The organism is Variovorax sp. Soil_C_12 (genome assembly GCF_057657375.1).
Genome location: NZ_JBDGIO010000001.1, coordinates 609029 through 664093 on the forward strand (window position 1 = coordinate 609029; position 55065 = coordinate 664093).

The following is a 55065-nucleotide window of genomic DNA, read 5'->3' on the forward strand; positions in this document are numbered from 1 at the left end:
GGTGGGGTTGCCGGGCGACAGGCGATGCTGCGGCGCCACATCGGCGATCAGCCCGCCGCCGGTGTAGACGCTCTTGCCGTTGAACCAGGTCTGGGCGCGCACCACCAGGTCGCCGTCGAGCAGGCCGCCCAGGCACACCAGCACGATGGCACCGTGCGCCGCGATGTAGCCGAGCTTGTGGGCGCCGCCCGCGCGCGCAGCCACCATCCAGCCGTCGCCATCGCGGTGCTGCAGCTTGACCTTCCAGCCGCCGCCCGCGAGCAGCTGCCCGATGCGGTTGGCCGCGCCGTCCGGCGTCTCGTCGAGCCGCGTCTCGGCCCGCTGGCCGAAAGCACGCAGGCTCTGGACGCGGATGCTCTCCTTGAAGTTCTTCAGGTCCGCAAGGATGCGCGGCGTGTTGCGCGCGATGCACAGTGAGGTGCTGATCACCAGGAAGGCCAGGATCAGCAGGAACCACCAGGCGCTGTAGATCGAATCCAGCTGCGCCGCGCGGAACACCTCGGCCCAGAAGGGGCCGAACTGGTTGATGTAGTTGTTGACCGGCTCGTGCTGCTTGAGCACGGTGCCGATGATCGAGGCGATGCAGATGACCGTCAGCAGCGCGATCGCGAAGCGCATCGACGACAGCAGTTCCACGCCCGCGCGGACCGCATGCGGACCGCGACGGACGCGAAGGCCGTGGGTGGAGACTGCTGACATGGATGCGGACGGTGGAAAGCAAAAAGGCGGGCCATCCTCGCTGGATCGGCCCGCCCTGTTGGGGTTTTTTATCGGCGGTTAGTTCAAGCTGGCGCCTGGGCCATCAACGCAGGCCGGCGATGTAGTCGGAAACGGCTTTGATCTCGCGGTCGTTGAGCTTGGCGGCCACGCCGGTCATTTGCAGGCTGTTCTGGCGGGTGCCGTCGCGGAACTGGTTGAGCTGGACCGTGGTGTAGTCGGCATGCTGGCCGCCCAGGCGCGGGTACTGGGCCGGGATGCCGGCGCCGTTCGGGCTATGGCAGCCGGCGCAGGCGGGGATCTGACGCTCGCCGATGCCGCCGCGGTAGATCTTCTCGCCCAGGGCGACCAAGTCCTTTTCCTTCGCGAAGCCCGGCTTGACCTTCTTGGTGCCGACGAACCAGGCGACGTTGCGCATGTCCTCCTCGGACAGGGCCGAGGCCAGCGGCTTCATGATCGCGCTCTTGCGCTTGCCGGACTTGAAGTCCTGCAGCTGCTTGAGGATGTATTCGGGGTGCTGTTGCGCCAGCTTGGGGTTGGCCGCGATGGCCGAGTTGCCGTCGGCGTTGTGGCACGAGGCGCAGCTCTGGCTGTTGGCCGGGGTGTTGTTGAAGATGGTGTCGCCCTTGGCCGGATCGGGCTTGGCGGCCTTGGCGGGGGCCGCGGCGGCAGCGGGCTTGCTTGCCGGATCGTCGGCCGCGAAGCTGGCGCTGGCGGCGGCGCCCATGAGGGCTGCAAGCAGGAGACGGGCAAACAACTTCATATCGGGGGCTCTGGATTTATGGCGCAAAACCTGGCGATTCTACAATGGCGCCCCGTTACCGAGGCTCCACCCATGACCACCCCGAGCCGCAAGCCGGCCGCCCCTTCCTCCCGCCCGGCAGCTGCCGTGGACGGCGCGGCCGCCGAACGCATCCGCATCGCACGCGGCTGGCTGCATACCGCCCACTTCCTGACCAGCGCGCCGCAGCTGGAGCATCTGCCATCCCTCGACCTGCCGGAGATCGCCTTCGTCGGGCGCTCGAACGCCGGCAAGTCGACCGCCATCAACACACTGACCCAGCAGACCCGCCTGGCCTTCGCCTCCAAGACGCCCGGCCGCACCCAGCACATCAACCTGTTCGGCGTCGGCAAGCAGAAGGTGGACGACGCCGTGCTGGCCGACCTGCCGGGCTACGGCTACGCGGCCGTGCCGCGCGAAGCCAAGCTGCGCTGGCAGCGCGTCATGGGCAACTACCTGATGACGCGCGAGAGCCTGCGCGGCGTGGTGCTGATGTGCGACCCGCGCCAGGGCCTCACCGAGCTCGACGAGATCCTGCTGGAGGTGATCCGCCCGCGGGTCGAGCAGGGCCTGAAGTTCCTCGTGCTGCTGACCAAGGCCGACAAGCTCACCCGCTCGGACGGCGCCAAGGCGCTGTCCATCGTGCGACTGCAGGCCGGCGGCGGCGAGGTCAAACTGTTCTCGGCCTTGAAACAACAGGGAGTGGACGAGGCGGCGGAACTGCTGTGGCGCTGGGCCCATCCGCAGGACGAGCCGCCCGCAGAACCGAAAGAAGGAGACAGCCCGACATGATCCAGACCTTTGCCCGCGCACTGCCCAACGGCACCACGCTCAGCTGCCGTGCCGCCGGCGAGCCCGGCCGCCCCTTGATGGTGTTCCTGCACGGCTTTCCGGAAGCCGCGTTCATCTGGGACGAACTGCTCGAGCATTTCAGCCAGCCGGAGCACGGTGGGTACCGCTGCGTGGCGCCGAACCTGCGCGGCTTCGAGAAGTCGAGCTCCCCCACCGAGGTGTCGGCCTATCGCGCCCACCTGCTGATCCAAGACATCGAGCAGCTTACCCAAAGCGAGCGTGACGATGGCCGCATCGAGGTGCTGGTCGCGCACGACTGGGGCGGCGCCTTCGGCTGGGGCTACGGCAACCAGCATGGCGACAAGCTGGGCCGGCTGGTCATCATCAACTCGCCGCATCCGGGCACCTTCATGCGCGAGCTGCGCAGCAACCCGGCCCAGCAGGCCGCCAGCGCTTACATGAACTTCCTCGCGCGGCCCGATGCCGAAGCGCTGATGTCGGCCGACGACTACAAGCGCATGTGGCTCTCGTTCACGCAGATGAAGGCGGGGCCGGAGGGCTATGGCTGGCTGACGGAGGACGTCAAGGCCAAGTACCGCGAGGTGTGGGACCACGGCCTCACCGGCGCCTTGAACCTCTACCGCGTGACGCCGCTGAAGCCGGCCATCCCCGGCAAGCCTGCCGCCGAGATCCCCGAGCTGCCACGCGAGCGGCTGGTGGTGGAGGTGCCCACCTTCGTCTTCTGGGCCCTGGACGACGCGGCGCTCCTGCCAGGGCTGCTCGAAGGCCTGGAAGACTACGTGCCGAAGCTCGATCTGAAGAAGGTGCCCGACGCCACGCACTGGATCGTGCATGAGCAGCCGGAGTTCGTGGCGCGCGAGATCGAGGCCTTCCTGCAGCGGACTCAGTAGACCGGCGCGGCGCCCTCGGGGCGCGTCTTGAAGCGCCGATGCACCCAGTAGTACTGCGAGGGCATGGTGTCGATGTAGCCCTGCAGGCGCTGATTCATCAGCGCGGTGTCGGCCACCACGTCCTCGGTGGGGAAGTCCTGCCAGGCCGGCAGCACCTCGATTTCGTAGCCGGTGGGCGTGAGCTTCGAGACGATCGGCACCACCTTGGCCCGCCCCAGCCGGGCGAAGCGCGACAGCGAGGGCACGGTGGCCGCCGGCACGCCGTAGAAGGGCACGAAGACGGTCTGGTCGCGGCCGAAGTCCATGTCGGGCAGCAGGTACAGCAGGCCGCCCTTGCGCAGCCCCGCGATGATCGGCTTGATGCCGTCGACCCGGTTGAGCGTGATCACGTTGCCGAAGCGCTTGCGGCCCTCGCGGATCCACTCGTCCACCATCGGATCGCGCTGCGTGGTGTAGATGGTGGTGGAGGGCCGCGCCGTGTGCATGGTCAGCGCGGTGGCCGCCGCATCGAGGCCGTAGAAGTGCGGCGCGAAGAGGATCATCGGCTCCTTGCCGTTGGCGATCTCGTCGATCTCCTCCGGCGAGCCCTTCACCTTCAGCCGCGCGGCCACGGTTTCTTCGGGCGCATGCCAGAGCCAGCTGCGGTCCAGCCAGGACTGCGCCACATAGACGAAGGTCTCGCGCGCGATGCGCCGACGCTCGGCCGGCGACTTGTCCGGAAAGCACAGCGCCAGGTTGGCGTCGACCACGCGCCGGCGCGGCGCGGCGACGGCGTGCAGCACGTGGCCCAGGGCGGTGCCGAAGCTGCGCGCCAGCGGCAGCGGCACGTGGGCCAGGGTGCGCATGAAGACGATACCGAGACGCGAAAACACGCTCATCGCGCAGCCTCCGTCCCAGTCACTGCCGCCGCTTCGCCGCGCGGCTGCTTGTAGCGCGCGTAGTCCCAGACGTACTGGCCCGGCAGCGCGCGGATCAGCGCCGCGATGCCCTCGTTCATCGCGGCGGCGGCGGCCTCCGGCGTGGCCTTCGGGTCGCCCAGGGCGGTGCCGTCGAAGGGCATCAGTCGGATCGCATAGCCCGCGCCGCGCGGCAGCCGCTCGCACACGCCGAAGAAGACGCGCGCCCCGGTTTGCTGCGCCAGGCGCGGCAGCAGGGTCATGGTGTAGGCGGGCCGTCCGAGGAAGGGCGCCCAGACGCCCTGCCCCAGCGGCGGCACCTGGTCCGGCAAGATGCCGGTGTAGCCGCCCGCGCGCAACGTGCGGATCAGCCCGCGCACGCCGGCCACGCTGGTGGGCAGCGTCTGCAGGCCGCGCCGCTCGCGCGAGCCGGCGCCGATCAGCTCCGCCATCCATTTCTTGCGCGCCGGACGGAACAGCGCCGTGATCGGCCCGTAGGCATCGACGAAGCGCTCGCCGAGCGCCTGCCCCAGGATCTCCCAGCAACCGACATGCGGCGAGGCGATGATCACGCCCTTGCGCGCCGCCAGCGCTGCCTCCAGTTCGGCCGCGCCCTCCCAGCGCACGATGCGCGGCAGCACGCTCTCGCCCTGCGGCCGGGCCCACAGCCAGGGCAGCTCGGCCGCCATGGCGCCTGCGGCGCCGATGGCCGGGCGGTACTGCGCGGGCGTGAAGCCGGCGCGCTCGGCGTTGTCCTTGAAGCGCTGGCGGTAGGTGGGCGAGCCCCACCACACCAGCCAGCCCAGGCAGCGGCCGGCGGCATGCATCCAGCGCAGCGGCACATGGGCGAGCAATCGAAACAGAAGGATCATCCGGTTGGAGGGGGTGAATACCAGGACGCGCACGCGGGCTATCGCGCGGCTCGAATACAATCGAAATTGTCGCTGAGTTACGGAACTACTTGCAGGGCGACGTTAAACATCACTGCTAAAGCGTTCGCCACACTCCAAATGGATTGGCAACGCGCCAATTCAACTGCTTGGAGTTTCATCAACATGGCGAACGACTTTCTCTTCACTTCCGAATCGGTCTCCGAAGGCCACCCCGACAAGGTCGCGGACCAGATCTCGGATGCCATCCTCGACGCGATCTTCGCCCAGGACCCGCGCAGCCGCGTGGCCGCCGAGACACTGACCAACACCGGCCTCGTGGTGCTCGCCGGCGAGATCACGACCAACGCGCATGTCGACTACATCCAGGTCGCGCGCGACACCATCAAGCGCATCGGCTACGACAACACCGACTACGGCATCGACTACAAGGGCTGCGCCGTGATGGTCTGCTACGACAAGCAGTCCAACGACATCGCCCAGGGCGTCGACCACGCGAGCGACGACCACCTCAACACCGGCGCGGGCGACCAGGGCCTGATGTTCGGCTACGCCTGCGACGAGACGCCCGAGCTGATGCCCGCGCCGATCTACTACGCGCACCGCCTGGTGGAGCGCCAGGCCCAGCTGCGCAAGGACGGCCGCCTGCCCTTCCTGCGCCCCGACGCCAAGAGCCAGGTGACGATGCGCTACGTGGACGGCAAGCCGCACAGCATCGACACCGTGGTGCTCTCCACCCAGCACCACCCCGACCAGAGCGAGACGCCGACCAAGATGAAGGCCTCGTTCAACGAAGCCATCATCGAGGAGATCATCAAGCCGGTGCTCCCCAAGGAATGGCTGAAGGACACCAAGTACTTGATCAACCCCACCGGCCGCTTCGTCATCGGCGGCCCGCAGGGCGACTGCGGCCTGACGGGCCGCAAGATCATCGTCGACACCTACGGCGGCGCCTGCCCGCACGGCGGCGGCGCCTTCTCGGGCAAGGACCCGAGCAAGGTGGACCGCTCGGCCGCCTATGCCGCGCGCTACGTGGCCAAGAACATCGTGGCCGCGGGCCTGGCGCGCCAGTGCCAGATCCAGGTGGCCTACGCGATCGGCGTGGCACGCCCGATGAACGTGACGGTCTACACCGAAGGCACCGGCGTGATCTCCGATGCCAAGCTTGCGGAGCTGGTGCAGGAGCATTTCGACCTGCGTCCCAAGGGCATCATCCAGATGCTGGACCTGCTGCGCCCGATCTACGGCAAGACCGCGGCCTACGGCCACTTCGGCCGCGAAGAGCCGGAGTTCACCTGGGAAGACACGAGCAAGGCCGCGGCGCTGCGCGCCGCTGCCGGGCTGTAAGCCGCCGCTATCGGCTTCGCGCCCGGACCTTCGCGGTGCGGGCCGCGCAAACTCCTGGAGGGAGGTGAAGCACGCCCCCCTCCCGGCGTGCTTAGCGTCGCCCTACCAGCGCACCCGCAGGCCCACCGAGGCATTGAGCTGCGACTTCACGCGGGTGTCTCCACCCGAGGCCCACAGCTTGCCTACTTCACCGTAGAGGCTGGTCGATTCGCTCAGGCGCAGCGTGAAGCCTGCGGCCAGCTCGGTGGAGGTGCTGCCCGTGCTACTGGCGATGGCTGTGCTGGCGGCCGCGTTGATGAAGCGGGTGCTGTCGTTGCCGCCTGAAGCACGATAGAGATTGACCCGCGCATAGGGCTGCAGCCGGCCCGCACGCGTGGCGATGTCCCCCTTGACGCGCACGCCCACGCGAGCAAGCCAGTTGCCGTCGCGCTCCTGATGCACGCGCGCGCCGGTGATGTCCACGTCGTCGAGGTCCAGGCGCTGGTGCACCAGCTGTGCCTGCGGCTCGATCTGCCAGCCTTCGCCGAGCGCGAAGGACTGGCCGATCTCCAGCGAGGCGCTCAGGCTGCTGCCCTTGCCCTTGCCCTTGGTGCGCAGGTTGGCCAGGGGTTTGACTTCGTAGCGGTGGCGCCCGGCCTGCAGCACGGCATCGGCGTAGAAGCCGCTGTCGCTGCTGTAAGTGGCGTAGCCGCCCAGGTACTGGCTGCGCAGGTCGTTGCTGCCGACGGCCAGGTTGGCGATGCCGCGGGCGAAGCCCTTGACCTGGAGATCGCCGTCGAGTTGGCCGACGTAGAGGCCGGCGCGCCAGTTGGGGGCGGTCCACAGGTCGGTGCCGGCCTGCAGGCCGCTCAGGCGGCCATCGCTTTGCGGGCTGACGGTGCCGCTTTGCTGGATGTTGAGGCGGGTACTGAGGACGCGGCCCCAGGCGCGGCGCTCGGCGCTTGACTGGGCCTGAATCGCTTGCACGGGCGCGCGCATGTCGTCGTCGCCGATGCGCTGGTGCAGGTTGCCGAGCATGGCCAGGTTGCCCTGGCGCAGTTGCTCGGGCAGGGCTGCGAAGAGGGGCACCTCGGCGCGATAGGTGGGCACCTGGGTGGGGGCCGCTGATGGAGCCGGCGGCGGCGGCAGCAGCGGTGACGGATCAACAGGTGCCGGGGAGGCCGGAGGACCCGGGGACTCCGCGGGTGCTGGTGGTGCTGGTGGTGCTGGTGGTGCTGGTGGTGCCGGTGGCACGGGTGGTGCCGGAGGCGGTGCAGGCGGTGCAGGCGGTGCAGGCGGTGCAGGCGGTGCAGGCGGTGCAGGCGGTGGAGGCGGTGCAGGCGGTGGAGGCGGTGGAGGCGGTGGAGGCGGAATGATGGTGCTTGTGGAGCGCAGGTACCAGTTCTCTCCGGCGCCTGCGGCATCGCCGGCCTGCAGGCGGTATTCGTAGGCCCCTGCATCCACATGGCCGCCCTGCAGGGCGAAGGCGTCCTTGGTGCTTTGCGCGGTGGTGGTGGCGCCGTTGAGGGCGCTCACGAGCTCGATGCCGTTGCCGGTGGTCAGCGCACCGAGGCCGCCCCGGTTGCCGTCGAGCGTGATGTCGGCCATGAGCGTGATCGTCGCGTCCGTGGCCACGTTTGCAACGCAACTGGCCAACGAGGCGGTGTCGCTCGCCACACAGGCGAAGGCCGAGGGTGCCGCCCAGGCAAGCAGGCAAGCACTTGCCAGCAAGCGAAGGCGGGGCGAGCAAACCCTCGCGATACCGTTGCGCTTGCCTCGCGCGCGGGCGTTCTCGGGGACGGCCACCCAGGCGCCTAGGGCAGTATTCCAAAGGCTGCGATGCGTTCTGTTCATGGGAGGGGTTGAGTTGTTGTCGGGACGACACGTGCGGCGTGCACGCGCGAGCAGTGCCGCTCCAACGGCCCGCCGCCCTCCGCTCACCTGTCGGAAGTCCTGGCCGCCGCTGTTGAACCTCGGGGGTCTTGGCGACCCGCGGATGCTAGGAAGGTCTTGGTGGCACAGGTAGATCGGCGCGACAAAGAACGAGAATTCAACCTTCGTTCAGCGCACCTCGACCGGGCGCGGGCTGCCGGCGGCCTAGGCGTCGCTCGTCAGGAGCCCGCGCACCTCTTCGTCGGTGGTCTGCCCGAAGTCCTCGTACCAGAGGCCGACCGCGCGGAAGGGCTCGGGCACGTGGACGCAGACCACCTCGTCGGCCACCGTGTTCAGCAGCTGCACGGCCTCCCTCGAGCCGACGGGGACCGCCACCACGACGCGGCCCGCCTGCATCGCGCGCACCGCGAGCGCGGCCGCATGCATGCTGGCGCCGGTGGCGAGGCCGTCGTCGACCAGGAGCGCGACGCGCCCGGCCAGCACCAGCGGCGCGCGCTCGCCGCGGTAGAGCTGTTCGCGGCGCACCAGTTCGGCCTGCTCGCGTTCGACCACCTTCTCCACTTCGGCATCGGACACCTGCCACATGCGCGGGATATCGGACATCACGCGCACGCCGCCGGGCCCGATCGCGCCCATGGCGAGCTCCTCCTGGCCGGGGAAGCCGAGCTTGCGCACCACCACCACGTCGAGCGGTGCCGCCAAGGCCTGGGCGACCTCCCAGGCCACCGGCACGCCGCCGCGCGGCAGCGCCAGCACCACCACCTCGGGCACGCCGCGCCAGGCCGCAAGCGCCTTCGCGAGCACCCGGCCCGCATCGTGTCGATCCCTGAATTCCAGCTGAGCCATTTGCGCTCCTTGTCGTGGCAGCCGCAACTCAGAAACGATACGCCGCTCCCATGCCGAGCGTCCAGCTGCGTCCCGGTGCGGGCTCGAAGTAACGCGCGTTGCCCTCGTTGACGATCAGCGAGCCGATGTAGCGCCGGTCGAAAAGGTTGTCCACGCGCAGGAAGGCATTGAAGTCCCATTGCGCCCAGCGCTTGACGTAGCCCGCATAGAGCGCCGCCACCGCATAGCCCGGCGCGCCAGCCGTGTTGCGGTCGTTGGCTTCGATGTGGCCGAGCGCGCGCAGCTCGGCGCCGGCGCGCCAGCCCTCGGGCGGCACCCAGCCGAAGGAGGCATAGAGCGCGTGCTCGGCAATGCCGGGGATGCGGTTGCCCGCCGCCACCGTGCTGCCCGAGCCGCAGGGCGAAGGCGAGCAGAAGGCATCGCGGTAGCGCGCGTCGAGCCAGGTGTAGGCCAGCTGCGTGCGCCAGTGATCGGCGGTCTCGTGCTGCCAGGCAAGCTCGAAGCCGTCGCGCTTCGTGCGGCCGGCGTTCTGGAAGGTGGCACGGCCGCCGACGTTGGTGTTGGTCACGATCTCGTCGCGCGTGCGGGTCTGGAACAGGGCCGCGGTGAGCAGGCCGCCCGCCAGGCGCGCCTTGGCGCCGACCTCGACGCTGGTGTTGACCGAAGGCTGCAGTCCGAAGTTGAGCCCACCGATGCCGTCGGCCCGGTAGGACAGCTCGTTGAGCGTGGGCGTCTCGAAGCCGCGCCCGGCCGAGGCGTAGAGCGCCAGATCGGGCGTGGCCTGGTAGCGCAGCGAGGCCACCGGCAGGGTCTTGCCGTAGCGCGCGCTACCGCTGTCGTCGCGGTTCGGGCCCACGATGTAGAGGTCGTGCGAGGAGAAGCGCACGTTGCTGCGGCGCAGGCCGGCTTCCAGCGTCCATGCGTCGGCGAAGCGCCAGCTGCCCTGCACATAGGGATCGAGGTTGCGCACCTCGTTGCGCTCGTCGCGGCGCAGCCGGCCCTGCACGCCCAGGGCCAGCGGCGCGGCGGCCCGGCCGAAGAAGTTCTCGAAGCCGCGGCGCTCTTCGCGCAGGCTGTCGTAGGCCAGTCCGACGACCAGGTCGAAGGGGCGGTCCGCCAGCTGCAGTTTTGCGCTCCAGCGCAGGTCCACGCCGCCGTAGTCGCGCGCCAGGTCGATCACGCCGCCGGCATGCAGCGGGTTCAGTTGCGCCGAGGGCGGGATGGACTGGAACTGCACGGTGCTGCGCTGGCCGCCGTAGACCATCAGGCGCAGCGTGTTGGCAGCATCGATGCGGCGCTCGTAGCTGAGGCCGAGCTGCTGCTGGTCCACCGTCTTGCGCGTGTCGAACTGCGTCGCCAGGTCGGCGCCCCGCGGGTTGATGGCGTACTGCTCGGCCGACAGGCCCAGCGGGTCCTGCGCGTAGACATGCACGCTGTTGAAGACGAGCGTGAGCTTGCTGCCGTCGTCCAGCCGGAAGCCCAGCTTGCCGTTCTGGATCTCGCGGTCCGCCGCGCTGTGCTCGCGCCAGCCGTCGGTGTGGAAGCGGCTGGCGCTCAGGGTGTAGTCGACGGCGCCGGTCGAGCCGCCGAGCTTGCTGCCGACGCGCCAGGTGCCGAAGCTGCCGCCCGCCGCCGAGAAGCCCAGGGTCGGCGGCCCCTCGGCGTCCTCGGTGAAGACCTGCACCACGCCGCCCGAGGAATTGCCGTAGAGCGCCGAGAAAGGCCCGCGCAGGATCTCGACGCGATCGGCCGAGCCGATGTCGATGTTGGAGGTCTGGCCCTGCCCATCGGGCAACGTGGCCGGGATGCCGTCCACGTACAGGCGCACGCCGCGCACGCCGAAGGTGGAGCGCGCGCCGAAGCCGCGGATGGACAGCTGCAGGTCCTGTGCGTAGTTCTGGCGGTTCTGGACCTGCAGCCCAGGCACCGAACCCAAGCTCTCGGAGAGGTTCACACCCAGGCGCGCATCGCGCATCTCGCTGCCCTCGACCCGGTCGACCGAACCCGGCACGTCGAAAGGCCGCACTTCGCCACGCGGGGTGGACACGGTGACCTCCCGCAACGTGGGCGCGGATGGAGCGTCCTGCGCAGGGGCGGCGCAGGAAGCGGCGGCGAGCAGGCCGGCCGTGGCGAGGCGGGATTTCATCGCGGCGATTCTGCGGCCACCCGCTGCCACGCCGCGGCGGGCAAGACCCTATGGCGCGGGAGGCGCCAATGAAACTAGGGACCGCTGCGCGGGCGCCGCCAGCCGTACCAGAAGCCAATCACCGTGGGGATGCCGAGCGCGACCCAGGCCACCGCATCGCCCAGGCCGCCGTCGCTGAACAGCGCCGACACCAGGCCGACGGAGGTGAGCACGCCCAGCACGATCGGCCAGCCCCACAGGTGCCAGAAAGAATGGCGGACCTTCGTCATGACCCCGCCTTGGCCGTCACGACCGGCCGCGCGATCGGCGCCGCCGTCGCGCCCTTCGCGGAGGCTTCCCCTGGCGCCGCGGCAGGCACGGCCTTGCCGCGCTTGAGCCACAGGTAGAGGCCGCTGCCCAGCACGATGATGGTGGCGATGTCCAGCAGGGCCCAGAGGATCTGCATCGGCATGCCGCCATAGTCGCCGAAGTGCAGCGGCTGCGAGACCAGCAGAGCCGTGAGGTACCAAGGCAGTTGCGGACTGGCGGTCACCTGGGCGGTCTTGGCATCGACCAGCACCGGCTGCAGCAGGCGCGAGGTGAATGGCTCGCTGCCGCGCAGGAAGACCGTGTTGTGGTGCGGGCTGGAGAAGGCCGTGCCCGGGAAGGCGATGAAGCTGACCTTCATCCCCGGCGCGCGCTCGAGCGCAACTTCGAGCGAACGCTGCACCGAGCCGCGCTCGGCCTTCGGCGTCTCGGGCTGGCCCTTGTAGGGAGCAAGCAGCGCACTCAGCTGGTCGTACTGCCAGTACTTGATCACCAGGTCGGCCCAGGTGTTGATCATGCCGGTGGCGCCCACCGTGAAGGCCCACACCAAGGTCACGATGCCCAGCAGGTTGTGCAGGTCCAGCCACTTGAGGCGCTGCCGGCGCTCGCGCCGCACGGTGCCGAAGTCCAGCTTGCGCATGAAGGGCGCGTAGAGCACCACGCCGCTGACGATGGCCACCAGCAGCAGCAGGCCCATGAAGCCCAGGAACAGCTTGCCAGGCAGCCCGGCGAACAGGTCCACGTGCAGCTTGAGCATCACCCACATGAAGCCCTCGTCGAACTTGGGCTGCGCCAGCACCTGGCCGGTGCGCGCGTCGACCGCCACCGACTTGAAGTCGTCGGTGGGCGCCGGCGTGGGCGTGAGGGTGACGAACCAGAGGCCGTCGTCGTCCTCCGGCTGCGACACGAACTGCACCACGCGCTCGGGATGCAGCGCATGCGCCGTCGCGATCACGCGGTCGAGGCTGGCGCGCGGCGTGCCGGCCGGCATCTTGGGCGCGTCGACCTCGGTGCCCAGGAGGTGGCCGATCTCGTGGTGAAAGATCAGCGGCAGCCCGGTGATGCACAGCAGCAGCATGAAGACCGTGCAGACCAGGCTACTCCACTTGTGTACCCACGCCCAGGCCTTGATTCTTCGGCTGTCGTTCATCGCGGGGATTCCTCCGGTCTAGAAGCGGTACGTGGCGCTGGCCACGACATTGCGGCGCGTGCCCCACCAGCAGTCGCCGCGCGCGAGGCAGGTGCTGAAATACGCCTTGTCCGTCGCGTTGTTGATGTTGAGCGCATAGCGCCACTTCGCGGTCTCGTAGGCGAGCACCAGGTCCAGCAGCGCGACGCTGGGGATGCGGGGGCCGTAGCCGCCGAAGGACACGTCGCGGAAGGAGCCCATGTAGCGCACGCCCGCGCCGGCCGAGAAGCCCGGCACACCTGCGATCGCGAAGCGGTACTTGGCCCACACCGCGGCCTGGTGGCGCGGCAAGCCTTCGATCTGCGGGTCGAGATCGGTGTAGTTGTAGTGCGCCGTCACGTCGAGGTTGGGCGTGATCGAGCCCCTGGCCTCGAGCTCGAGGCCGCGGGTCTTGGTCTGGCCAAGCTGCGTGTAGACGTTGGGGATCGGCTGTGCGATCTGATTCTTCTCGCGCAGGTCGTACGCGGCGGCGCTGAACGCCATGCTGCGCCCGGCCGGCTCGTACTTCACGCCGACCTCCCACTGCTCGCCTTGCAGCGGCCTGAACACCTGACCTTGCTGCGGTGACTGGGGCGTGAAGGATTCGGCGTAGCTGACGTAAGGCGACCAGCCCGAGGGGAAGGCGTAGAGCACGCCGAAACGCTTGCTGGTCGCGCTGTTCGTGGCGTCCTCGCTGCCTTCTGCGCCCGAGACCACGCGATCGCGCCGCAGGCCGGCGATGAAGTTCCATCGGTCCAGCTTGATCTGGTCCTGGATGTAGACGCCGGTCGCGCGCTGCTTGGTGCGCGGGAACGCCTCGCGCTCGGGCTCCACCCGGTTGCCGTACAGCGGTGCATAGGCGTCGATCTCGCTGTAGGTGGTGGCACCCCAGACGTTCTCGCGCTGGTGCGAGTAGTCGGCGCCGATCAGCAGCGTGTGCTTCAGCGCGCCGGTGGCGAAATGGCTTTCGAGATGGTTGTCCAGCGTGTCGATGCGGTTGCGTGTGAGGTAGCTGTCGAGGAAACGGCCGATGCGGCGCTTGAAGATCGGGTCCGCGCCCCAGCCGCCGGCGATCGAGAAGGAATCGCCGTAGTGGTAGCTGTTGTCGTTCTCGTTCTCCGAGTGGCGGAAGTTCTGGCGGAAGGTGAAGTTCTCGTTGAACTTGTGCTCGAACAGCCAGCCGAAAGTCTTGCGTTCGCTGTCGTAGTGGTCGCCGGGCTCGCCGATGAAGCGGCTGGTCGGCAGGCGGCCGTTCGGGTTCGGCAGGATCGTGCCCTCCCACGGGAAGAACTGCGAGGTCGTGCCGCTCTTGTCCTTCTGGTAGAGGCCCTGCAGCGTGAGCGAGGTGGCGGCGTTCGGGCGCCAGGTCAGCGAGGGCGCGATCAGCCGGCGGTCGTCCGGCACGAAGTCGACCTGGGTGTCGGCCTCGCGCGCGACCGCGATCAGGCGGTAGGACCACTGGCCGTCGGCCGTCAGTGGACCGGTCAGGTCGGCCTGGAGCTGGCGGCGATTCCAGCTGCCCAGCTGCACGCCCACTTCACGCTGGGTCTCCTGCAGCGGCCGCTTGCTCACCATGTTGACGATGCCGGCCGCGGTACCCGACCCGAACAGCATGCCTGAGGGCCCGCGCAGCACTTCGAGGCGCTCCAGCGTGTAGGGCTCGGTGCGGGTGGTGCTGGTGTAGTAGCCGTAGGCCTGGCGCAGGCCGTCGAGGTAGACGTCGGGATAGGCGCCGCGCACGCGGACCGAGTCGGTGCGCGCATCGAGGCCGTAGGCGTCCGAACGCACGCCGGCCGCGTAGTTGAGCGCGTCCTGCAGGTTGGTGGCGCCCTGGTCGACGATCTGGTCGCGCGTGACCACCGTCACCGCCTGCGGCGTTTCCGCGAGCGGAGTGTCGGTCTTGGTCGCGGTGGCGGCGTTTTTCGCGCGGTAGCCGATCACGGGGGTGGTGGCGGTCTCTTTCTCCGCGTTCGCATCGACGCGCACCTCGGGCAGGGCGCCGCCGCTGCCGGTCTGCGCAAACACCGTCGATGACGCGGTAAAGGCCATGTACCCTGCCAAAAGCGTGGCGGCCTTTCGCCGCCCGGAAAAGCTGGAAGTCAATTCTCCGTCCCGATTGTTATTGAGAGTGATTCGCATTCTAGTAGTTGATTGTTCTACTTTGAAACCATTTCCCCTCGATTCGCCTGCGTTTTCGGCCGTTGCCGCTGCACTACGATGCGATGCGCCCTCCCCGCGGCGCAGCGCGATGACTCCCGTGGCCCCCGTCCTTGTCCGCACCTTGCTGCTGCTCCAGCGCTGGGCCGCGATCGCCCTCGCCTGTTTTGCCGCCGGCTGCGCCAGCCTGCCGCCGCCCGAAACGCTGGCGCCCGAGGCGGCAATCCCGGCCTCCACCGACACCGAGCTCGGCCGCGTGACCGCCCCCATCCGCGGCGCGGCCGACGGGCTCTCCGCGGTGCGCCCGCTGCCGCAGGCCAACTTCGCCCTGGACGCCAGGCTCGAGCTGATTCGCCGCGCCCAGGCCTCGCTGGACGTGCAGACCTACCAGCTCGGCAACGACAAGACCGGCCGGCTGATCCTGCGCGAGCTGCGCGACGCGGCCCGCCGCGGGGTGCGGGTGCGCCTGCTGCTGGACGACTTCCATACCGCGGGCCTCGACCCCCTGCTGCTGGCGCTGGCGGCCGAGCCGAAGGCGCAGGTGCGCCTCTTCAATCCCTTCGCGAACGGGCGCGAGCACATGACCACGCGCTGGCTGGACTTCTTCACCGACTTCCGGCGGCTCAACCACCGCATGCACAACAAGCTCTTCATCGCCGATGGCGCCCTGGCGATCGCGGGCGGCCGCAACCTGGCGGACGAGTACTTCCTGCGCAGCGAGCTCGCGAACTTCATCGACTTCGAGCTGCTGATGGCCGGCCCGGTGGTGCCCGAGTCAGCGCGCTTCTTCGACAGCTACTGGAACAGCGACGTGGTCTACCCGCTGCAGCGCGTGGTGCGCTCGGCGCAGCGCCAGGAAGCGCTGGTCGCGGCCTTCGACGCCGCCACTTCCGAGCGCGAGGCGCCGCGGCCCGATACACCGCCCGACACCGACATCTTCGGCGAGCCGCGCCTGGCCGCGCAGCTGGCCCGCGGCGAGCTGCACTGGATGCGCGCCGACGCCCACGCGCTCGCCGACAGCCCCAACAAGGCCCTGGGCACCCGCCCACCCGGCACCTGGACGCTGGCCCAGCAGTTCCACTCGACGCTGGGCACTACGGCGCAATCGCAGGTGCTGGTGATATCGCCCTACTTCATACCCGGCGACGAAGGCATGGCGCGCATCCGCGCGGCCCGCGCGCGCGGCATCCGCATCACGGTGGTCACCAACTCGCTGGCCGACAGCGACGAGCCGCTGGTCAACATCAACTACAACCGCTTTCGCGTCGCGATGCTGCAGGAAGGCGTTGAGCTGCTCGAGGTCAGCACCCGCCAGCTCAAGCGCAGCGCGCAGATGCGCCGCCTGCTGCGCCAGGCGCGCGGGCGGCTGCATGCCAAGCTGGCCCTGCTCGACCGCGAATGGGTGCTGCTGGGCTCGATGAACCTCGATCCCCGCTCGGAGCGGCTCAACACCGAGTTCGGCGTGAAGGTGCGCAGCTTCGAGCTCGCGCAGGCCCTGCTGTTCGCCTATTCGCTGGACCACCTGGAAGGCGTCTACCGCGTGGTCCTCAAGCCCGACGGCCGGAACGTGCAATGGGTGGGCACCGGCGACGAGGTCAACGAGGTGCTCGACGACGAGCCCGACTCGAGCCTCCTCACGCGCCTGCAGCTGCTGTTGTTCTCATGGTTCGTTCCGACGGACCAGCTCTAGAAAAACGAGCAGGCGGCAGGGCGCTACGGTGGTGAAGGTGTTCCTGATCACAGGGGGATCTGCGTCGTCGAGAGCACCTGCTTGAGCACGATGAAGGACCGGATCTGGCGCACGCCCGGCAGGTAGAGCAGCTGCTCGGCGTGCAGGCGGTTGAAGCTCTCGCCGTCGCGCGTGCGCACGAGCATGAAGTAGTCGAACTCGCCGGTCACGACATGGCATTCCATGCAGCCGGAGATCTTCGCCGCGGCCTTCTCGAAGGCGCTGAAGGACTCCGGCGTCGAGCGATCGAGCACCACGCCGATCATCACCAGCATGCCGGCGCCGAGCGCCTGGGGATTCAGGAGCGCCACCGTCGCATCGATCAGCCCCGCGCGCTTGAGGCGATCGACGCGGCGCAGGCAGGCCGGCGGGCTCAGGTGGACCTTGTCGGCCAGCGCCACGTTGGAGATGGACGCGTCGGTTTGCAGCGCCCGCAGGATCGCCTTGTCGGTGCGATCGAGCGCGGGTGGGGGTGAGGCAGGCGACTCAGGGCGAGGACGAACTTTTGTTGCGCGGGATGTGGCCATTGTGCAATTCAACCCTTCATGAATCGATCATCGATGCTCGATCGTGCGTAAATAGATCGATATTCGCAACCCTGTGAACGCGCATTTTTCCTACGATGCAGGCGTCACCACATCGAGGATCACTGCCATGCAACTGAAGCGCTTCCCCCGCCATCCCCTGACCTTCGGCCCGACGCCGATCCAGCCGCTGAAGCGCCTGAGCGCGCACCTCGGCGGCAAGGTCGAGCTCTACGCCAAGCGCGAGGATTGCAACAGCGGCCTCGCGTTCGGCGGCAACAAGACGCGCAAGCTGGAGTACCTGATCCCCGAGGCACTTGCGCAGGGCTGCGACACGCTGGTGTCCATCGGCGGCATCCAGTCCAACCAGACGCGCCAGGTCGCCGCCGTCGCGGCCCACCTGGGCATGAAGTGCGTGCTGGTGCAGGAGAACTGGGTCAACTACTCGGACGCCGTCTACGACCGCGTGGGCAACATCGAGATGTCGCGCATCCTGGGCGCCGACGTGCGGCTGGACGCGGCAGGCTTCGACATCGGCATCCGGCCGAGCTGGGAACAGGCCATGGAGGACGTGCGCCGCGCGGGCGGCAAGCCCTTCCCCATCCCCGCGGGCTGCTCCGAGCATCCCTACGGCGGCCTGGGCTTCGTCGGCTTCGCCGAGGAGGTGCGCGAGCAGGAGGCCGCGCTCGGCTTCAAGTTCGACTACATCGTGGTCTGCTCCGTCACCGGCAGCACGCAGGCCGGCATGGTGGTCGGCTTCGCGGCCGACGGGCGCGCGCAGCGGGTCATCGGCATCGACGCATCCGCCAAGCCGGAGCAGACGCGCCAGCAGATCCTGCGCATTGCGCGCAACACCGCCGCACTGGTGGAGCTGGGCCAGGACATCAAGGACGAGGACGTGGTGCTCGACACCCGCTACGGTGGCCCCGAATACGGCCTGCCCAACGAGGGCACGCTGGAAGCCATCCGCCTGTGCGCGCGCCAGGAGGGCATGCTGACCGACCCGGTGTACGAGGGCAAGTCCATGCACGGGATGATCGACAAGGTGCGCCGCGGGGAGTTCGAGCCCGGCTCGAAGGTGCTCTATGCGCACCTGGGCGGCGTGCCGGCGCTGAATGCCTACAGCTTTTTGTTCCGCAACGGCTGAGCGGCGCTCACTCGCCGCCGGGTGAGGCGTGCGAACAGGCCATCAGGCCTCGGCTGCATTCAAAGCCGCCTGCACGTTGCGCTGCGTGCCGAGGATGTGTTCCTCCAGCAGCGCACACGCGGTGTCGACGTCGCGCCGCAGGGTCGCCTCCATGATCTTCCGGTGCTCGTTCGACTTGCGGCGCCCCGTCGTGCGAAAGCGCGCCGAGAAGCGCCGGTAGCGCTCGGCCTGGTCGAACAGGCTCGCGCTCCAGGCGCGCTGGCGCTCCGAGGGACAGGACGCGATCAGCGCGAGATGGAAGGCCCGGTGCAGCTCGCTCCAGCTGTCGTCCAGGACCACCGGCCCATCGCCGAGGCGCGATTCGGCCTTCTCCAGGCGGTGGTAGGCGGCCAGGATCGCGGCCTCCCAGGCGTCGTCGCCATGGCCGATCGCTTCCCGCAGTGCCGGCACGTCCAGCATCACCCGCATGCGGGTGATATCGGCCAGATCCTCGGCGGAGATCGCCGCGACGCGGAAGCCCCGGCGCTCGTCGGCGCGCACCAGGCCTTCCTGGGCGAGCCGGCTCAAGGCCTCGCGCAAGGGGCTGCTGGAAAAGCCATAGGCGTTCTGCAGTTCATCGAGCTTGAGCTTCGCGCCGGCGGCGTGGGTCCCCGCCAGCACGTCCTGGCGCAGGCGCCCGAAGGCCTGCTCGACGAGTGTGGGGGTGTAGTCCGTCCCTTCGCTGCCATGCATGGCGCTAGCTCCTTCGCGGGGCGCCGACCAGCACGAAGAGCATCGTCGCCGGCCGGTCGGACAGGTTGCGCCACGCATGCCGGTTGCCGTGCTGCACGACCACGTCGTGGCGGCGCAGCGGCACCTGCACGCCGTCGTCGAGCTCCAGCGTGATCTCGCCGTCCAGCACGATGTCGTAGTCGATGCTGTCGGTGGTGTGCATGCCCGGGTGCTCGGGCTCGAACTTCTCGGCCAGGCCCGGGATCCGCTGCGCGAACTCGGCGCCGAACGCGGCCGCGTCGAAGTCGGCACGCATCATCACGGCATCGGGCGGGAACACGACCGTCATCAGCCGGGTGCCGCCGGCACCGGGCACGAAACCCACGTCCACCGTGCGATCGGCCGGCGCACCGGCGCCGACGGCATCGCAGGCCTCGGTCGCCCACAGGAGCGCGTTGGCGAAGCCCGGCACGGTCTCGAACGCGCCCGCACGCGGCGCCGGCCCGTCCGACATCACGACCGCCTTGCCATCCGGGCCCGTGCCCGTTACCACTCGTCGGATCTTCATGGCGGGCCTCGCTCAGGGGTTGATGACGAAGTTGCTGAAGCCGCCGTTGCGGGTGGCGATGCCCGAGATGGCCTCGTTCACGCGGTCCAGCGGATAGCAGACATGCTCGAAGATCGACAGGTCCAGCGTTCCGGCCTCGGCCATGTCGGCCATGTCCTGGCCTTCGCCCGCGGTGAACCAGGCCGAGCCCTCGATGCTCTGCTGCTCGTCCATCATGGTGTGCAGGTCCATCCCGACCATGCCGGCGATGGCGCCGATGTTGAAGGCGCGGCCGCCGCGCTTGAGCGCACGGATGCCCTGCTGCATGGTCTCGTGCGGCGCACCCGGGCCCAGCGCGTCGATGAAGGTGTCCACGCCCAGGCCGTCGGTGCGCGCCTTGGCCCATGCGTCGATGGCCTCGCCGTTCGCGTTCGAGAACACCTCGATGCGATCCGGCGCCAACGCCTTCACACGCTCCAGCAGTTCCATGTTGCGTCCGGTGCCGAGGATGCGCGTGGCGCCCATGGCCAGGCCGAACAGCGCGCCGCCGAGGCCCAGCGTGCCGCTGATGCCATTGATCAGGACGCTGCGGCCGGGCCCCACCTTCGCCTTGCGCATGGCCGAGTACATCGTGCCCAGGTAGCCGAAGCGCGCCGCCTGGTTGAAGCTGACGTTGTCGGGGAGCTTCACCAGCGCGTATTGCGGCGCGATCATGTACTCGGAGAGGCCGCCGTACGGGTAGTTCTTGTAGAGCTTGAGGGAGTTCTGCGAGAAGCCGAAGTAGCCGCTGAAGGCGTAGTGCGTGCAGTTGATCAGGTCGCCGTTGCGGCAGGAGCGACAGCCGCCGCAGTACAGGCTCGGGTTCACGTACACGCGGTCGCCGGGCTTCCAGGTGTGGACGTGGGAGCCGACCGCCGTCACCTCGCCGGCCGGGTCCAGCCCGAAGACCGCTGGCAGCGGCGGCAGCGGCAGCTCGGGGAACCAGGTGGTCCAGTTCGCCAGGATGTTGCCCAGGTTCGGCACGATGCCGCACGCATGCACCCGCACTTGCACGTCGTTGGCGGCGGGCTGGGGGATGGGCAGTTGCTCGATCTCCATCGGGGCGCCGACCTTGTGCAGTCGCGCGGCTTTCATCATCGGCATGGATGTCTCCTTTAAATGCATAACTTCGATTTTGTGCATTTTTCAGCAGCAGCCCGCCGGCCGGCATCCGGAGGAACCCTTGGTGCGCAAATTATTATTTTTATGCACAATTTTACATTTCTGCATTCGGAGACCGCCCAATGAATCCCATTCCCGGCCCCCCTGTGGAGGTGGCCATCGTCGGCTTCGGCCCCGTCGGCGCCACACTGGCGGCATTGCTCGGCCGGCGCGGCCGGCGCGTGGCCGTGTTCGACAAGTCGCAGCAGATCTATCCGCTGCCGCGCGCCTTCGCCCTGGACCACGAGGCGATGCGCACCTTCCAGGAGATCGGCATCGCCGGGGCGCTGGCGCCGCACATGACGCCCTACCGCCCCACGATCTACCAGGGCGCGGACGGCGAGCCGATCCAGCACTTCGACATGGGGCCCTCGCCCTACCCGCTGGCCTGGGCACCGTCCTATACCTTCAACCAGCCGGCCCTCGAGGCGTCGCTGCGCCGTGCCGTGGGGCTGATGCCTTCCGTGTCGGTCCACCTGGGCCATGAAGTCGGCTCGCTGGAGGACGACGGCGAGCACGTGCGGCTGTCCGTGCGCGCGCCGACCGGCAGCTCGGGCGAGGTCCGCGCGCGCTATGTGATCGCCTGCGACGGTGGAACCAGCCCCGCGCGCAAGCAGCTCGGGCTGCAGCTCAAGAGCCTGGACTTCGACGAGCCCTGGGTGGTGATCGACATGCACATCGACGAGGACGTGCTCGAGCGCCTGCCGGCCACCAACATCCAGTACTGCAACCCGGCCCGGCCCTGCACCTACGTGGTGGGGCCCGGCACGCACCGGCGCTGGGAGTTCCTGCTGCTGCCGCACGAGACGGGGCAGCGCGACATGCCGCACGAGGCGATCTGGAAGCTGCTGGCGCCCTGGCTGGCCCCGCACGAGGCGCGCATCTGGCGCGCCGCGACCTATCGCTTCCACGCCGTGGTCCTCGACCCCTGGCGCCGGGGACGCGTGCTGCTCGCCGGCGATGCGGCGCACCAGATGCCGCCCTTCCTCGCCCAGGGCATGTGCCAGGGCCTGCGCGATGCGACCAACCTGGCCTGGAAGCTGGACTGGGTGCTGCGCGGCGAAGCCCCCGAGTCGCTGCTGGACAGCTACGGCACGGAGCGCGGCCCCCAGGTCGAGGAAACCACCCGCACCGTCAAGCGCCTGGGCCAGATCATCTGCGAGCGCGATCCCGCGCGCGCCGCGCAGCGCGACCAGGGCCTGCGGGCGCAGCAAGGCGGCAAGGTCCGGGTGCAGCTGCGGCAAAGCCTGCTGCCCGGCGTGCGCCACGGCCTGGTCGAACCCGGCCACGACGCCGCCGGGACGCCGTTCCCGCAAGCAGTGGGCAGGATCGACGGCCATGGCGCCGCGGAGATGATGGACGACCTCCTGCCGCGCGGCTTCCTGCTGTTCCTGCGCGAGACCCCCGCGCCGGCTCAATTGCGGACGTTGCGAAGCGGCCTGGAAGCACTCGATGCCAAGGCCGTCTGCCTGCATGAGGCCAATGGCATCGAGGGCCTGCTCGGCTTGGCCGAGGCCGACGGCATGCTCGCCCGCTGGTTCGAGGCCCAAGGCTGCGGCGCGGCGCTGGTGCGTCCCGACCACATCGTCTACGGTGTGGCCGCGGATGTCGACGGCGCCGCGGAGCTGCTGGAGCGGGCGCGCCGGGCGGCCGGCTTGCGAGAGCCTTGTTCGCTGTCGGTCGACGCCGCTTCGGGTTAGGAGGCGAGCGGGTCTTGTTCGGCGTACTCCCGGTCCAGCAGGCCGCCGGTCGCCTTGAACCAGCAGATCGAGTCGTGCGCGGCGACGACCGCCAGCTTGACCTGCTCGGACGCAGCCGGGTCTGCCAAAGCCGCCCACTTGGCGCTATCGGCCGCCTGTTCGAGCTCGAATACGGCCTCGCGTTGACCGGGGGCAGCGTCGCCTTCCACCGCAGGCCGCGTTTTCGCAAACTTCCGCCGAAACTCGGCGACGACCGCCACGAGAACGGGGGATGCCATGCCGCCAGTCGCCAGCACGGCTTCAGCCGCGGTCAATCGGCTGTCGAGCTGGAGGCAAACCTGTTGCGCAATCGTTGTCGTCATGATGGTCTCCCGGTCAGGCCGGCCGCCCCACTGTAAAACAGCTCAGCGGCCGCCCTCCGAAAGTTAGGTGGCGCCTTCACGAATGTCCAGTGGTCGCTCCTCAAGAACCGACAACTTGCAAGCGCGCCGCGCCCTCGCCCGCTTGAAAGCGTCAGAATTGCCCTTATCATTAGCACTCGCTGAAGAGGAGTGCTAACAACACCCGCTTCCAGTGGCTGGGCAGGCGGCCATCAGGCCGCAGCCCGAACCAGAACCCCGTTTCTTATTCAGGAGATGCAATGAAACTTCGTCCTTTGCACGATCGCGTGATCGTCAAGCGCATTGAAAGCGAAACCAAGACCGCCTCGGGCATCGTGATCCCCGACAACGCCGCCGAGAAGCCCGACCAGGGTGAAGTGCTGGCCGTCGGTCCTGGCAAGAAGACCGACAAGGGCGAACTGGCTGCCATGAGCGTCAAGGTCGGCGACCGCGTCCTGTTCGGCAAGTACAGTGGCCAGACCGTCAAGGTCGATGGCGACGAACTGCTGGTCATGAAGGAAGACGACCTGTTCGCGGTCGTTGAAGCGAAGTGATTTTGCGGGACAGACCAGTCGAGCGCGAAGCGATCGCTGCTCTGTCCCCAACTGACTGGATCAACATTTTTTTCGGAGATATCTCATGGCAGCAAAAGACGTAGTGTTCGGCGGCGAGGCCCGCGCGCGCATGGTCGAAGGCGTGAACATCCTGGCCAACGCGGTCAAGGTGACCCTGGGCCCCAAGGGCCGCAACGTGGTGCTCGAGCGCTCCTTCGGCGCCCCCACCGTGACCAAGGACGGCGTGTCGGTCGCCAAGGAAATCGAGCTCAAGGACAAGCTCCAGAACATGGGCGCCCAGCTCGTGAAGGAAGTGGCCTCCAAGACCTCGGACAACGCCGGTGACGGCACCACCACCGCGACCGTGCTGGCTCAGGCCATCGTTCGCGAAGGCTTCAAGTACGTGGCCGCGGGCATGAACCCGATGGACCTGAAGCGCGGCATCGACAAGGCGGTCACCGCCCTGGTCGAAGAGCTGAAGAAGGCCTCGAAGGCCACCACCACCTCGAAGGAAATCGCGCAGGTCGGCTCGATCTCGGCCAACAGCGACGAGACCATCGGCAAGATCATCGCTGACGCGATGGACAAGGTCGGCAAGGAAGGCGTGATCACCGTCGAAGACGGCAAGTCGCTCGACAGCGAGCTGGAAGTCGTCGAAGGCATGCAGTTCGACCGCGGCTACCTGTCGCCCTACTTCATCAACAACCCCGAAAAGCAGAGCGCGATCCTCGAGAACCCGTTCGTGCTGCTGTTCGACAAGAAGATCAGCAACATCCGCGACCTGCTGCCCACGCTGGAGCAAGTGGCCAAGGCCGGCCGTCCGCTGCTGATCATCGCCGAAGAAGTCGAAGGCGAAGCCCTGGCAACGCTGGTGGTCAACACCATCCGCGGCATCCTGAAGGTCGTGGCCGTCAAGGCGCCTGGCTTCGGCGACCGCCGCAAGGCCATGCTGGAAGACATCGCCATCCTGACGGGCGGCAAGGTCATCGCCGAAGAAGTGGGCCTGACGCTCGAGAAGGTGACGCTGGCTGACCTCGGCCAGGCCAAGCGCATCGAAGTGGGCAAGGAAAACACCATCCTCATCGACGGCGCCGGCGCTGCAGGCGACATCGAAGCGCGCGTGAAGCAGATCCGCGTGCAGATCGAGGAAGCCACCAGCGACTACGACCGCGAGAAGCTGCAAGAGCGCGTGGCCAAGCTGGCCGGCGGCGTGGCGGTGATCAAGGTCGGTGCCGCCACCGAAGTCGAGATGAAGGAAAAGAAGGCCCGCGTCGAAGACGCCCTGCACGCCACCCGCGCGGCAGTGGAAGAAGGCGTGGTGGCCGGCGGCGGCGTGGCGCTGCTGCGCGCCAAGCAGGCCCTGGGCGACAAGGTCAAGGGCGACAACGCTGACCAGGACGCCGGCATCCGCCTGGTGCTCAAGGCCATCGAAGCGCCGCTGCGCGAGATCGTGTTCAACGCCGGCGGCGAAGCCAGCGTGGTGGTGAACGCGGTGCTGGCCGGCAAGGGCAATTACGGCTTCAATGCGCAGAACGACACCTACGGCGACATGCTCGAGATGGGCATCCTGGACCCGACCAAGGTGACCCGCACCGCGCTGCAGAACGCCGCTTCCGTGTCTTCACTGCTGCTGACGACCGAAGCCATGGTCGCCGAAGCGCCGAAGGACGAATCGCCTGCCGGCGGCGGCATGCCCGACATGGGCGGCATGGGTGGCATGGGCGGCATGGGCATGTAATCAGCCTGGCGCTTCAGCCAACAAAAAACCCCGCGGCGCGAGCCGCGGGGTTTTTTCATTGGGCGATTGAAGACCTCAGGCAACGGCGAGTGGCGGTGAGCCGTATTCGTTGCTCTCGGGCTGGCTCGGCTGCACCGCGAAGTACAGCAGCACCAGGTTCACCAGCGGGATCAGGCCCAGCAGCAGCCACCACCCGCTCTTGCCGATGTCGTGCAGGCGGCGCGCGCCGGCCGACAGCATCGGCAGCAGGAAGGCAAGGATGACGAGGCCATAGACGATCTCGTGAATGAAGCCGGCCACGATCGCGACGATCACATAGGCCAGCACGAACCACCAGTACTCGGACCGCGAGGCGCGGCCGCTGAAGTCCACGTACTTGCTGAAGCAGGTCTTGACGGCTTCTTGAAAATTCATCGAACAGCTCCTCTTGATAGTTCCCACGGGAAAACTCCCGCGGCCATCATAAGGGGCGGTCCGCCGGCTTTTGATGACGACGTGCGGCTAGCGCAACCGGGCCAGCAGGCCGGCGGTGGAGGCATCCAGCCCCGCGGTGTCACCCGAAGCCAGCCGTGGTTCGATGTCCTTGGCCAGCACCTTGCCGAGCTCCACTCCCCACTGGTCGAAGCTGTTGATCCCCCACAGCGCGCCGCTGGTGAACACCCGGTGCTCGTACATCGCGAGGAAGGCGCCCAGGACCTCCGGGTTCAGCTGGTCGAAGACGAAGAAGCTGCTCGGCCGGTTGCCCGGGAAGTTGCGGTGGCCGCCGGCGTCCTGCTTGCCGACCATCAGGGCCTGGGCCTGCGCGAGCGCATTGGCCAGCAGCTTGGGCTGGTGGCCTTCCAGGTCGTGCGCCGGCTCGCGCACGGCAATGAACTCCAGCGGAATCACGTCCGTGCCCTGGTGCAGCATCTGAAAATAGGCATGCTGCCCGTTGGTGCCGGGCTCGCCCCACAGCACCGGCGAGGTGCCCAGCGGCAGTGCGGTGCCGCTGGCGTCGACCTGCTTGCCGTTGCTCTCCATCTCGAGCTGCTGCAGGTAGGCCGGCAGGCGCTGCAGCGCGCTGTGGTACGGCGCAATGCTGCGGCTGGTGAAGCGGTGGAAGTTGCGGTACCACACGTCGAGCAGCCCCAGGCGCACAGGCAGGTTCTGCGCCAGCGGGGCGGTTCGGAAATGCTCGTCCATCGCGTGGGCGCCGGCCAGCAGGCGGCGGAAGCCCTCGGGGCCGATGGCCAGGGCGATCGGCAGCCCGATGGAGGACCACAGCGAATAGCGCCCGCCCACCCAGTCCCAGAAGCCGAAAGTGGTCTCGATGCCGAAGGCGCGCGCCGCCTCGACGTTGGTGGTGAGCGCGGCGAAATGATGCGCGATGTTGACGTTGCCGGACTGTTCGAACCAGCGCTTGGCCGAATGCGCGTTGGCCATTGTCTCGGCCGTGGTGAAGGTCTTGGAAGCGACCAGGAACAGCGTGTGCTCGGGCGCCAGGCTGCGCAGCACCCCGGCGAGTTCGTGGCCGTCGACGTTGGAGACGAAATGGAAGCGCTTGCCCGGCGCCACGTCGGCATCGAGGGCGCGCACCACCATCTGGGGCCCCAGGTCCGAGCCGCCGATGCCGATGTTGACGACGTCGGTGATGGTGTGGTCGGCGCGCACCCGCTCGGCATAGGCCAGCATGGCGTCGAGCGTGGAGTGCACCTGGGCCAGCTCACCCGCCAGCGAGGGCGGCACGGTCATCGAGGCCGGCGCGCGCAGCAGCGTGTGGAGCACCGCGCGGTCCTCGGTTGCGTTGATGTGCTCGCCCGCGAACATGGCGTCGCGATGCGCCTCGAGGCCGGCCTCGCGCGCCAGCGTCAGCAGCAGTTCCTCGGTCTTCGCGTCGATCAGGTTCTTGGACAGGTCGGCGAAGAGATGCGGCGCCGACTGGCTGAAGGCGCCGAAGCGCTGCGGATCGCCGGCAAAGGCCTGGCGCAGGTCGAAGCTGCGGCCGGCCGTGTCGTAATGCGCCTGGAGCCGGCCCCACGCCGGGGTGCGATCGCTGCGTGTTCGTGTCATGCGACCTCCTCCATCAGTTTTTCCAGCTTGACCGCGTCGGCCGCGAAGGCGCGGATGCCCTCGGCCAGCTTCTCGGTGGCCATCGCGTCCTCGTTGAGGGCGAAGCGAAAGGCCGGCTCGTCGAGCACCAGCTTCGGGATGTCGAGCGCCCGCGCGGCGTCCGCGTCCAGCGCGTGCGCCAGCGGCGCCTCGCTGGCGGCGAGCTCGCCCAGGAGTTCGGGGCTGATGGTCAGCAGGTCGCAGCCCGCCAGCGCGGCGATCTGGCCCACGTTGCGGAAGCTCGCGCCCATCACCTCGGTGCGGATGCCGTGCTTCTTGTAGTAGTCGAAGATCTGGCGCACCGACTGGACGCCGGGGTCGTTGGCGCCCGCGCGGGCCGCTTCGTCCCAGGTGCTGCCGGCCGCCTTCTTGTGCCAGTCGTAGATGCGGCCGACGAAGGGCGAGATCAGCTGCACGCCCGCCGCGCCGCAAGCCACCGCCTGCGCGAAGGAGAAGAGCAGCGTGAGGTTGGTGTGGATGCCCTTCTGCTCCAGCTGGCGCGCCGCCTCGATGCCTTCCCACGTGGCGGCGATCTTGATCAGCACGCGCTTCTCGGTGTCGACGTCCTCGGCACGGTAGAGCGCCACGATGCGCTCGGCCCGCGCCACGGTGGCGGCGGTGTCGAAGCTGAGGCGCGCATCCACCTCGGTGGACACCCGGCCCGGGATGAGCGAGAGGATCTCGGTGCCGAAGCGCACCAGGAGGCGGTCGATGATCTCGTCGGTCGCCAGCTGGCCATGCTTCTTCACCGCCTCGTCGAGCAGCGGCCGGTACTCGGCCTTCTGCACCGCCTTGAGGATGAGGGACGGATTGGTGGTCGCGTCCTGGGGCTTGAACTGGGCCAGCTGGCGGAAATCGCCGGTGTCGGCCACCACGGTGGTCCACTGTCGAAGGGCATCGAGTTGGTTCATGCAGCCATTATCCCGCCGCAAAACTACAGTTCGTGTGGTCCCCGGCTGACGAAGCGGGAGAGCCCCCGCGGCTACGGTCGGGCTTCGACCGACTCGAAGGAATGCTCATGTCCCGCCGCCATCCGCCCGAATCGCGACCCCGCGTCGTCTTCGACGACCGCGTCCACAGCGCGTCGATCGGCACCCTCGCCACGGCCTTCTGCGTCGGCGGCGCGCTGACCCTCCTGGCCTTTAACACTGCCCGCACCGCGCGCTCCGCGCGCCTGGCCGGCCCGGCCGACGGTGCGCCGCTGATGCGCGCGCCCCTGCAGGTGGTCGCCCCGGTCGACCTGCAACGCTACGTGGGCCTGTGGCACGAGCAGGCGCGCCTGCCCAACCGTTTCGAGAAACGCTGCACCGGCCCGGTCACGGCCGAATACACGCTGATGGAGGACGGCAGCGGCCTGCAGGTGCTCAACCGCTGCATCCTGCCGGACGGCCGCTTCGAGGAGTCGAGCGGCGTGGCGCGCGTCGCACCGGTCGCCGGGCAGCCCGGCGCCGGCCGGCTGGAGGTGTGCTTCGCACCGGAGTGGCTGCGCTGGCTTCCCATGGTGTGGGGCGACTACTGGATCCTCAGGCTCGACCGGGACTACCAGGTCGCGCTGGTCGGCACGCCGGACCGCAAGTGCCTGTGGGTGCTGTCGCGCGCGCCGCGGCTGGAAGACGCCGCGCTGCAGGCCGAGCTCGACTACGCGCGCTCGCTGGGCTTCGAGGTCGACAAGGTCGAGCGCACCGGCAGATAGGGCGCCAGCTGCGCCGGCAGCGCGCTCGGCGCCTCGCAGTGGATGGCCTGCCAGCCGAGCGACCGCGCCGCCAACACGTTGGCGGCCGAGTCGTCGATGAACACCGTCTCCGCAGCCTGCAGGCCATAACGCGCGGCGAGCAGCTCGTAGATCTCGGGCTGCGGCTTGATCATGCGGACGTCGCCCGAGAAGATGCCGCCGTCAAACCAGTCGAAGAAGGCATGGCGCTGCTCGAGCACGCGCGCATAGGGCACCGGCATGTTCGACAGGTAGTAGAGCCTGAGCGCCTCGCCGGCGTCGCGGCGCGCGCGCAGCTCGGCCAGCAGCTCGATGGTGACTGCGATCGGCTCCAGGCGCTCGCCCATCGGCGCCAGCGTGGTGCTGAGCCGATCCGCCGGCAGCGACAGGCGCAGCGCCATGCGCCCGATGGCGTCCTCCAGGCTGTGCGTGCCGCGGTCGAAGCCCAGCCAGTCCTCGTGATGGAACATCTCGCGCGCCAAGGCGTGCGCGGCCTGCGCCGTGGGCGTGTGCGGCGCCAGCACCGCATGCACCAGCGACACCGGCTCCCAGCTCAGCAGCACCGCGCCGAGATCGAACACAACGTTCTTCATGCCTGCTCGTTCAAAAACAAAAAGGTCCCGGGGGACCGGCCCGAAGCTTAAGCGAAGTCGCCGGCGCGACAGCGTCCGTTAACATTCGCAGGCGGGCTTCAAGCGCGAAACATCACCACGACAACACGGGTTCTTATCCATGAGTTTCGATCTCGTCCTCTTTGGCGGTACCGGCGACCTTGCATGGCGCAAGCTGATGCCGGCACTGTTCCAGGCCTTCCGTCACGGCAGCCTGCCCGAGGACGGCCGCATCATCGGCGTGGCGCGCGACGAGCTGTCCGACGACGGCTACCGCGAGCTGATCCAGTCGCGCTTCGCGGCGGTCGAGGGCGCCAAACGGCCGAGCCCGGAGGAGTTCAAGAAGTTCGCCTCCATGCTGTACTACCTGCGCATGGACCTGTCGAGGGCGCAGGACTACGCGAAGCTTGCCGACCTCCTCAAGCAGCGCGACGCGAGCACGGTCGTGATGTACCTCGCCACCGCGCCGGCTCTTTTCACGCAGGTGGTGGAGCAAATAGCCGCGGCCGGGCTCAACGGCCCCAAGACGCGCGTGGTGCTCGAGAAGCCGCTGGGCCACGACCTGGCCTCCAACCGCGCCATCAACAAGGCGGTGTGCAAGGTACTGGCCGAGCACCAGGTGTTCCGCATCGACCACTACCTGGGCAAGCCCTCGGTGCAGAACCTGTTCGCGATGCGCTTCGGCAACGCGCTGTTCGAGCCGATCTGGCGCCGCGAGCACATCGCCAACATCGAGATCACGATCGCCGAGGACCTGGGTGTCGAGAAGCGCGGCGCCTTCTACGACCAGACCGGGGCGCTGCGCGACATGGTGCAGAACCACGCGCTGCAGCTGGTCTGCGCCATTGGCATGGAGCCGCCGATCAACGCCCATGCCGACGCCATCCGCGACGAGAAGCTCAAGGTGCTGCGCGCGCTCAAGCCGTGGACGGCGGAATCCATCGGGCTGCACGCGATCCGCGGGCAGTACGCCGCCGGCACGGCCTACGGCGAGCGCGTGCCGGGCTACCGCGACGAGCCGGGCGTCGACCCCGAAAGCCGCACCGAGACCTTCGTTGCGCTGCGCACCGAGATCGCCAACTGGCGCTGGGCCGGCGTGCCGCTCTACATCCGCACCGGCAAGCGGCTGGCCTCGCGCGATGCACACATCACGGTCAACTTCAAGCCGACGCCGCACGCGATTTTCCGGGCGCCGACCAACGCCTTCAACAAGCTGGTGATCAACCTGCAGCCCCGGGACGGCCTGGAGCTGCACATGCTCGCGCAGGCGCAGGACGGTCGCCATCAGCGCAGCGGCAACGGTCCCCGCTACGCCGGGCCGCAGTTGGCACCGGTTCAGCTGGATCTCGACTTCGACAAGCGCTTCGGCTCCGAACGCGTGGGCGCCTACGAGCGCCTGCTGCTCGATGTGATCGACGGCCGGCTCAACCTTTTCGTGCGCAGCGACGAGCAGGAAGAAGCCTGGCGCTGGGTCGAGCCGCTGATCGACAGCTGGGCCTCGGATGGCCCGCCGCGCCCCTACGCAGCGGGCACCTGGGGGCCCAGCGCGTCGAGCGCGATGATCGCGCGCGATGGGTTTGCCTGGAGCGAAGAGCAGTAGGCGCCGCTCTCAGATCCTGCCTTCCTCGACGGCGTGGCAGGCCACCTGCACGCCGCGCAGCATCTGCAGCGGCGGGCGCTCGGCCTTGCAGCGCGCATTGGCATGCGGGCAGCGCGGATGGAAGGTGCAGCCGGTGGGCGGGTTGAGCGGGTTGGGGACCTCGCCCTGCACCGGGGTGCGCGCATCGCCCGCGTGCTTCATCTTGGGGATGGCCTCCAGCAGCATGCGCGTGTAGGGATGCTGCGGCGCCTCGAAGAGCTTGGCCTTGTCCGCCACCTCCACCAGCCGCCCGAGGTACATCACGCCGACCTGGTCGGCCACATGGCGCACAACTGCGAGGTTGTGCGAAATGAAGAGATAGGTCAGGCCGCGCTCGCGCTGCAGGTCCTTCATGATGTTGAGGACCTGGGCCTGCACGCTGACGTCCAGCGCGGAGGTGGGCTCGTCGCACACCAGGAACTCGGGCTGAGTGGCCAGGGCCCGGGCGATGGAGATGCGCTGGCGCTGGCCGCCGGAGAACTGGTGGGGATACTTGACCATGTCCAGCGGGCTGAGGCCGACGGACTGCAGCAGTTCGCCGACGCGCGCCTTCAGCGCGGGGCCTTCCTTCAGGATCTCGTGCTCGCGCAGGGGCTCGCCGACGATGTCCTCCACCAGCCAGCGCGGGTTGAGGCTGGCATAGGGATCCTGGAAGATCATCTGGATGCGGCGGCGCAGCTTGCGGCCCTCGGCACTCTTGAAGGCGGCATGAGCGTCCTGGCCATCGAAGTGCATGCCGCCGCGGGTGGGCTCGTACAGGCCCACCAGCAGGCGCGCGACGGTGCTCTTGCCGCAGCCGGATTCGCCGACCAGGGCCAGGGTCTTGCCGCGCTCGATGGAGAAGCTCACACCGTCCACCGCGTGCAGCAACAAGCGCGGCTTGCGTTCGAGCACACGGTTGAGCCAGGGCGGGGAAACGTCGAAGACCTTGGCCAGATCCTGGGCTACGACCAATGCGCTCATGCTGCGATCCCATCGACCGATGACGTGCTGTGCGCATCGTGCAGCCAGCATGCGGCCCGGGTCGCGCCGGCGTTGAGCAGGTCGGGTCGCTCGACCAGGCAGCGGTCGAAGACGCGCGGGCAGCGCGGGTTGTAGGCGCAGCCGCGCGGAATGGCGTTCAGGCGCGGCATGGCGCCGTCGATCTGGTTGAGGCGTTCGCGGTCCATCGTCATGTCGGGGATGGCGGCCATCAGGCCCGAGGTGTAGGGATGCGCGGGCTGGTGGATCACCTCCTGCACCGGGCCGATCTCGGCGATGCGGCCCGCGTACATCACGGCCACGCGGTCGCAGGTCTCGGCGATCACGCCCATGTCATGGGTGATCAACATCACCGCCGCGCCGCGCTCTTTGCAGATGCGCTTGAGCAGCGTGATGATCTGCGCCTGGATCGAGACGTCCAGCGCGGTGGTGGGCTCGTCCGCCACGATCAGCTTGGGCTCCGCGGCCAGCGCCAGGGCAATCACCACCCGCTGGCGCATGCCGCCGGAGAACTGGTGCGGGTAGTGGTCGATGCGCTGCGCGGCGCCGGGGATGCCAGTGTCCTGCAGCAGGCCAATGGCGCGGCGGCGCGCTTCCTCCTCGCCCACAGGTAGGTGGGTGCGGATGGTCTCGGTCAGCTGCCGGCCGATGGTGTAGAGCGGATTGAGGGAGGTCAGCGGGTCCTGGAAGATGGCGCCGATCTTGCGCCCGCGAATGTGGCGCATGGCCTCGTGGCCCAGGTTGTCGATGCGCTGGCCTTCCAGCACGATCTGCCCGGCGGCCACGCGCCCGGGCGGCTCCAAGAGGCCGATGATGGCCGCGCCGGTCAGGGACTTGCCCGCACCCGACTCGCCCACCACGCCCAGGATCTCGCCCGGCGCGATCTCGAAGCTGATGTCGTCCAGCGCGCGCAGCGTGCCTCGGCGATGCGGGAACTCGACCATCAGGTTGCGGACTTGCAGAAGACTCATTCGGTGTACTCCTGCCTTCAGCGCAGTCGGGGGTTGAGGGCGTCACGCAACCAGTCGCCCAGGAGGTTCACGCTGAGCGCGATCAGGATCAGCATCAGGCCGGGGAAGACGGTGATCCACCATTCGCCCGAGAACAGGTAGTCGTTGCCGACGCGGATCAAAGTGCCCAGCGAAGGCGAGGTCGGCGGCACGCCCACGCCCAGGAAGGACAGCGTCGCCTCGGTGATGATCGCGGTCGCGACCTGGATGGTGGCCAGCACCAATACCGGGCCCAGCACATTGGGCAGCACGTGCCGGCGCATGATGCGAAGCGGTGCGACGCCCGTCACGCGCGCCGCCTGCACGTACTCCTTGTTGCGCTCGACCATGGTCGAACCGCGCACCGTGCGCGCGTACTGCACCCAGCCGGTGAGCGAGATCGAGATGATCAGCACGCTGAAAGCCACCGTGTCGTGCGCGTTGGGGAACAGCGCGCGTCCCACGCCGGCGATCAGCAGCGCGACCAGGATGGGCGGGAAGGACAGCATCACGTCGCACACGCGCATCAGGAAGGCATCGAGCCATCCGCCCCAGAAGCCGGCCAACAGGCCCAGCAGCACGCCGACCATGACCGACAGCACCACCGAAACCATGCCGACGACCAGCGAGATGCGTGCGCCGTAGATCAGCGCCGAGAGGATGTCGCGCCCCTGGTCGTCGGTGCCCAGCAGGTACTTGGTCGTCCCCTCTGCTTCCCAGGCGGGCGGCAGGCGCGCATCGCCGAGCTCGAGGGCGGCGAGGTCGAAGGGGTTGTGCGGCGACACCCATCCGGCAAAGATCGAACAGAAGACGCAGACGAAGGCGATTGCCGCCGCGAGCATCGCGACCGGCGAGGTGCGGAAACTGTGGCCGATGTCGCTGTCGAGCCAGCGGGCCAGTGTCTTTTTCATCGGGAGGCCTAAAAAGTGGGCCTGCATCGCAGGCCCTCGGAGTCATGTGCCGTCAAGCCTTCAGGGCTTGGCGGGGCCCTGGATGCTCATCCACTTGAAAGGCATGAAGTTGTCGGCCCGCTGCGTCAGCGCGACCTTCTTGCTTACGCCCCAGGCCAGTGACTGCTGGTGCAACGGCAGGTGGCCGATATCGTCCGCATGGATCTTGAAGGCTTCCTGGATCATCGCCATGCGTTCCGTCTTGTCGGTGCTCGACTTGATCTTTCCGATCAGTTCGTCGAGCTTGGGATTGCAGTACGAGCCGAGGTTGAACTGGCCGTCACCCGTCTTGTCGTCGGGGCAGCGCATCAGCGCGTCGAGCGCGTTGTGCGAATCGTAGGTGGTCGGCGTCCAGCCGAGCAGGTAGAAGCTGGTGTCGCGGCGCAGGATCTTGGGGAAGTACGTGCCCTTGGTCTCGGCCGCGAGATTGATCTTCACGCCGATCCGCGCGAGGTTCGCGGCCACCGATTGGCAGATCTGCCCGTCGTTGACATAGCGGTCGTTGGGGCAGTTCATCGTCACCTCGAAGCCGCTCGGATAGCCGGCGTCCGCCAGCAGCTTCTTGGCGCCCTCGACGTCCTGCGGCAGGCGCTTGTCCTGCGCCTCGGTCCAGCCATTGATACCGGGGCCGACCATCAGTCCCGTGGGCCGCGAGGCGCCGCGCATCACCGTGCGCTGGATCCCGGCGATGTCGATGGCCTGGTAGAAGGCCTGGCGCACGCGCTTGTCCTTGAAGGGGTTCTTGCCCTTGACGCTCGAGTACAGCAGCTCGTCGCGCTTCTGGTCCATGCCCAGGAAGATGGTGCGCAGCTCGGGGCCGACCACCACCTGCGCGTTCGGGCTGGCATTGATGCGCGCGATGTCCTGCACCGGCACCGGCTCCATCACGTCGATCTCGCCCGACATGAGGGCCGCTACGCGCGTCGCCGAATTGGCGATGGGGGTGAAGATCACCTCCTGCACGTTGCCGTCGATCTTGCCCCAGTAGGTGCCGTTGCGCACAAACACCGTGCGTACATTGGGCTGGCGCTCGCGCACGCGGAACGGCCCCGTGCCGTTGGCCTTGAACGAAGCGGTGTTCTCGATGCCCTTGCGGCGGTCGACGGGCTTCTCGGCCTTGTTCTCCTCGCACCACTTCTTGCTCATGATCGCGAGGTCCGACAACACGTCCGGCAGGATCGGGAACGGCCCCTTGGTCTCGATGTCGACCGCGTGGTCGTTGACCTTGCGCACTTCCTTGATGTCGTTCACCTTGGCCTTCACGTCCGAGCCGTCGCCGGCCGCACGCGTGATGCTGAAAAGGACGTCATCGGCTGTGAAGGGAGTGCCGTCGTGAAACTTGACGTTCTTGCGCAGTTCGAAGCGCCACACCGTCGGAGAGGTCTGGCGCCAGGAGGTGGCCAGCGAAGGCGCGAGGCTCAAGTCCTTGTTGCGATCGGTCAGCGCGTCGTACACGTTAAGGTCGACTGAGAGCTGCAGCGACTCGTTGAGCGAGTGCGGATCGAGCGAAAGCGCATCACCCTGATTCGCGACGCGGATCGTCTGCGCGCCCGCGGGGAGGCAGAGCAAGCCCAGCGCGGACATGACGGCCATCGCGGCCAGCTTGTTTCTCAGGTTCATGGAAGCACTCCTCGGGTTGAAAACGTTCAAGACGCCACGGATGCGGCCACGCTCTTGGCGGGCCGGTCCACGGCGTTCAGTGGCATGCCCTGCTCGACCAGGCCGGCATGCAGGGCGGCGCCGAGCGGCAGGATCTCGTCGTTGAAGTCGTAGCGGCTGTTGTGCAGGAATGCGCCGCCGCGAGCGTCCTGGCCGATGCGCATGTAGGCGCCGGCCTTCTTCTGCAGCATGAAGGAGAAGTCTTCGGCGCCCATGCTCGGCTCCATGTTGCGCTCGACGTTGTGCGCGCCCACCAGGGACTGCGCGACATCGCCGGCGAACAGGGCCTCGGGCGCGGTGTTGATGGTGGCGGGGTAGATGCGCTCGAACTTGACCTGCGCCGTCGCGCCGAAGCCGGCCGCGACCGCGGAGCACAGTTCCACCAGCCGCTGCTCGACCTGCGCCTGCACGCGGATGCTGAAGGTGCGCACCGTGCCCACCAGCGTCGCCTTGCCGGGCACCACGCTCATGGCGCCGAGGTCGCCGGCCTGCACCGCGCAGATGCTGATCACGGCCGCGTCGATGGGCCGCACATTGCGCGAGACGATGGTCTGCACGGCCGTGATGATGTGGGCCGACACCAGCACCGGATCGACGGTGAGGTAGGCATGCGCGCCGTGGCCGCCCTTGCCCGCGATCTCGATGGTGATGCGGTCGGCGGCCGCCATCATCGCGCCGCGGTTGATGCCGACCGTGCCGGCGGGCAGGCCGGGCCAGTTGTGCATCGCGTAGACCGCGCTGACCGGGAAGCGGTCGAACAGGCCGTCCTCGATCATCGCGCGCGCGCCGGCGAAGCCTTCCTCGCCAGGCTGGAAGATCAGCACGGCGGTGCCGTCGAAGTCGCGGGTCTCGGCCAGGTAGCGCGCGGCGCCGACCAGCATGGCGGTGTGGCCGTCGTGGCCGCAGCCGTGCATCAGGCCCTTCTTCGCGGAGCGCCAGTTGAAGTCGTTGTCCTCGCACATCGGCAGGGCGTCCATGTCGGCGCGCAGGCCGATCATGCGACCGCTGGCCGTGGAGCGGCCGCGGATCACGCCGACCACGCCGGTCTTGCCGATGCCCGGATGGATCTCGTCGACGCCGCAGGCCCGCAGCGACTCCTGCACGCGGCCGGAGGTGTAGATCTCCTCGAAGCCGAGCTCGGGGTGGGCGTGCAGGTCGCGCCGGAAGGCGGTGATCTCGGGATGGAAGCGCGCGATGTGCGCGAAGGCCCGTCCCGAAGCCTGGAAGCGGGGGCTGCTGTCCATCGTCAATGCCCTCCCGCCCTGCCGATGCGCAGCCGTGGGTCGACCACGAAGTACAGCAGGTCCACGACCAGGTTGATGACGACGAAGATCAGCGCGATCAGGCACAGGTAGGCGGCCATCACCGGGATGTCGGCGAAGGTCACGGCCTGGATGAAGAGCAGGCCCATGCCGGGCCACTGGAAGACCGACTCGGTGATGATGGCGAAGGCGATCAGGCCGCCGAGCTGCAGGCCGGTGATGGTCATCACCGGCACCAGCGTGTTCTTGAGCGCGTGGCCGAAGTGGATGGCGCGGTCCGACAGGCCGCGTGCGCGTGCGAACTTGATGTAGTCGGTGCGCAGCACCTCCAGCATCTCGGCGCGCACCAGCCGCATGATCAGCGTGAGCTGGAAGATGGCGAGCGTGATGGCCGGCAGCACGATGTGCATCCAGCCGTCGGCGCGCAGCAAGCCGGTGCTCCACCAGCCCAGCTGCACCGTCTCGCCGCGGCCGAAGCTGGGGAACCAGCCGAGCAGCACGGCGAAGACGAGGATCAGCAGGATGCCGATCAGGAAGGTGGGCAGCGAGACGCCCAGCAGCGAGATCGTCATGAACACCTGGCTCATGAAGGTGCCGCGCCGCAACGCCGTGTAGACGCCCATCGGGATGCCGACCGCGAGCGCCAGGAAGGCGGCGACCAATGCCAGCTCGAGCGTCGCCGGGAAGCGCTCGCCGATCAGGCGCGAGACCTTGCTGCCCTGGCGCAGGCTCAGGCCGAACTCGCCCTGCGAGGCATTGACCAGGAAGTGCCAGAACTGCACGAAGAAGGGTTTGTCCAGCCCGAGGCCGGAGCGCAGCTCGCGGATCTGCTCGGGCGTCGCATCCTGGCCGAGCAGGAACACGACCGGATCGCCCACGTATTGGAACAGGAGAAAGGCGATGAAGGCGACCGCGACCATGACGATCACGGCCTGGATCAGGCGGCGCAGTACGAAAGCAATCATTCAGCAGAGCACGTGTTCAAACGATGCTAGCAGAGCAAGCCGCATGCCCAAGAGGTGGTTCCCCGGGTTGCGGCTCGCCCAGGGCTCGACAGAAATGCAGCAGGCTCCAAGCGCGGATCAGTTCACCTTGATGAGGCGCCAATCGAGCCGGTTATCGGCGCGATGGACCACCTCGATGTTCTTCTTCATCGCCCAGGGGATGATCTGGTTGTGCAGCGGGATGTGCGAGACGTCGTCGTTCTGCAACTGCAGCGCCTCGGTCAGCAGGCGGTCGCGCACCGGGATGTCGGTCTCCGTCTTCACGCGGTCGACGAGCTGGTCCATCTTCGGATTGCTGTAGCGCCCGACGTTGTAGTTGCCGTCGCCGCCGCCGCCCACCGAGCGCGTGAGCGACTGCAGGCTGTAGAGCGCGTCGAAGGTCGGCACGCCCCAGCCGAGCATGTAGATGCTGGCTTCGAAGCGCTGGATCATCGGGAGTAGGTCACCAGCGGCAGCGTGCGCAACTTGGCCTTGATGCCGACGCGCGCCCACATGGCGGTCACCGCCTGGCAGATTTCCTCGTCGTTGATGTAGCGGTTGTTCGGGCAGGCGAAATCGACCTCGAAGCCGCCGGGATAGCCGGCGTCCGCCAGCAGCTTCTTGGCGGCCTCGACGTCATAGGGATGGCGCTTGTGCACCCCTTCGGTCCAGCCGTTGACCTGCGGCGCCACCAGGGCACCGGTGGGCTGGCTCAGGCCGCGCATGGTCACGCGGGTAAGGCTCGCGATGTCGATGGCCTGGTACAGCGCCATTCGGACACGCTGGTCCTTCAGCGGATTCTTGCCCTTGACGCTGGAGCCGGGCAACTCCTCGCGGAACTGGTCCATGCCGAAGAAGATGGTGCGGTTCTCGATTCCGTCGACGACCTTCAGGTTGCCGCTCTGCCGCAGGCGGCCCAGGTCCTGGGGGCTGGGGTCGAGCACGAAGTCGACTTCGCCGGAAAGCAGCGCCGCCGCGCGCGTGGCTTCCTGCTTGATGGGGGTGTAGACCACCTCGGTCACGTTCGAATCGTTCTTGCCCCAGTAGTGCGGGTTCTTCACCAGCACCAGGCGCTGGTCCGGCAGCCATTCCTTGACCATGAAGGCGCCGGTGCCCATCGCATTGCGATGGGCGTAGCTTTCCTCGGGGGTCTTGATGTCCTTCGGCTCGACGGACTTGTTCTTCTCCGCCCAGGCTTTGCTCATGATGCGCAGCTCGGTCAGCTGGTTCAGCAGCACCGGATTGGGGCCCTTGAGCAGGATATCGACCGTGTTCTCGTCGACCTTGACCACCTTGTCGATGCCCTGGGCATAGACCGCGTAATTGGAGGTCTTGGCCATTGCGCGCGTCAGCGAATACACGACGTCATCGGCCGTCAGTGCAGATCCGTCGCTGAACTTGACGCCGCTGCGCAGGGTGAACCGCACCTGCGTCGGGGACACATTCTTCCAACTGCTCGCCAGCTGGGCCTCGGGCTTGAAGGTCTTGCTGTTGTAGTAGACCAACGAGTCGTAGATGGCCGCATGCACGCCATTGCCCAGGGCATTGTTCTGCGAGTGGATGTCGAGCGTGGGGATGTCGCTTGCACTCGACCACTTGAAGGTCTTGGCATGCACCGCAGGGCCCGCCAAAACGGCGCCCGCGAGGGCGAGGGCAACGGGAAACACTACGCGCTTGGAACCCATGGTTAACCTTCCGTCACAAGTCAAAACGCGGACTATGCAACACCCGGGCCAGCTTGAGAGACGGGAGAACGCTGACCCAAGGGATATCCCTGTTCGCGAAAGCCCGGAAAAGAAAAAAGCCGCCCGACTTTCGTCGGGCGGCTTTCAAGACTTCCCATTCAAAGCTGGCTTGCGCCAGCTTCAGATCAGAAAGCGTGACGGATACCGAAGTCGTAACCGGTCGAGGTCTTGGGCGCGTAGGCCGCGCCGCCGAAGCTGGTCACGAACGACGGGCCACCCAGGGTCAGGCCAGCGCCATTCTTGTTGCGGATGCGAGCCACCGTCGCGTACAGGGCCGTACGCTTCGACAGGTTGTGCACGTAGCCGATGGCGAACTTGTTGGCCTTCGGATCATCGGTCGTGACGAACGGCGTGACCGGCAGGTTGAAGTCGTACTTGACAGCCGAGTAAGCCACACGGATCAGGCCGGGGCCGACGGGCACGGTCGCGCCGAGCAGCCAACCCTTCAGGTCGATGTCGGTCGGCTGGGCGAGCAGGAAGCTGTCGGTGTCGACTTCGTTCTTGGCCTTCGACACTTCACCGAAGAGCTTCACGACGCCGAAGTCGTACGAAGCGCCCAGGTTGAAGGTCTTCACGTTGGTCGTGGTGCCGACGAAGAAGTTGTCGCCGATGGTGCTTTGACCATAGGCGGCAGCCACGTCCAGCGGGCCGTTGGCGTAGCCGAAGCGGCCGCCGACGTAACGACCGGTGCGCTGGGTGTTCAGCGCGGTCGGCGTCAGGGTGCCCGGATCGAACTTGTCACGCTCGTGGAAGGCGTACATCACCTGGCCATAGAAGCCACCGAGGTTCGGGGGCAGGAAATAGCCGATGGAGTTGCTGGAACGAACGTAGTTGCTGCCGGTCACGTTGGTGAAGCCGGGGACGCTCGTGGTGCCGCCGCCGAGCCAGGTGCCGAAGCCGGTGTTCGCGGTGCTGATCAGGTTGGTGCCGACGCCGTTGGTGCCGAAGGGGTCGAACACGGTGTCGTTCCAGAACGTCGGGGTGTAGTCACGGCCCAGACGGAGTTCACCGAAACCACCCGACAGGCTCACGGTCGAGCGACGAGCGAAGGTCGCAACGCCTTGCTGGCCGTCGTCGTTGGAGATCGGGGCTTCGAGCCAGAAGCTGGCTGCCAGGCCACCACCGAGGTCTTCCGTACCGCGGAAGCCCAGACGGCTGGAGTTGTAACCCGAGTTCGCCAGAACGGTGCGCTTGACCTTGATGCTGTCAACCAGGAAGGGGTTGGTCAGCGACGGGATCGCGAGATCCGACTTGTTCGAGTAGCTGCTGACAGAAGCGTCAACCACGCCGAACAGCGTCACGGACGACTGCGCCGAGGCAACACCGGCAACAGCCAGAGCAGCCAGGGCAACTAGAGATTTTTTCATTGCAAGTTTCTCCAAGGTTAAACATAGGGCTCCGGTGCGAAGGGCTCACCGTGACTGGCACTTCTGTGCACCCACCGGACCCCGGGCCAACCTCCTTTTGGGAAGTTGTCGCTATTGCACCAGAGCGGCTTCGTCTGGGCAAAACAAATCGCCCGAAAACGCAGCCGGCTCCGCCGTTTCGTTGCAGTAGTGCAACAAAGCACTAACTGCCTGCAAGATCTCGCGATATGAAACAAGACCTGCCGTGCAAGTGACCTATTGCGCATCGGTTCCAATCGCCCCATGACCTCCTCGCTCGACGCCGTCCTCGGCACCGCGGATGCGGCCCTGCGCACCCTGTTTGCCAAGCCCCATGCGACCCGCGCCGCGCCGCTCCCGGACAGCCCAGACGGCGTGCTGAGCGAAGCCGAGCGCCGGGAAGCCGGGGCGTTGATGCGCGTGAATCATGTCGGGGAGGTTTGTGCCCAGGCCTTGTATACGGCGCAGGCGGCCGTCACGCGCGATCCCAAGCTGCGGGCGCACTTCGACAAGGCCGCGCGCGAGGAAACCGATCACCTCGCCTGGACGCAGCAGCGGCTCGAGGAACTGGGAGCACACCCGTCGGTGCTCAATCCGCTCTGGTATTTGGGCGCATTCGGGCTTGGTCTCGTGGCCGGCCGGCTCGGCGACCCGCTGAGCCTGGGTTTCGTGGCAGAGACCGAGCGGCAGGTCGAGGCCCATCTGGACAGCCACCTCGACCGTCTTCCCGCAGCCGATACGGCCTCGCGGGCGGTAGTCAATCAGATGAAGCTGGACGAGGCGCGCCATGCGGCACAGGCCTGGAGCGCCGGCGCGCAGGAGCTGCCGGCGCCGGCCAGGGCCCTGATGCGTCTGGCCTCGCGCGTGATGACAACGGTCGCCCACCGCATCTGAGCGCCACCGGGGTTGCGCTCAGGTTTCGAACAGGTCGAAGCTGGTCGTGATCTCAGCCGTCTTGGCCAGCATGACGCTGGCCGAGCAGTAGGTATCGTGGCTCAGGGCGATCGCGCGCTCGACGGCCGCGGGCGGAATGCCCTTGCCTGCCACGGTGAAGTGCATGTGGATCTTGGTGAAGACCTTCGGATCTTTCTCTGCCCTCTCGCTGCTCAGCTTGACACTGACGCGCTCAACTTGGTGCCGGCCGCGCTTGAGGATGAGCACTACGTCGTAGGCGGTGCACCCGCCGGTGCCGGCCAGCACGGTTTCCATCGGCCGGGCCGCGAGGTTCTGCCCACCGTTCTCCGGCTTCGACGGGTCCGGCGCGCCATCCATCATCAGGACATGGCCGCTGCCGGTCTCGGCGACGAAGCCCATGGCCGATCGCGCCCCCGCGTTGCCTGTCCAGCTCACTGTGCATTCCATCCTTGCAGGCTCCAGAAGTCGCGACGCACGACAAGGAAAAATCACGTCGGCGTCGATTTGTGTTGGAAAAGCGTCACTCGCTTGTTGCATTGCAACAATGAGTCGGTATACTTTATTTCATCGCACACGAATTCGTGTGCACCGGTTGTCTCCTCCACCCTCCCAATTGGTGGATTTAGCCCCGAGCCGCAAGGCCCGGGGCTTTTTTCTTGCCCGCGCCTGCGGGCGAGGATGGCAGGCCTATGATCGCGGCCCTATGTCCACACCGCCCGCTCCGCTTTCGCCCGCCGACTACCTGAAGAAGATCCTTACGGCCCGTGTCTATGACGTGGCGGTAGAGTCCGCGCTCGAGCCGGCGCAGGCCCTGAGCGCGCGGCTCGGCAACACGGTGCTGCTCAAGCGCGAGGACCAGCAAGAGGTTTTCAGCTTCAAGCTGCGCGGGGCCTACAACAAGATGGCTCACCTGAGCCCGGAGCAGCTCTCCAAGGGCGTGATCTGCGCATCGGCCGGCAACCATGCCCAGGGCGTCGCGCTCAGTGCCCGCAAGCTCGGCGCGCGCGCTGTGGTGGTGATGCCCGTGACCACGCCGCAGCTCAAGATCGACGCCGTGCGCGGGCTCGGCGGCGAAGTGCAGCTGCACGGCGACAGCTACTCCGACGCGTATGGCTACGCGCTGGAGCAGCAGAAGCTGCACGGCCTCACCTTCGTCCACCCCTTCGACGACCCCGATGTCATCGCCGGCCAGGGGACGATCGCGATGGAGATCCTGCGCCAGCACCAGGGCCCGCTCGATGCGATCTTCGTCGCCATCGGCGGCGGCGGGCTGATCTCGGGCGTTGCCAACTACATCAAGGCCGTACGGCCCGAGATCAAGGTGATCGGCGTCCAGATGAACGATTCCGACGCGATGATGCGCTCCGTCGCCGCGCGCGAACGGGTGACGCTGCCCGACGTCGGCCTGTTCTCCGACGGCACCGCAGTCAAGCTGGTCGGCGAGGAGACCTTCCGGATCTCGCGCGAACTGGTGGACGAATTCATCACCGTCGACACCGACGCCGTCTGCGCCGGCATCAAGGACGTGTTCATCGACACCCGCAGCATCGTCGAGCCCGCCGGCGCGCTGGCAGTGGCAGCGATCAAGCAATACGTCGAGTCGCACGGCACGCGGGGCGAGACCTACGCGGCCATCCTCTGCGGCGCCAACATGAACTTCGACCGGCTGCGTTTTGTCGCCGAGCGCGCCGAGGTCGGCGAGGAGCGCGAAGCCCTGTTCGCGGTCACCATCCCCGAGGAGCGCGGCAGCTTTCGGCGCTTCTGCGAGCTGGTGGGCCAATTGCCGGGCGCCTCGCGCAGCGTGACCGAGTTCAACTATCGGATCAGCGACGCCAAGGAGGCGCATGTGTTCGTGGGTCTGACCACCCAGACGCGCGGCGAGTCGAAGACCATCATGGAGACCTTCCTCGCCCACGGCTACGGCTGCATCGACCTCACGCACAACGAGCTCGCCAAGGAGCACATCCGCCATCTGGTGGGCGGCCGAAGCAACCTGGCGCACGACGAGCGGCTGCTGCGCTTCGTGTTCCCCGAGCGGCCCGGCGCGCTGCTCAAGTTCCTGAGCCTGATGCGGCCGACCTGGAACATCAGCCTCTTCCACTATCGCAACCAGGGCGCCGACTACGGCCGCATCCTGGTCGGGCTGCAGGTTCCGGCGGTCGACCACGCCGCTTTCGAGGAATTCCTGCGGACGCTCGCCTATCCCTTCGTGGAGGAAACCGCCAACCCGGTCTACCGGCTGTTCCTGCAGGCCTAGAGGCCTTAGCGCCGGACGCCGCCCCGTGGAGGCGGCGGCGCCACCACGGGCGGAGGCGCGTCTGCCGCGGCCGGCGGCGGTGCGTTGACGGCCAGCGGCTGCGCCGGCAGCTGCAGCGTGAAGGCCGGCGCCGCGTCCACGCTCGCGCCGAGCGAGGCGGCACGGGCGCTGACCGAATGCAGCACGTAGCCATCGGCCACCTTGGCGCCGACGCGGAAGGGCCGCGGCGGCTTGCCGTCCACGACGATCAGCGCCGCCCCCTGTTGATCGGCGTCGGCCACCACCCCCAGCAGCTGGAAGCGGCTGGCGGCATCCGGCGTGGCCACGACCGTGGCCTGGCTCGGCACCGCACCCAGCATCTGCGCGACCGCTGCCGGATCCACGGTTGCCGCGGCGTTGCTGCTCAGCGCGGGCGGCGCGACGGCATCCGACGGCGACATCAGCCGCAGCCCCCAGAACACCACACTCGCGGCGGCCAGCGCCCACAGGGCGGTCGTCGCGGTGGCCGTAGGCCAGCGGGCGGGGGCGTAGGAAGCTGACATGGGGCCGGATTATCATGCAGCACAGGCGCCAACGCGCATTCTTCCCAGTCCCTCCTCCCGACCTTCATGCCCTTTCCTCACCGCCCTCTCGCGCGCGCCGTGCAGCGCGGCTTCACGCTGATCGAACTGATGGTCGTGCTGGTCATCATCGGCGTGCTTGCAGCCTTGATCGTGCCGAACGTGATCGAGCGTGCCGACGACGCGCGCGTGACCGCCGCGCGGACCGACGTCAACAACCTGATGCAGGCGCTCAAGCTCTACCGCCTCGACAACCAGCGCTACCCGACGGCCGAGCAGGGCCTGCAGGCCCTGCTCACGCGCCCCACCACGGGCCCGGCCGCGCCCAACTGGAAGCCCTATGTCGAAAAGCTGCCCAACGATCCCTGGGGCCGCCCCTACCAATACATGAACCCCGGCCTGAAGGGCGAGATCGACGTGTTCTCGCTCGGCGCCGACAGCCAGCCCGGCGGCGAAGGCAAGAATGCCGACATCGGCAGCTGGCAATAGGCGCGTCGCTCCCCGCTGCCAGGGCGCCCGCCGCCGCCACGCCGGCGGCTTCACCCTGATCGAGCTGCTGGTGGTGATCGCGATCATCGCGATCGCCACCGCGGGCGTTGGGCTCGCGCTGCGCGATACGGGCCAGGAAAGCCTGGACCGCGAAGCCGAGCGTCTTTCGGCCCTGCTCGAAGCGGCGCGCGCCCAGTCGCGCGCCAGCGGCATGGCGGTGCGCTGGCGCGTCACACCGCAAGAGGCGGCCAACTTCAGCTTCGACGGCCTGCCGTCCGGCACCCTGCCCACCCAATGGCTTTCCGCCGGCATCACGGCGCAGCCACTGATGGCGGACGGCTCGCCGGTCGCGGCGCTGCAGCTGGGGCCCGATCCGATCATTGCGGCGCAACAAGTGCTGCTCACGGCGGAGGGCCCCCCGGCGCGCACCCTGCGCATCGCGACCGATGGCCTGCGGCCCTTCGCGGTGGCTTCGCCATGAGACGCCGGGCCGCTCCCAAGTCGAATAGCACCGCAGTGCATAGCGCGGAGCTTGTCCAATGAAGCGCAGCGCAAGCCGCGGTTTCACCCTGGTCGAGGTGCTGGTCGCGCTCGGCATCATCGCGATCGCGCTGGCGGCTGGCACCCAGGCCACGAACGCGCTCACTCGCAATGGGCAGCGCCAGTCGGACCTGCTCCTGGCCCAGCTCTGTGCCGAGAACGAGCTGATCAAGGCCCGCCTCGCGCGCCAGATGCCCGCGATCGGCGATGCAGGCCTGGTCTGCACCCAGGCCAACAACAGCTTCGCTGTCACCGTCTCGACCACGCCCACGCTGAACCCGAACTTCCGCCGCGTCGACGTGCAGGTGCGCGACGCGTTCGACGCGCCTGTGCTGCGCCTGTCCACGGTCGTGGGACGCTTCTGATGGCAACAACGCGCGCCACCCGCGGTTTCACGCTGATCGAACTGCTGGTGGCGATCGCCATCATGGCGCTGCTTGCGCTGGTCAGTTGGCAAGGCCTCGAAGGCATGGCGCGCGCCCAGTCCATCAACCGGGAGCGCAGCGACGCCGTGCTCACGCTGCAGACCACGCTGTCGCAATGGACGGCCGACCTCGACGCCACGGTGACCCTGTCGCAGACGCGTCCCATCGACTGGGACGGCCGCGTACTGCGCCTCACGCGACGCAGCACCGACACGGCCCTGCCCGCGGTCTACGTGGTGGCCTGGACCCTGCGGGCCGACGCCACCGGGATGGCACGCTGGTACCGCTGGCAATCGCCCGGCCTCACGACCCGCCCCGAATGGCAGCAGGCCTGGGACCGCGCCGCCGCCTGGGCCCAGGACGGCGGCGGCAGCAACAACGAGCTGCGCGGCACCGAACTCGGCCTGGTGCCGCTGGAAGCCTGGCAGCTCTTCTACTTTCGCAACAACGCGTGGGGCCCGGCGGTCGGTGCCGCCGCACTCGGCGCCAACACGCCGCTGCCCGATGGCGTGCGCCTCGTGCTGAGCCTGCCGCCCGGCCCGGCGCTCGCCGGCCTGCTCACGCGCGACTGGGTGCGGCCCACCGCCTCGGCGACCAAATCCTCATGAAGCCGCCTGCCCGCATCGCATCACGACGCTCCCGCGGCGCGGCGCTGCTCACGGCCATGCTCACCGTCACGCTGGTCGCCACCTTCGCGGCGGCGGCGCTCTGGCAGCAATGGCGCGCCGTCGAAATCGAGGCGGCGGAACGGGGGCGGGTGCAATCGGCGTGGGTGCTGGTCGGCGCGCTCGACTGGTCGCGCCTGATCCTGCGCGAGGATGCCCGCGCCACCACGGCCGCCGGCGGCGGCGCTGACCACCTGGCCGAGCCCTGGGCCGTGCCGCTGGAGGAAGCCAAGCTGTCGAGCTTCCTCGCGGCCGACAAGAACATCGCCAGCGATGCGCTCGAGGGGCTGCCCGAGGCTTTCCTGCAGGGCCGCATCGTCGACGCCCAATCCAAGATGAACGTGATGAACCTGGTGGTGAACGGTGTCCCGGTGCCGGCCGAGATCGCCGCCTTCACCAAGCTGTTCGAGTTGCTGGGGCTGCCTGCGCAGGAGGTGCCGGTGCTCGCGGCCCAGCTCAGGCGCGCCCTGCCCCCGCCTGCAGCCACGGGTACGGGTACGGGTACGGGTACGGGTACGGGCACCACCACCGGTACCACCACCACTACGACCACTACCGGCACCGGCACCACCACCGGCACGCAGGCCACCACGGACAGCTCGGCATCCGGCCCGCTGCTGCCGCAGCGCACCGCCCAACTGGTCTGGCTGGGGCTGTCGCCCTCCACCGTTGCCGCGCTGGAGCCCTACGTCACCATCTTGCCCGAGCGCATGCCGCTCAACATCAACACCGCCAGCGCCGAAGCGATGGCCGCCAGCGTGCCCTCGCTCGACCTGGCGACGGCCAAGCGCGTGGTCGCGCAGCGCGCGTCGCGCTACTTCCGCACCCTGGAAGAGGCCAACAAGGTCATCGCACAAGGCTCCGGCCAATTCAACAGCACCCAGCACGCCGTGGCGACCCGCTTTTTCGAAGTGCAAGGCCGACTGCGGCTGGACAATGCCTGGGTCGAGGAGCACTCGCTGCTCCAACGCGACAACCTCGAACTTCGCATCGTCTGGCGCGAACGTGGCGCCGGCGCCACGTCCACGGCGCCGAAGTCTTGAAGCGGAAACCTTTGGTCACGCTTATCGGATTAAATGCGTCGAAGCGCCCACGCCGCGTGCTGAAGACGCTATCAAGTTTGTAGCGAGAGATGTGAACCATCCTCCTACAATGGCGACCCCCTATCCATCATGGCCCTGCTGCTCGTCACCGCCCCTCTTCCCCCAGCGCCTGCCGGCGGCGACTACGGCTGGGCGGTGTGGTCCAGCGACGGCCGCAAGCTGCGCTCCCAGGGCAGCGCGCCGCCGGCCCTGCTGCCGAGCGGCGACGAGCTGACCCTGGGCGTCCCGGCGGCTGCACTGTCCTGGCACCAGCTCACGCTGCCGCAGGGCAGCATGAGCGGCAATGTGCGCCTGCGCTCGGTGCTCAACGGCCTGCTCGAAGATCGGTTGCTCGACGATCCCGAGCAACTGCACTTCTCGCTGGAGCCCGACGCCCGCGCGGGCGTTCCCGTGTGGGTCGCCGCCTGCAACCGGCTCTGGCTGCGCGGCGTGGTGCAGGCGCTCGAGAGCGCGGGCCGCCGCGTCACCCGCATCGTTCCGGAGTTCACACCGCAGCCGGCGGGCGCGCCGCCGATGATCTTCGCCATCGGCGAGCCCGGTACCGCCCAGCTGGTGGTCTGCGACACCGAAGGCGTCACCCCTTTGCCGCTCGATGCCGCCGGCGCCGCGCTGGTCGGCACGGTGCCCGAAGGCACAGCCATGCTGGCCGAGCCGGCCGTGGCCGAGCTCGCGGAAAGCCTGCTCGGCCGCCGCGTGCCGATCGTCAAGCCGGCCGCGCGCTGGCTCCAGGCCAGCCGCTCGCCCTGGGACCTCGCGCAGTTCGATCTCGCCTCTACCGGCCGCGCCCGCGCCAGCAAGAAGCTGGCGGCGATCTGGCGCGCGGCGTGGCACGGCCCCGAATGGCGGCTCGCGCGCTGGGGCGCGCTGGTGCTGGTGCTGACGCAGCTCGTCGGCCTCAACGCGTGGGCCTGGAAGGAGCGCAGCGCGCTCGACAGCAAGCGGGCCGCGGTGAACAACATACTGAAGCAGACATTCCCCTCGGTGCAGCTGGTGGTCGACGCACCGGCCCAGATGGTGCGCGAGGTGGCGACGCTGCAGCAGGCCACGGGCGGGGTGTCCGCGATCGACCTCGAGCCCATGCTCGGCGCCGTCGCGACCAGCCTGCCGCCGGGCCGGGTCCCCAGCACCATCGACTACACCGCCGGCCAGCTGCGCCTGCGCGGGCTGGGCCTGCAGCCCTCGGAGGCCGGCAACGTCGCGGCCACCCTGTCGGCTCGCGGCTACAGCGCCCGCAGCGAGGGCGACCTGCTGCTGGTCCAGGCGGAGGCACCGCGATGAACTGGATCGAAACGCTCGAAGCGCGCTGGCAGGCCTGGTGGCCCGAGCTGGAATCGCGCGAACAGCGACTGATCGGCGCGGCGGCCGCGCTGGTGCTGCTGGCCCTGCTGTGGTGGGTGGGGCTGGCCCCGGCGCTGCGCACCCTGTCCGCGGCACCGGCGGAGCACGCCAAGCTTGACGCCCAGCTACAGCAGATGACCACCCTGCAGACCCAGGCCAAGGCGCTGCAGGCCCAGCCGCGTGCCAGCCGCGACGACGCGGTGCGCGCACTCGAAAGCTCGGTGCGCCAAAGCCTCGGGCCCAACGCGCAGTTGCAACCCGCTGCCTCGGGCGAAGGCGTCACGGTCGCCGTGCGCACGGTGCCGGCCGACACCCTGGCCCAATGGCTGGCCCAAGCCCGCAGCAATGCGCGCGCCGTGCCGCGCGAGGCGCACCTCGCGCGCACCGCGCAAGGCGCACCCGACGCGCCAGCGACAGGCGGCGCTGCCGCGGCGCGTGCCAGGAACGGCGAGCGCCCTGCCGTGCGCTGGGACGGCACGCTGGTCATGAGCCTGCCGGCCCGTTGAGCAATTTTCGATGGCCACGCGAAGCGACCCCTCCGCCCCCCGTGCCGCCACCGGCCGCGGCTGGGCCGTACTGGGCGTGCTGCTGGGCGCACTGCTGGCGTTCGCGCTCTACGCGCCGGCGCGCTGGCTGGCCGCGGGCCTGGCGAGCTGGAGCGACGGCCATCTGCAGCTGGTCAACGCACGCGGCACGGTCTGGAACGGCACCGCGGGCGTGGTGTTCGCCAGCGGCGCGGGCGGCGTCGAATCGATCTCCCTGCCCGGCACGCTTGCCTGGACCCTGCGCCCGCGCTGGGACGGCGTCGCTGCGGCGCTCGATATCCCCTGCTGCGCTCCCAAGCCGCTGCAATTCAGGGCCCGGCCGCGCCCCAGCGGGCTGCAGCTGTCGTGGGAGGACGGCCGCTCGCGCTGGCCGGCCGCCCTGCTCAGCGGCTTCGGCGCGCCGTGGAACACGCTCAAGCCCGAGGGCGTGCTCGACGTGTCGATGCAGGCCTTCGCGATGCAGTTCAGCGGCCCGCAGCTGCGGCTGGCCGGCCGCGCCACGCTCGACGCCACCGACATCTCCTCCAGCCTGTCGACGCTCAAGCCGATGGGCAGCTACCGCATCACCCTCGAAGGCGGGCCCTCGCCCACCCTGCTGCTGACCACGCGCGAGGGCAGTCTGCAGCTCAACGGCAGCGGCCGATGGAACGGCCGCTCCCTGCGCTTCGACGGCGAGGCCAGCGCCGCGCCGGGGCGCGAGGACGCGCTGTCGAACTTGTTGAACATCATCGGGCGACGCGAGGGCGCGCGCTCGATCATCACTCTGGGTTGACCATGAAATCACCATCGCACAGCGCCATGCGCCTCTGCACCGTCGCCCTCGCGGTGCATCTGCTGGCCTGCATGCCGGCCGCCTTCGCGCAGGAAGCCGCGCCGCCGCCGCGCCGCGGCGAGCCGATCACGCTGAACTTCACCAACGCCGAGATCGAATCGGTGGCGCGCACCATGGCCGTGGTGACCGGACGCGACGTGGTGGTCGACCCACGCGTCAAGGGCACGATCAACCTGCAGACCGACCGCCCGATTTCGCCCAACGCCGCCTTCAACCAGTTCGCTGCCGCGCTGCGCCTGCAGGGCTTCGCGATCGTGCAGTCCGAGGGGCTCTACAAGGTGGTGCCCGAGGCCGACGCCAAGCTGCAGAGCAATGCGGTGACCACCTCGACGTCCGCCACCGCCAGCCTTTCCGGCAACCAGATCGTCACCCAGGTCTTCAGGCTCAACTACGAGTCGGCGAACAACCTGCTGCCGGTTCTGCGCCCGCTGATCGCGCCCAACAACACGATCAACGTGAATCCGGGCAACAACTCGCTGGTGGTCACCGACTACGCCGAGAACATGCGCCGGCTGGCGCGCATCATCGCGGCGCTGGACGTGCCCAATGCCTCCGAGGTCGAGGTCATCCCCCTCAAGTATTCGGTCGCGACCGACCTCGTGCCGGTGATCACGCGGCTGGCCGAGGGCGGCTCCGCCACCGGGCCGGGGCAGCCCGCCGCGGCGCCGGGCACCGCCGATGCCTCCTTCCGCACCACCCTGCTGGCCGAGCCGCGCAGCAACGCGATCATCCTGCGCGCGGCCAACCCGGCGCGCTCGCAGCTGATCCGCACGCTGATCGCCCGCCTCGACCGTCCGCCCGTCGACACCGGCAACGGCGCCGCCGGCAACATCTACGTGGTCTACCTCAAGAACGCCGACGCGGTGCGCATGGCCACCACGCTGCGCGCCGCCCTCGCAAGTGCACAGGCCGGCAACCTGAGTGCCCAGGGCACCGCCGGCGCGACCCCTGTCGGAGCCGGGGCGCAGCAACAACAACAGCAGCAACAGCAGCTCAGCCAGCTGGCCGGCGCGGGAGGCGGACTGAGCGGCGCCACCACGCCGGTCAGCACCACCCCGCCGCCTTCCACCGGCGGGCAGATCCAGGCCGACCCGGCCACCAACTCGCTGATCATCAGCGCGCCCGATCCGCTCTACCGGCAGCTGCGCGCGGTGATCGACCGGCTCGACAGCCGCCGCGCGCAGGTGCTGATCGAAAGCCTGATCGTCGAGGTCAACGCCGACAAGGCGGCCGAGTTCGGCATCCAGTGGCAGACCGGCATCGGCAGCAGCGGCGACCGCAACGTCGGCGTGATCGGCACCAACTCGAGCCTGGGCGGCGCCAACATCATCGACCTGGCGGTCGGCCTGGCGACCCGCAACACGGCGACCCGGCCCTCCAGCGGCTTCAACTTCGGCATCGGCCACCGCTATGGCGACAACGGCCAGTACGTGCTGGGCTTCCTGGCCCGCTTCCTGGCGAGCAACGGCGAGGGCAACGTGCTGTCCACGCCGAACCTGCTGACGCTGGACAACGAGGAAGCCAAGATCGTTGTCGGCCAGAACGTGCCCTTCGTCACCGGCCAGTACACCAACACCGGCAGCAACACCAACACCGTCAACCCCTTCCAGACCATCGAGCGCAAGGACGTGGGCCTGACGCTGCGCGTGCGCCCGCAGATCAGCGAGACCGGCACGGTCAAGATGCAGATCTTCCAGGAGGTCTCCAGCGTGGTCGCCTCCACCGTGAACAACATCAACGGCCCGACCACGACCAAGCGCTCGATCGAGTCGAACGTGCTGGTCGACGACGGCAACATCATCGTGCTGGGCGGCCTCCTGTCCGACGAGTACTCGAACTCCCAGGAGAAGATTCCCGGCCTGGGCGACGTGCCGGTGCTCGGCAACCTGTTCAAGAGCGAGGTGCGCAGCCGCAGAAAGACCAACCTGATGGTGTTCCTGCGTCCCTCGGTCGTGCGCGACCAGCTCTCCGGCGACGCCATCACCGCCGACCGCTACGACGCGCTGCGTGCGCTGCAGCAGACGCAACAGCCGGCGACCGACAACCCGATGCTCAACTCGGTGCGCGATTCGGCGATCCTTCCGCCGCTGCCGACGATCAGGCAGGGCGATCCCACGCGCCGCATCGAGGGCACCCAGCTGATCCCGCCGCCGCTGCCGCCGCAGCACGTGCCGCTGCCGGGCGGCTCGCTCAAGGGCGCGCTGCCGCCCACCGCCGACCCCTCGACGCAGCGCGAATTGCCCTGAGAGGTCCGAGCCATGCGCTATCCCCTGCCCTATGCCTTCGCGCGCGGCCAGCAGCTGCTGCTGGAAGAAGCGGACGATGGCGCCCTCACCCTCTGGATGCCGCAGACGCCACCCAAGAGCGCGCTCAGCGAAGTGGTGCGCAAGTACCCCGTCAAGGCCTTCGAGCCGCTGACCCCGGTCGAACTGGCCCAGCGCATCTCGGCCGCCTACGCAAAGGGCGAATCGAACGCCGCCGCGGTGGTGAGCGAGGTGCAGAGCGATGCCGACCTGTCGCGCATGATGCAGGAGCTGCCGGCGGTGGAAGACCTGCTGGAAAGCGCCGGCGACGCGCCCATCATCCGCATGCTCAACGCGCTGCTCACGCAGGCGGCGCGCGACGGCGCCAGCGACATCCACATCGAGCCCTACGAGCGCACGTCATCGGTGCGCTTTCGCATCGACGGCACCCTGCGCGAGGTGGTGCAGCCCAACCGGGCGCTGCATGCGGCGCTGATCTCGCGCCTGAAGATCATGGCCGACCTCGACATCGCCGAGAAGCGCTTGCCGCAGGACGGGCGCATCAGCCTGCGCATCGGCACGCGCGCGGTCGACGTGCGGGTCTCGACCCTGCCCTCGGCGCATGGCGAGCGCGCCGTGCTTCGCCTCTTGGACAAGTCCGAGAGCAAGCTCACGCTCGAATCGGTGGGCATGCAGGGCGACACGCTGGCGCGCTTCCTGCACCTGATCAACCAGCCGCACGGCATCATCCTGGTCACCGGCCCGACCGGTTCCGGCAAGACCACCACCCTCTATGCCGCGCTGGGTCGCCTGGACAGCGCCCACAGCAACATCATGACGGTCGAGGACCCGATCGAGTACGAGCTGCCCGGCGTCGGCCAGACCCAGGTCAACGCCAAGATCGACCTCACCTTCGCCAAGGCCCTGCGCGCCATCCTGCGGCAGGACCCGGACGTGATCATGATCGGCGAAATCCGCGACTTCGAGACCGCGCAGATCGCGATCCAGGCCTCGCTCACCGGCCACCTGGTGCTGGCCACATTGCACACCAACGATTCGGTCAGCGCGGTGACGCGGCTGACCGACATGGGGGTGGAGCCCTTCCTGCTGAGCTCGTCATTGCTGGGCGTTCTGGCGCAGCGGCTGGTGCGCCGCCTCTGCCCCGTGTGCGCCGTGCCTACGGCGGCCGGCGACGAGGCCGGGCCCGTGGGCTGCGAGACCTGCGGCCAGACCGGCTACCAGGGCCGCACCGGCATCTTCGAGCTGCTGGTCGCCGACGACACGATCCGTTCGCTGGTACACAACCGCGCGCCCGAGAGCCAGCTCTTCGTGGCGGCCGAGCGCGGCGGTCTGCGCTCGATGCGCGAAGATGGCGAGCGGCTGGTCAAGTCCGGGGTGACCTCGCGGGCCGAGCTGCTGCGGGTGACGCGGGACTGATCCCGCATCCCTGCGCTCAGTCCAGCACGACCAGGTTGCGCGTCTGCGCATCCGTCTCCACGGCGCGCACGCGGCCGGCGTTGTCGAACAGCACCTGGAACTCGCTGAAGCTGCCCAGCCACATGCGCCAGATCGGCGCGTCGAGGTTCGGGTTCTCGCTGCTGATGGGGTAGCCCACCGACATCGCGACCTGCTCGCGCGTCATGCCCTTGGTCACACGGGCCGACTTGATGGCCTCGCGGATCTTGGGCGGGAAGCCCGCGATGCGGGGCGCCGGATCCTCCGTCACCACGTAGCGCTTGGCGAAGGCGCCCAGGTCGAGGTCGCGGCTGTAGTCGTTGCCGATGTCCTGCTTCTTGCCGTCGATCAGCACGTTGACACGCTGCCGGCCATAGCCCGTCACGCGCGTCGGCGTGCCGACCGGGATGATCCGCTTGCCGCTCTCGGCGTAGTTGCTGTCGCTGATCCAGCTGCCGTCGGTGCGCATGTTGCAGCAGAGAAAGCCATCGAACGCGGGCTGGGCGGCGGCGGGCAGCGACAGCGCGCCCAGCAGCGCGGCGACGGCAAGAGCGGAAGTACGAAGCGGCATGAAGACTCCTCGGTTTGCTGTTGTGAAAGCCGCGTGACGAAAAGGCGGCGCCAAACGTCGACAAT

50 protein-coding genes and 3 pseudogenes (1 of these 53 running past the window's edge) are annotated in these 55065 nt (G+C 68.4%); 22 read left to right on the top strand and 31 right to left on the bottom strand.

Translation table 11 applies throughout. From position 1 onward, the window contains the following. Both AC3A6X_RS03095 and AC3A6X_RS03100 read right to left on the bottom strand, forming a co-directional pair. A protein-coding gene (locus AC3A6X_RS03095; protein WP_487840755.1) for a cytochrome c biogenesis protein ResB crosses the window boundary here: on the bottom strand, positions 1–699 show its beginning. Its footprint begins 1437 nt before the window's first position; only the first 699 of its 2136 coding nucleotides appear in the window; it begins with the start codon at positions 697–699; the stop codon falls past the left edge of the window. Positions 700–802: 103 nt separating this feature from the next. Then, on the bottom strand, positions 803–1480 hold the full coding sequence (locus AC3A6X_RS03100) for a c-type cytochrome (protein WP_487840756.1): 678 nt from the start codon (positions 1478–1480) through the stop codon (positions 803–805). Between the two features lie 72 nt (positions 1481–1552). Between AC3A6X_RS03100 and yihA the strand changes: the two genes are divergently transcribed. Together yihA and AC3A6X_RS03110 are read left to right on the top strand one after the other, a co-directional pair. Continuing rightward, positions 1553–2290 (top strand): ribosome biogenesis GTP-binding protein YihA/YsxC, encoded by a 738-nt coding sequence (yihA, locus tag AC3A6X_RS03105; protein ID WP_487840757.1) that lies wholly within the window; start codon positions 1553–1555, stop codon positions 2288–2290. Beyond that, entirely contained in the window at positions 2287–3201 is a 915-nt protein-coding gene (locus AC3A6X_RS03110; protein WP_487840758.1) for an alpha/beta fold hydrolase, read from the top strand. The genes yihA and AC3A6X_RS03110 overlap by 4 nt, the downstream gene beginning before the upstream one ends. Here AC3A6X_RS03110 and AC3A6X_RS03115 read toward each other — a convergent pair. Both AC3A6X_RS03115 and AC3A6X_RS03120 read right to left on the bottom strand, forming a co-directional pair. Next, positions 3195–4079: a lysophospholipid acyltransferase family protein gene (locus tag AC3A6X_RS03115; protein ID WP_487840759.1), complete on the bottom strand. Its 885-nt coding sequence runs from the start codon at positions 4077–4079 to the stop codon at positions 3195–3197. The genes AC3A6X_RS03110 and AC3A6X_RS03115 overlap by 7 nt on opposite strands. Then, positions 4076–5002, bottom strand: coding sequence for a lysophospholipid acyltransferase family protein (locus tag AC3A6X_RS03120; protein ID WP_487840760.1), 927 nt, complete (start codon positions 5000–5002; stop codon positions 4076–4078). The genes AC3A6X_RS03115 and AC3A6X_RS03120 overlap by 4 nt, the downstream gene beginning before the upstream one ends. A 150-nt stretch (positions 5003–5152) precedes the next feature. On the opposite strand from AC3A6X_RS03120, the gene metK reads away from it, so the two are divergent. Continuing rightward, complete coding sequence (gene metK / locus AC3A6X_RS03125; protein ID WP_106555056.1) at positions 5153–6334, top strand: methionine adenosyltransferase; 1182 nt, start codon at positions 5153–5155, stop codon at positions 6332–6334. 102 nt (positions 6335–6436) lie between these two features. Here metK and AC3A6X_RS03130 read toward each other — a convergent pair. From AC3A6X_RS03130 to AC3A6X_RS03160, 7 genes and pseudogenes are all read right to left on the bottom strand, one after another. After that, a pseudogene (locus AC3A6X_RS03130) lies at positions 6437–7897 on the bottom strand (autotransporter family protein); the annotation flags it as partial. Positions 7898–8041: 144 nt separating this feature from the next. Continuing rightward, positions 8042–8167 (bottom strand): annotated as a pseudogene (locus AC3A6X_RS03135) (ESPR domain-containing protein); the annotation flags it as partial. A gap of 243 nt (positions 8168–8410) precedes the next feature. Further along, positions 8411–9052 (bottom strand): phosphoribosyltransferase, encoded by a 642-nt coding sequence (locus tag AC3A6X_RS03140; protein ID WP_487840761.1) that lies wholly within the window; start codon positions 9050–9052, stop codon positions 8411–8413. A gap of 28 nt (positions 9053–9080) precedes the next feature. Further along, complete coding sequence (locus AC3A6X_RS03145) at positions 9081–11198, bottom strand: TonB-dependent receptor family protein (protein ID WP_487840762.1); 2118 nt, start codon at positions 11196–11198, stop codon at positions 9081–9083. Between the two features lie 74 nt (positions 11199–11272). Continuing rightward, positions 11273–11467, bottom strand: a complete 195-nt coding sequence (locus tag AC3A6X_RS03150; protein WP_487840763.1) for a hypothetical protein — start codon at positions 11465–11467, stop codon at positions 11273–11275. Then, the gene (locus tag AC3A6X_RS03155) at positions 11464–12654 is read right to left on the bottom strand and encodes a PepSY-associated TM helix domain-containing protein (protein ID WP_487840764.1); all 1191 of its coding nucleotides are present in this window, start codon (positions 12652–12654) and stop codon (positions 11464–11466) included. The genes AC3A6X_RS03150 and AC3A6X_RS03155 overlap by 4 nt, the downstream gene beginning before the upstream one ends. Positions 12655–12672: 18 nt before the next feature. Beyond that, positions 12673–14721, bottom strand: a complete 2049-nt coding sequence (locus AC3A6X_RS03160) for a TonB-dependent siderophore receptor (RefSeq protein WP_487840765.1) — start codon at positions 14719–14721, stop codon at positions 12673–12675. A gap of 208 nt (positions 14722–14929) precedes the next feature. Here AC3A6X_RS03160 and AC3A6X_RS03165 point away from each other — a divergent pair, with 208 nt between their 5' ends. Next, positions 14930–16519, top strand: coding sequence for a phospholipase D family protein (locus AC3A6X_RS03165; RefSeq protein ID WP_487840766.1), 1590 nt, complete (start codon positions 14930–14932; stop codon positions 16517–16519). Positions 16520–16566: 47 nt separating this feature from the next. On the opposite strand, the gene AC3A6X_RS03170 is transcribed toward AC3A6X_RS03165, so the two are convergent. Beyond that, the gene (locus AC3A6X_RS03170; protein ID WP_487840767.1) at positions 16567–17085 is read right to left on the bottom strand and encodes an Lrp/AsnC family transcriptional regulator; all 519 of its coding nucleotides are present in this window, start codon (positions 17083–17085) and stop codon (positions 16567–16569) included. A 127-nt stretch (positions 17086–17212) separates the two neighbouring features. On the opposite strand from AC3A6X_RS03170, the gene AC3A6X_RS03175 reads away from it, so the two are divergent. Then, positions 17213–18229, top strand: a complete 1017-nt coding sequence (locus AC3A6X_RS03175) for a 1-aminocyclopropane-1-carboxylate deaminase (protein WP_487840768.1) — start codon at positions 17213–17215, stop codon at positions 18227–18229. A gap of 42 nt (positions 18230–18271) precedes the next feature. Here AC3A6X_RS03175 and AC3A6X_RS03180 read toward each other — a convergent pair whose 3' ends face one another. Genes AC3A6X_RS03180 through AC3A6X_RS03190 form a run of 3 tightly spaced genes read right to left on the bottom strand, consistent with a single transcriptional unit; the run spans position 18272 to position 20630 of the window. Next, positions 18272–18961, bottom strand: a complete 690-nt coding sequence (locus tag AC3A6X_RS03180; RefSeq protein WP_487840769.1) for a GntR family transcriptional regulator — start codon at positions 18959–18961, stop codon at positions 18272–18274. 4 nt (positions 18962–18965) lie between these two features. Then, positions 18966–19508 (bottom strand): cupin domain-containing protein, encoded by a 543-nt coding sequence (locus AC3A6X_RS03185; RefSeq protein ID WP_487840770.1) that lies wholly within the window; start codon positions 19506–19508, stop codon positions 18966–18968. Positions 19509–19520: 12 nt separating this feature from the next. Then, a complete protein-coding gene (locus AC3A6X_RS03190) occupies positions 19521–20630 on the bottom strand; it encodes an alcohol dehydrogenase catalytic domain-containing protein (RefSeq protein ID WP_487840771.1) in 1110 nt (369 codons plus the stop codon). A 140-nt stretch (positions 20631–20770) separates the two neighbouring features. Here AC3A6X_RS03190 and AC3A6X_RS03195 point away from each other — a divergent pair, with 140 nt between their 5' ends. Next, positions 20771–22387 (top strand): bifunctional 3-(3-hydroxy-phenyl)propionate/3-hydroxycinnamic acid hydroxylase, encoded by a 1617-nt coding sequence (locus tag AC3A6X_RS03195; RefSeq protein ID WP_487840772.1) that lies wholly within the window; start codon positions 20771–20773, stop codon positions 22385–22387. Here AC3A6X_RS03195 and AC3A6X_RS03200 read toward each other — a convergent pair. Further along, a complete protein-coding gene (locus AC3A6X_RS03200; RefSeq protein WP_487840773.1) occupies positions 22384–22749 on the bottom strand; it encodes a hypothetical protein in 366 nt (121 codons plus the stop codon). The genes AC3A6X_RS03195 and AC3A6X_RS03200 overlap by 4 nt on opposite strands. A 278-nt stretch (positions 22750–23027) precedes the next feature. On the opposite strand from AC3A6X_RS03200, the gene groES reads away from it, so the two are divergent. After that, positions 23028–23321 carry a co-chaperone GroES gene (gene groES / locus AC3A6X_RS03205; protein WP_487840774.1) on the top strand — a complete coding sequence of 98 codons (294 nt, stop codon included), beginning with the start codon at positions 23028–23030 and terminating at the stop codon, positions 23319–23321. Positions 23322–23406: 85 nt separating this feature from the next. Further along, positions 23407–25059 carry a chaperonin GroEL gene (gene groL, locus AC3A6X_RS03210; protein ID WP_309964862.1) on the top strand — a complete coding sequence of 551 codons (1653 nt, stop codon included), beginning with the start codon at positions 23407–23409 and terminating at the stop codon, positions 25057–25059. 75 nt (positions 25060–25134) lie between these two features. On the opposite strand, the gene AC3A6X_RS03215 is transcribed toward groL, so the two are convergent. The 3 genes from AC3A6X_RS03215 to tal all read right to left on the bottom strand — a co-directional run bounded on the left by AC3A6X_RS03215 (position 25135) and on the right by tal (position 28058). Next, positions 25135–25473, bottom strand: coding sequence for a DUF805 domain-containing protein (locus AC3A6X_RS03215; protein WP_487840775.1), 339 nt, complete (start codon positions 25471–25473; stop codon positions 25135–25137). A gap of 87 nt (positions 25474–25560) precedes the next feature. Then, the gene (gene pgi, locus AC3A6X_RS03220; RefSeq protein WP_487840776.1) at positions 25561–27108 is read right to left on the bottom strand and encodes a glucose-6-phosphate isomerase; all 1548 of its coding nucleotides are present in this window, start codon (positions 27106–27108) and stop codon (positions 25561–25563) included. After that, positions 27105–28058, bottom strand: coding sequence for a transaldolase (gene tal / locus AC3A6X_RS03225; protein ID WP_487840777.1), 954 nt, complete (start codon positions 28056–28058; stop codon positions 27105–27107). The genes pgi and tal overlap by 4 nt, the downstream gene beginning before the upstream one ends. Positions 28059–28165: 107 nt before the next feature. Here tal and AC3A6X_RS03230 point away from each other — a divergent pair, with 107 nt between their 5' ends. Next, positions 28166–28840, top strand: coding sequence for a lipocalin family protein (locus AC3A6X_RS03230; protein ID WP_487840778.1), 675 nt, complete (start codon positions 28166–28168; stop codon positions 28838–28840). On the opposite strand, the gene AC3A6X_RS03235 is transcribed toward AC3A6X_RS03230, so the two are convergent. Then, on the bottom strand, positions 28786–29451 hold the full coding sequence (locus AC3A6X_RS03235; protein WP_487840779.1) for an HAD family hydrolase: 666 nt from the start codon (positions 29449–29451) through the stop codon (positions 28786–28788). The two genes, AC3A6X_RS03230 and AC3A6X_RS03235, sit on opposite strands and share 55 nt — an antisense overlap. Positions 29452–29590: 139 nt before the next feature. Here AC3A6X_RS03235 and zwf point away from each other — a divergent pair, with 139 nt between their 5' ends. Next, the gene (gene zwf / locus AC3A6X_RS03240; protein WP_309964850.1) at positions 29591–31069 is read left to right on the top strand and encodes a glucose-6-phosphate dehydrogenase; all 1479 of its coding nucleotides are present in this window, start codon (positions 29591–29593) and stop codon (positions 31067–31069) included. Between the two features lie 9 nt (positions 31070–31078). Here the strand turns inward: zwf and AC3A6X_RS03245 are convergent, their stop codons facing one another. The 8 genes and pseudogenes from AC3A6X_RS03245 to AC3A6X_RS03280 all read right to left on the bottom strand — a co-directional run bounded on the left by AC3A6X_RS03245 (position 31079) and on the right by AC3A6X_RS03280 (position 41044). Continuing rightward, positions 31079–32071 (bottom strand): ABC transporter ATP-binding protein, encoded by a 993-nt coding sequence (locus tag AC3A6X_RS03245; protein ID WP_487840780.1) that lies wholly within the window; start codon positions 32069–32071, stop codon positions 31079–31081. Then, positions 32068–33060, bottom strand: coding sequence for an ABC transporter ATP-binding protein (locus tag AC3A6X_RS03250; RefSeq protein ID WP_487840781.1), 993 nt, complete (start codon positions 33058–33060; stop codon positions 32068–32070). The genes AC3A6X_RS03245 and AC3A6X_RS03250 overlap by 4 nt, the downstream gene beginning before the upstream one ends. Positions 33061–33077: 17 nt before the next feature. Then, positions 33078–33989: an ABC transporter permease gene (locus tag AC3A6X_RS03255; protein WP_309964844.1), complete on the bottom strand. Its 912-nt coding sequence runs from the start codon at positions 33987–33989 to the stop codon at positions 33078–33080. A gap of 60 nt (positions 33990–34049) precedes the next feature. Next, the gene (locus tag AC3A6X_RS03260) at positions 34050–35648 is read right to left on the bottom strand and encodes an ABC transporter substrate-binding protein (RefSeq protein ID WP_487840782.1); all 1599 of its coding nucleotides are present in this window, start codon (positions 35646–35648) and stop codon (positions 34050–34052) included. 26 nt (positions 35649–35674) lie between these two features. After that, positions 35675–36931 carry a M20 aminoacylase family protein gene (locus AC3A6X_RS03265; protein WP_487840783.1) on the bottom strand — a complete coding sequence of 419 codons (1257 nt, stop codon included), beginning with the start codon at positions 36929–36931 and terminating at the stop codon, positions 35675–35677. Positions 36932–36933: 2 nt separating this feature from the next. Continuing rightward, entirely contained in the window at positions 36934–37914 is a 981-nt protein-coding gene (locus tag AC3A6X_RS03270) for an ABC transporter permease (RefSeq protein WP_106555083.1), read from the bottom strand. Positions 37915–38031: 117 nt separating this feature from the next. Continuing rightward, a pseudogene (locus AC3A6X_RS03275) lies at positions 38032–39617 on the bottom strand (ABC transporter substrate-binding protein). A 185-nt stretch (positions 39618–39802) separates the two neighbouring features. Further along, entirely contained in the window at positions 39803–41044 is a 1242-nt protein-coding gene (locus AC3A6X_RS03280; RefSeq protein ID WP_487841091.1) for a porin, read from the bottom strand. A gap of 282 nt (positions 41045–41326) precedes the next feature. Here AC3A6X_RS03280 and coq7 point away from each other — a divergent pair, with 282 nt between their 5' ends. Then, entirely contained in the window at positions 41327–41956 is a 630-nt protein-coding gene (gene coq7 / locus AC3A6X_RS03285; RefSeq protein ID WP_487840784.1) for a 2-polyprenyl-3-methyl-6-methoxy-1,4-benzoquinone monooxygenase, read from the top strand. An 18-nt stretch (positions 41957–41974) separates the two neighbouring features. Here the strand turns inward: coq7 and AC3A6X_RS03290 are convergent, their stop codons facing one another. Continuing rightward, positions 41975–42424 (bottom strand): OsmC family protein, encoded by a 450-nt coding sequence (locus AC3A6X_RS03290; protein ID WP_487841092.1) that lies wholly within the window; start codon positions 42422–42424, stop codon positions 41975–41977. A gap of 256 nt (positions 42425–42680) precedes the next feature. Between AC3A6X_RS03290 and ilvA the strand changes: the two genes are divergently transcribed. Next, positions 42681–44234, top strand: a complete 1554-nt coding sequence (gene ilvA / locus AC3A6X_RS03295; protein ID WP_487840785.1) for a threonine ammonia-lyase, biosynthetic — start codon at positions 42681–42683, stop codon at positions 44232–44234. A 5-nt stretch (positions 44235–44239) separates the two neighbouring features. On the opposite strand, the gene AC3A6X_RS03300 is transcribed toward ilvA, so the two are convergent. Next, positions 44240–44776, bottom strand: coding sequence for a type II secretion system protein N (locus tag AC3A6X_RS03300; RefSeq protein WP_487840786.1), 537 nt, complete (start codon positions 44774–44776; stop codon positions 44240–44242). A 66-nt stretch (positions 44777–44842) separates the two neighbouring features. Between AC3A6X_RS03300 and gspG the strand changes: the two genes are divergently transcribed. From gspG to gspE, 10 genes are all read left to right on the top strand, one after another. Beyond that, positions 44843–45283 carry a type II secretion system major pseudopilin GspG gene (gene gspG / locus AC3A6X_RS03305; RefSeq protein WP_487840787.1) on the top strand — a complete coding sequence of 147 codons (441 nt, stop codon included), beginning with the start codon at positions 44843–44845 and terminating at the stop codon, positions 45281–45283. Then, the gene (locus AC3A6X_RS03310; protein ID WP_487840788.1) at positions 45258–45764 is read left to right on the top strand and encodes a prepilin-type N-terminal cleavage/methylation domain-containing protein; all 507 of its coding nucleotides are present in this window, start codon (positions 45258–45260) and stop codon (positions 45762–45764) included. The genes gspG and AC3A6X_RS03310 overlap by 26 nt, the downstream gene beginning before the upstream one ends. Before the next feature lie 58 nt (positions 45765–45822). Continuing rightward, on the top strand, positions 45823–46188 hold the full coding sequence (gene gspI, locus AC3A6X_RS03315) for a type II secretion system minor pseudopilin GspI (RefSeq protein ID WP_106555090.1): 366 nt from the start codon (positions 45823–45825) through the stop codon (positions 46186–46188). Further along, positions 46188–46856: a PulJ/GspJ family protein gene (locus tag AC3A6X_RS03320; RefSeq protein ID WP_487840789.1), complete on the top strand. Its 669-nt coding sequence runs from the start codon at positions 46188–46190 to the stop codon at positions 46854–46856. Before gspI ends, AC3A6X_RS03320 begins: the two co-directional genes overlap by 1 nt. Further along, the gene (gspK, locus tag AC3A6X_RS03325; RefSeq protein ID WP_487840790.1) at positions 46853–47956 is read left to right on the top strand and encodes a type II secretion system minor pseudopilin GspK; all 1104 of its coding nucleotides are present in this window, start codon (positions 46853–46855) and stop codon (positions 47954–47956) included. The genes AC3A6X_RS03320 and gspK overlap by 4 nt, the downstream gene beginning before the upstream one ends. Positions 47957–48085: 129 nt before the next feature. Then, complete coding sequence (gene gspL / locus AC3A6X_RS03330) at positions 48086–49294, top strand: type II secretion system protein GspL (protein WP_487840791.1); 1209 nt, start codon at positions 48086–48088, stop codon at positions 49292–49294. After that, positions 49291–49860 carry a type II secretion system protein M gene (locus tag AC3A6X_RS03335; protein WP_487840792.1) on the top strand — a complete coding sequence of 190 codons (570 nt, stop codon included), beginning with the start codon at positions 49291–49293 and terminating at the stop codon, positions 49858–49860. The genes gspL and AC3A6X_RS03335 overlap by 4 nt, the downstream gene beginning before the upstream one ends. A gap of 10 nt (positions 49861–49870) precedes the next feature. Next, positions 49871–50671, top strand: a complete 801-nt coding sequence (gspN, locus tag AC3A6X_RS03340) for a type II secretion system protein N (RefSeq protein WP_487840793.1) — start codon at positions 49871–49873, stop codon at positions 50669–50671. Positions 50672–50673: 2 nt separating this feature from the next. Then, positions 50674–52977 (top strand): type II secretion system secretin GspD, encoded by a 2304-nt coding sequence (gspD, locus tag AC3A6X_RS03345; RefSeq protein ID WP_487840794.1) that lies wholly within the window; start codon positions 50674–50676, stop codon positions 52975–52977. Between the two features lie 12 nt (positions 52978–52989). Further along, positions 52990–54411 carry a type II secretion system ATPase GspE gene (gene gspE / locus AC3A6X_RS03350; RefSeq protein WP_106555097.1) on the top strand — a complete coding sequence of 474 codons (1422 nt, stop codon included), beginning with the start codon at positions 52990–52992 and terminating at the stop codon, positions 54409–54411. 16 nt (positions 54412–54427) lie between these two features. Here the strand turns inward: gspE and AC3A6X_RS03355 are convergent, their stop codons facing one another. Then, on the bottom strand, positions 54428–55000 hold the full coding sequence (locus tag AC3A6X_RS03355; protein WP_487840795.1) for a hypothetical protein: 573 nt from the start codon (positions 54998–55000) through the stop codon (positions 54428–54430). Positions 55001–55065: the final 65 nt, after the last annotated feature.

What these genes read in the sequence shown, in the direction of transcription:
- AC3A6X_RS03190 (WP_487840771.1), bottom strand. Translation starts at nt 20,630, where the DNA reads ATGCCGATGATGAAAGCCGCGCGACTGCACAAGGTCGGCGCCCCGATG.
- AC3A6X_RS03155 (WP_487840764.1), bottom strand. Translation starts at nt 12,654, where the DNA reads ATGAACGACAGCCGAAGAATCAAGGCCTGGGCGTGGGTACACAAGTGG.
- yihA (WP_487840757.1), top strand. Translation starts at nt 1,553, where the DNA reads ATGACCACCCCGAGCCGCAAGCCGGCCGCCCCTTCCTCCCGCCCGGCA.
- gspL (WP_487840791.1), top strand. Translation starts at nt 48,086, where the DNA reads ATGGCCCTGCTGCTCGTCACCGCCCCTCTTCCCCCAGCGCCTGCCGGC.
- gspD (WP_487840794.1), top strand. Translation starts at nt 50,674, where the DNA reads ATGAAATCACCATCGCACAGCGCCATGCGCCTCTGCACCGTCGCCCTC.
- gspG (WP_487840787.1), top strand. Translation starts at nt 44,843, where the DNA reads ATGCCCTTTCCTCACCGCCCTCTCGCGCGCGCCGTGCAGCGCGGCTTC.
- AC3A6X_RS03140 (WP_487840761.1), bottom strand. Translation starts at nt 9,052, where the DNA reads ATGGCTCAGCTGGAATTCAGGGATCGACACGATGCGGGCCGGGTGCTC.
- zwf (WP_309964850.1), top strand. Translation starts at nt 29,591, where the DNA reads ATGAGTTTCGATCTCGTCCTCTTTGGCGGTACCGGCGACCTTGCATGG.
- AC3A6X_RS03230 (WP_487840778.1), top strand. Translation starts at nt 28,166, where the DNA reads ATGTCCCGCCGCCATCCGCCCGAATCGCGACCCCGCGTCGTCTTCGAC.
- AC3A6X_RS03245 (WP_487840780.1), bottom strand. Translation starts at nt 32,071, where the DNA reads ATGAGCGCATTGGTCGTAGCCCAGGATCTGGCCAAGGTCTTCGACGTT.
- AC3A6X_RS03215 (WP_487840775.1), bottom strand. Translation starts at nt 25,473, where the DNA reads ATGAATTTTCAAGAAGCCGTCAAGACCTGCTTCAGCAAGTACGTGGAC.
- gspN (WP_487840793.1), top strand. Translation starts at nt 49,871, where the DNA reads ATGGCCACGCGAAGCGACCCCTCCGCCCCCCGTGCCGCCACCGGCCGC.
- AC3A6X_RS03195 (WP_487840772.1), top strand. Translation starts at nt 20,771, where the DNA reads ATGAATCCCATTCCCGGCCCCCCTGTGGAGGTGGCCATCGTCGGCTTC.
- AC3A6X_RS03175 (WP_487840768.1), top strand. Translation starts at nt 17,213, where the DNA reads ATGCAACTGAAGCGCTTCCCCCGCCATCCCCTGACCTTCGGCCCGACG.
- AC3A6X_RS03310 (WP_487840788.1), top strand. Translation starts at nt 45,258, where the DNA reads ATGCCGACATCGGCAGCTGGCAATAGGCGCGTCGCTCCCCGCTGCCAG.
- AC3A6X_RS03355 (WP_487840795.1), bottom strand. Translation starts at nt 55,000, where the DNA reads ATGCCGCTTCGTACTTCCGCTCTTGCCGTCGCCGCGCTGCTGGGCGCG.
- AC3A6X_RS03270 (WP_106555083.1), bottom strand. Translation starts at nt 37,914, where the DNA reads ATGATTGCTTTCGTACTGCGCCGCCTGATCCAGGCCGTGATCGTCATG.
- tal (WP_487840777.1), bottom strand. Translation starts at nt 28,058, where the DNA reads ATGAACCAACTCGATGCCCTTCGACAGTGGACCACCGTGGTGGCCGAC.
- groL (WP_309964862.1), top strand. Translation starts at nt 23,407, where the DNA reads ATGGCAGCAAAAGACGTAGTGTTCGGCGGCGAGGCCCGCGCGCGCATG.
- coq7 (WP_487840784.1), top strand. Translation starts at nt 41,327, where the DNA reads ATGACCTCCTCGCTCGACGCCGTCCTCGGCACCGCGGATGCGGCCCTG.
- AC3A6X_RS03185 (WP_487840770.1), bottom strand. Translation starts at nt 19,508, where the DNA reads ATGAAGATCCGACGAGTGGTAACGGGCACGGGCCCGGATGGCAAGGCG.
- AC3A6X_RS03290 (WP_487841092.1), bottom strand. Translation starts at nt 42,424, where the DNA reads ATGGAATGCACAGTGAGCTGGACAGGCAACGCGGGGGCGCGATCGGCC.
- AC3A6X_RS03335 (WP_487840792.1), top strand. Translation starts at nt 49,291, where the DNA reads ATGAACTGGATCGAAACGCTCGAAGCGCGCTGGCAGGCCTGGTGGCCC.
- AC3A6X_RS03300 (WP_487840786.1), bottom strand. Translation starts at nt 44,776, where the DNA reads ATGTCAGCTTCCTACGCCCCCGCCCGCTGGCCTACGGCCACCGCGACG.
- gspE (WP_106555097.1), top strand. Translation starts at nt 52,990, where the DNA reads ATGCGCTATCCCCTGCCCTATGCCTTCGCGCGCGGCCAGCAGCTGCTG.
- AC3A6X_RS03115 (WP_487840759.1), bottom strand. Translation starts at nt 4,079, where the DNA reads ATGAGCGTGTTTTCGCGTCTCGGTATCGTCTTCATGCGCACCCTGGCC.
- groES (WP_487840774.1), top strand. Translation starts at nt 23,028, where the DNA reads ATGAAACTTCGTCCTTTGCACGATCGCGTGATCGTCAAGCGCATTGAA.
- AC3A6X_RS03265 (WP_487840783.1), bottom strand. Translation starts at nt 36,931, where the DNA reads ATGGACAGCAGCCCCCGCTTCCAGGCTTCGGGACGGGCCTTCGCGCAC.
- AC3A6X_RS03320 (WP_487840789.1), top strand. Translation starts at nt 46,188, where the DNA reads ATGGCAACAACGCGCGCCACCCGCGGTTTCACGCTGATCGAACTGCTG.
- AC3A6X_RS03250 (WP_487840781.1), bottom strand. Translation starts at nt 33,060, where the DNA reads ATGAGTCTTCTGCAAGTCCGCAACCTGATGGTCGAGTTCCCGCATCGC.
- AC3A6X_RS03280 (WP_487841091.1), bottom strand. Translation starts at nt 41,044, where the DNA reads ATGAAAAAATCTCTAGTTGCCCTGGCTGCTCTGGCTGTTGCCGGTGTT.
- AC3A6X_RS03145 (WP_487840762.1), bottom strand. Translation starts at nt 11,198, where the DNA reads ATGAAATCCCGCCTCGCCACGGCCGGCCTGCTCGCCGCCGCTTCCTGC.
- AC3A6X_RS03110 (WP_487840758.1), top strand. Translation starts at nt 2,287, where the DNA reads ATGATCCAGACCTTTGCCCGCGCACTGCCCAACGGCACCACGCTCAGC.
- AC3A6X_RS03160 (WP_487840765.1), bottom strand. Translation starts at nt 14,721, where the DNA reads ATGGCCTTTACCGCGTCATCGACGGTGTTTGCGCAGACCGGCAGCGGC.
- AC3A6X_RS03100 (WP_487840756.1), bottom strand. Translation starts at nt 1,480, where the DNA reads ATGAAGTTGTTTGCCCGTCTCCTGCTTGCAGCCCTCATGGGCGCCGCC.
- AC3A6X_RS03180 (WP_487840769.1), bottom strand. Translation starts at nt 18,961, where the DNA reads ATGCATGGCAGCGAAGGGACGGACTACACCCCCACACTCGTCGAGCAG.
- AC3A6X_RS03255 (WP_309964844.1), bottom strand. Translation starts at nt 33,989, where the DNA reads ATGAAAAAGACACTGGCCCGCTGGCTCGACAGCGACATCGGCCACAGT.
- pgi (WP_487840776.1), bottom strand. Translation starts at nt 27,108, where the DNA reads ATGACACGAACACGCAGCGATCGCACCCCGGCGTGGGGCCGGCTCCAG.
- AC3A6X_RS03150 (WP_487840763.1), bottom strand. Translation starts at nt 11,467, where the DNA reads ATGACGAAGGTCCGCCATTCTTTCTGGCACCTGTGGGGCTGGCCGATC.
- AC3A6X_RS03200 (WP_487840773.1), bottom strand. Translation starts at nt 22,749, where the DNA reads ATGACGACAACGATTGCGCAACAGGTTTGCCTCCAGCTCGACAGCCGA.
- AC3A6X_RS03260 (WP_487840782.1), bottom strand. Translation starts at nt 35,648, where the DNA reads ATGAACCTGAGAAACAAGCTGGCCGCGATGGCCGTCATGTCCGCGCTG.
- metK (WP_106555056.1), top strand. Translation starts at nt 5,153, where the DNA reads ATGGCGAACGACTTTCTCTTCACTTCCGAATCGGTCTCCGAAGGCCAC.
- AC3A6X_RS03235 (WP_487840779.1), bottom strand. Translation starts at nt 29,451, where the DNA reads ATGAAGAACGTTGTGTTCGATCTCGGCGCGGTGCTGCTGAGCTGGGAG.
- gspK (WP_487840790.1), top strand. Translation starts at nt 46,853, where the DNA reads ATGAAGCCGCCTGCCCGCATCGCATCACGACGCTCCCGCGGCGCGGCG.
- ilvA (WP_487840785.1), top strand. Translation starts at nt 42,681, where the DNA reads ATGTCCACACCGCCCGCTCCGCTTTCGCCCGCCGACTACCTGAAGAAG.
- gspI (WP_106555090.1), top strand. Translation starts at nt 45,823, where the DNA reads ATGAAGCGCAGCGCAAGCCGCGGTTTCACCCTGGTCGAGGTGCTGGTC.
- AC3A6X_RS03170 (WP_487840767.1), bottom strand. Translation starts at nt 17,085, where the DNA reads ATGGCCACATCCCGCGCAACAAAAGTTCGTCCTCGCCCTGAGTCGCCT.